Here is a 55,171-nt window from a genome sequence, read left to right on the forward strand (position 1 = left end):
GCGCTGCTGCGCGAGGCGCTGGTCAAGACCGGCAAGGTGGGCCTGGCCAAGGTGGTCATCGCCACGAAGCAGCATCTCGCGGTGCTGGTCCCCTCGGGCCCGGCCCTGGTCCTGAACCTTCTGCGCTGGGGCGACGAAGTGAAATCGCTTGCGGACCTCGACCTGCCGGCCGAAGGCGTCAAGGGCGCCAAGGTCACACCGGCAGAAATGAAGATGGCCGAGCAGCTGATCAACCAGATGTCCGGGCGTTGGAAGCCGGAGGACTTCAAGGACGAGTTCAAGCATGCCGTCATGAAAATCGTGCAGAAGAAGGTGAAGGCAGGCGATACCGAAACCGTCATCGAGCCCGAGGAAGAGGCGCCTGAGCAGAATGCCAACGTGATCGATCTCACCGAGTTGCTGCAGCGCAGCCTGAAGGGCAGCAAGGGAAGCGCGGCACGCAAGCGTGCAGAGGAAGAGGCCAAGCCCCCGGCGGCCGCAAAAAAGCCGGTCAAGGCGGCTGCGAAGAAGCCTGTCAGGAAGGCGACGCCCGCGAAGCGGCGGGCGTGAGGGCCCCGGCGTCGTGGGATCATTCGGAAAGACCCGTGCCACGCCAAGAGGGATGTCTTGCTCGTGAAAGCCAAACCCCATCAACAGGATCTTGCATCGATCCCGGCGCAGCCCGCGGCCGCGCGCCGAAGGCGCAAGGCGCGAACCCCGGCTTCGCGACGGCGCCTGTTGTTGATCGACTACCAGGCCTGGATCGACTTGACGGCCCAGATGGGCAGCACGCCTGCCGCGGCCGAACAGCGCCGAGGCGCCTAATCAACCCCGTCACCACCACACCACAGGCCATCGGCAATGCCGTGGCGCGAGCGTGAGAACGGTGCCTCGTTCGCACAGCTTTGGGCGCCGCCCTACATCGTCGCCAAGTGCGCAGCAGTAGTCTGTGTGCTGCCATTCCAGCTGGAGACTTCGATGAGCGACGACACCACAAAGACCGGGCAGGACCGCAAGCTGATCAGCCTCAACGAGGACTACGAAGTCCGCGACTGGTCCAAGACCCTGGGCTGCACGCCGGAACAACTGAAGGCCGCCGTCAAGGCAGTCGGCAACTCGGCCGAAGCGGTCCGCAAGCACCTGGCTCAAAAATAGGCAATTGGGCGGGTAGAAAACCTCCGTGGCTGAAAAGCGCACCGACCCGCTGGCGCGGTACTGGGCCAAACGCGACTTTGACGTCACGGCGGAGCCGCGCGGCGAACAACTCCAGGATCGCCAAGGCGCCTTGAGCTTCGTGATCCAGAAGCACGCGGCCAGTCACCTGCACTACGACTTCCGCCTCGAACTCGACGGCGTCCTGGTCTCGTGGGCCGTTCCCAAGGGACCGAGCTTCGATCCGGCCGACAAGCGCCTGGCCATCCACGTGGAAGACCATCCGCTGTCATACGGATCCTTCGAAGGCACGATCCCGCCGGGACAGTACGGCGCTGGCGAAGTCATTGTCTGGGATCGCGGCACGTGGGAGCCGGTCGGCGATCCGCGCAAGGGGATGGCCGAGGGCAAGTTGGTCTTCGCGCTGCACGGCGAGAAACTGCAGGGCCTGTGGGAACTCGTGAAGATCGCCAAAGGTGGCGAGAAGCAGCCACCCTGGCTCCTCTTCAAGAAGCGCGACGCGTTCGCGAGAGCCAGGAAAGATTACGACGTCGTTGCCGCGCTGCCGGACAGCGTCATCACGAAGCCTCTGGCCGCGCCGGTTGCCGGCAAGCCGCGCGCTGAGTCGACCCCCACGGACAAGCAGAAGCCCAGACGAAACGCGACTGCCAAGGGAGGGCAGGATGGAGGGAAGGAAGCCGCAGGGAAGGGCGCGCGGAAAGCCGCACGGAAAGCGACAGCAGGGCAGGGCACCCCTGCGCAGGCAGCCGGGGCCGTCAAGGCGGCGCTGCCCGAGAAACTGTCGCCGCAGCTCGCAACCCTCGCTGCTAGTGTGCCGCTCGCCGGCGAATGGATCTACGAGATCAAGTTCGACGGCTACCGCCTGATGGCCCGCATCGACAACGGTCATGTGCGTCTGATCACGCGCGGCGGCCACGACTGGTCTGCCAAGATGCCGACGCTGGTCGCCGAGCTGGAGCAGCTCTGTCTGTCCTCGGGCTTCCTCGACGGCGAGATCGTGGTGCCCGGCCCCGATGGCTCGCCCGACTTCAACGCGCTGCAGAACGCGTTCGATCGCGGGCGCGGCGCCGACCGGATCGTCTTCTTTGTGTTCGATGTCCCGTTCTTCGAGGGGTATGACCTGCGTGCGGTCGCGCAGCGCGAGCGCCGCGCATTGCTGAAGGCCTTCTTAGACGAGAAGGCCACTGAACACGTGCGCTACAGCGCGGACTTCGAAGGCGATCCGGCCTCGATCCTTTCCTCGGCGTGCCGACTTGGCCTCGAGGGGCTCATCGCCAAGCGCGCGGATGCGCCCTACGTCTCGCGCCGTTCGGACACCTGGCTCAAGCTCAAGTGCAAGTTGCGCCAGGAGTTCGTCGTGGCCGGCTACACCGAGCGCAGCGACAACGCCGCGCAGGTCGGCAGCCTGCTGCTGGGCGTCCATGCGCCCGACGGCACGCTGGTTTCCGCAGGCAGCGTCGGCACCGGGTGGGACATGCAGTCGGCGCGCGAGCTGAAGGACAAGCTCTCTGCACTGCAGATCAAGACCTCGCCGTTCGCCGCCGGCCCCGCCAAGCCCGGCCGCTGGTCGCGGCGTGCCGCCGGCGCCGAGCGATGGGTCGAACCCAAGCTCGTGGCCGAGGTGACCTTTGCCGAATGGACGCCGGACGGCCAGGTACGCCATGCGTCATACCTGGGCCTGCGCGGCGACAAGCCGGCACGCCGCATCGTGCGCGAGACGGCCAAGTTCGTCGACGGCACGCCCGCTGCCAAAGCGCCTGGGAAGACAGCGACGGGGAAGTCGCCCGGCGCCGGCATCCGGGTCAGCAACGCGGACCGAGTGATCGACGCCGCGTCCGGACTCACCAAGCTTGACCTCGTGCGCTACTACGAGTCGGTGGCCGATTTCATCCTGCCGCATCTCAAGGGTCGACCGGTGTCGCTGGTGCGTGGACCGCAGGGCGTGGCCGGCCAGCTCTTCTTCCAAAAACATGGCGAGAAGATCGGCATCCCGGGCATCACGGAACTCGCCCCTTCATTGTGGCCGGGCCATGCCTCGCTGCTCGAGGTCGCCAACGCAAAGGCGCTCGCCGGTGCGGCGCAGCTCAACGTCATCGAGTTCCACACCTGGAACTCCACGAAGAAGGCGATCGACCGGCCCGACCGCATGATCTTCGACCTCGACCCCGGCGAAGGCACGTCGTGGGCCCACGTCCAGGAGGCGGCCGTGCTCATGAAAGCGCTGCTGCACGAACTCGGGCTCAAGGCCTGGTTGAAGACGAGCGGCGGCAAGGGCCTGCATGTCGTGGTGCCGCTGGCACCTCGCATCGACTACGACACGGTCAATGCGTTTTCCAAGGCGATCGTCCAGCACCTGGCGAAGACGATCCCGTCGCGCTTCGTCGCCAAGAGCGGCCCGGCGAACCGCGTCGGCAAGCTGTTCGTGGACTACCTGCGCAATGGCCACGGCGCCACGACGGCGGCGGCCTTCTCGGCGCGCGCTCGGCCGGGTCTCGGAGTGTCGATGCCTGTCGCGTGGGACGACCTGCAGAGCCTTGAGAGCGGCGCGCACTGGACCATCGCCACCGCGCGCGAACACCTGTCCTTTCAGAAGGTCGACCCCTGGGCCGACTACTGGAAGGCAAGGCAATCCTTGGCCAAACCCATGCGTGTCCTCGGCTTCACATCATCGCGCTAACGCAGGGAGGGGTTCGTCAGCACGCTGCGCCATGGATTCGCGCCCAGGCTCGCCCTCAGCGCTTTAAGGTCGAGCTGTTGAAGAGCGATTCGCCTGTCGCAACGGGCGAACACACTTCGGCGTGCTGTCGGACCGCGGCGCTCTTCAAACACCAACATGCTGAACTGGTTGCCATGCGAGTCGCGCAGCGGCACATCACAACCCGTCTATCAAGGAGTCATCATGGGCATCCTCAGCAACATCTTCAGCAAGATCTTTCCGGGCGCCCACGCGGCGAACGCACCGGCGGGCACTGCGCCCATCCCAAGCGCGACGCCTGCGTCGACGCCGACGCCGAACACAACCACGGCTGCGACGGCGCCCGCACCCGGCGCGCCGGCGGCCGCCGCGATGACGGAAGTGGACGTGGAGAAAATGCTCAACGACATGGCGCAGAAGTCCTCCGAAAAGCTCAACTGGCGCACTTCGATCGTCGACCTGATGAAACTGCTTGGAATAGACAGCTCTCTGGCCGCGCGCAAGGAACTCGCCAAGGAACTGCACTACACCGGCGACACCGGCGACTCAGCGTCGATGAATATCTGGCTGCATCGTCAGGTCATGAACAAGGTGGCGGCCAACGGCGGAAAGGTGCCGGCCGATCTAAAGGACTGATACGGGCTGGAAAGAGCCTTTTCGGGTAGAAGCGCCAAGCTGGCAGGTGCCGCGCCCGCAGCCGCGCACCGGCCGGACGAAGTACGCGTGAACGGGCCGCATGGTGCCGTTCGCGTACTCGGCGAGGACCGATGGACTGGTTAGCGCGGGCGCGCTCGGTTCCCACTATCTCGATCTGCGGCCGCCCGCAAGACGCGGCCGGCCAGCAGGCTCAGTGTGCGTGCCCCGGGTCACTGGCGGTGACGTTCTGGCAATGTCGCAAGAGCAGCCGGCGGAACGGCCGTCCCGGAGACGCCGCCGGATTTCTGGACCAGACCGGACACCATCCTTGGGATATCTACGTTGCGGACGATGAGCGTCGCCACCGTGGCTGCAGACAGTAGCTTCCAGGGCTTGAGGAGCCATAGCAACGCACCCGTGCCTACCCCATACGCCATCAGCTTGACCGGTTCCGTTCGCGCATAGTCTTGCAGCAGGGGGCGGCCAAGTTCGAAAACGTCGCTGAGCGGATGTTGGCGCCACCACCGACCCACGGCACTGCGACCCAGCTTCGTGCCGAGGGTAGGGGACGCGTGTTCGCTTTCTTCGCGCGGCAACAACGGCACCACCCTCGCACCATCTTCGGCTGCGTTCCGCACCACCTCGTAACCCATGGCCGCGAGCAGTTCTGTCCGTGACAACGCCAGCTTGGCTTTCGCAGTGAGGGGGTCGACTGCATCAGTCATTTTTCATCTCCTTCACGATACGCATCATCCTCACATCCGCTTCCAGTTCGTCCTTGACGTCGTCCACCTTTTCCTTCACGGACGACGATCTCATGGCCAGCGTTGCACCGATCACGACCAGAAGCCACGCCACGCCTGGCACGATGACCAAGACCCATTGAAATGCCCCATGCAGAACGCCGAGCATCACCGCGATACCCGTCAGGCTCAGGGCCAGCATCAGTGCCACCAGTGCCACCAGCGCGCTTGCGGCTCGCATCATCAGCGAAGACCCGAACGCCGAAAGCTCACCCTTCACCAACTCGGCATAGTTCGCCAGGTGCGTGAACAGCAATTCAGGTCGGCGCAGCACCGCCATGAAAATCGGGTGAACCATGACCGGATTCAGTAGCGGCGGTCGCTTTGAATGGCCGAGATCAGAAGTGCCGTGATCACCGCGCTCAGCGCCGCGGTGATCAGGACCGCCTTGACCGGTTCGTCGTTGATGGCCTTCGCCAGGTACTGCGCCGTCTGATCCAGCTGCGACTTTGCCGCGTCGATCTTCTTGCCCGCAGCATTGACCGCATCCTTGGCGTAGGTCCGTCCGGTATCCACTGCGTCATTCGCCACCCGCTTCACGTCCGTGGCGACCCCCTTGGCCTTCTTGACCGCGTCCTCGCCCACCTGTTTCGCATCGTCGGCGACCTGCTCGGGAGACTTGTTGGAATCGTCCATGATGTTCCTTTGGGTTGGCCCGCCCACCGTGGGCAAGTGAGCGAAATCTGACGCCCCGATGCCTGCCCCTTTGTGTGGAATATCGAGCATGGGACGTAGGCGCACTGCCGGCCCAGTGTTACGGCGCGGGCGGCGTGCTCGAACCGCTGTCGGACTCACGAAACGGACCTCGTACGCTGCTGCTCGCGGGCGGCGGCCGAGTCCATCGTGCCGTTGGCCTCGTAACTTCCCAGTGGGCCTAGAGGCGTCAGCTACCCCCTGTCCGCCGGGCCGGGAGCAAAGGGCGGACGGATCAACACGCACGTCGGCATGCACGCACAACCCCATGGCCATGGCCACGGTCGGCGGTCGCGAGCGAAGGCTCTCAAGAGGCGTCGCGCACCGCACCCAATGGCAATCGCACGGTGAAAGCAGTGCCTTCTTTCAAGGACGAGGTCACCGAAATTTGGCCACCATGTTTGCCCACGATTTCCCGCGCGATGTAGAGGCCCCAGGCCGAGGCTGGTTGTCGGTCGCTCGTGCGGGGCGGACTCCCCGTTGGCGACCTGAACCAGTGGGTTGAAAATGACCTGCATCGCCTCGGGCGGGATCGGCGTGCCCATGTTCCGGACGATGAAGGTCACATCATGGACGTCCGTCTGCAGAACAAGGCTCACCGGGAACGCCGGGTCGCCATGCTGCACGGCATTGCCCAGCAGGTTCGTCAAGACCTGGCGTGTGCGCGGCGCATCGAATTCAACGCTCACCTTCTCCGGGATCTCGGCGCTGAGCGTGCGCGTCGGGTAGGCCGCGGAGACTTCGTCAAACGTCTCGCGGCACAACGCGGCGAGATCGCCAACCGCAGGGCTCACGTCGATGCCACGGCCCAGGCGGCTGCGCGCGTACTCGAGCAGGTCGGTGATCATCCCGTTCATCGAGGCCAGGCTTTGCCTGGCGATGCGAATGGAGCGATCCCTGCTCGCCGGTTCGCCGCTGACTGCGAGCAGCTGCACACAGGACCCCAGTGCACTCAGCGGGTTGCGAAGATCGTGTCCCAGCACGGCCAGAAAGGTGTCCCTGGAATTGGCGACGCGCTCGGAGTAAGAGACCATTGCCTCGGCGAGGCATCTGGTCGATGCCCTCGTTGAAACGGATAACTTCTTCCAGCACCGAAGCATCCACGTCATCCACGGCCTCCATCCACAAACGCAGCACCGTCGCGCGCAGCGCACGGTACTCCGCGCCCAGTTGAGAGACATCGAAACCTACGCGCTGGCGCAAGCCACCGTGCTCGGCCGCAAAGGTCGGCTTGAGCGCGCGCGGCGCCATCCCCCTGGACTTGGCCTCGCGGTTGCATTCGGACTGCCCCGTATCTATCTCGTTGGCGATGTCCAGCAGGATCTCGTGGGCGTGGTCCCTGAGTTCGACGACGGACATGGTTTCCGCGGGCGGGATCATCGTGCGCGCGAACGTCTCCCATTGCGCCAGTATCGGTTCGATGTTTGTCTTGATGAAGTGGCTCAGGCGCATGGTGCAGTATGCGCTGTGCATCAATCGTGCGTTGGTGCTCAAAGCGTCTACGGTGCAGGGCAAGGGCTTTCCTGAAGCATTCCGCAACCACGCGGGGCATGGCACTGATGCTTCCTTTCAAGACCTCATCGACAGTCCCCATGCCCGCACACTCGGTATATGCCCGGCTTCGTCGCTGGCTCGCGACGGCGCAGGAGCGTGCGCGTCCAACTCCTCAATGGCAGCGGGCCTCGCCGAGCCTGTCGACTGCAGTACTGGTAGCAGTGCTCATGCAACAGAGTACAGACAAACGGCGCGCAGCCACATGCTCGTATGCAGGCACGCTTGTTGCAGATGAGATCATGTCGCCGGACGCAGGATGAGGTCCATCCTGCTTGTGGTGCACCGCATGTCTCCTCCACCCATCCTTGGTGGATTTGGCCCTCAAGGCTCCGGCTTCTGAGGGCCTTTTTTCAAGCTCGCTTCAATGCGAAATCCGATGCGGTGTTGCGTATGCCGAATCGCCAGCCATTGGATCCGGGGGCCCCTTCCCTCAAAGCGTTCGCCTGCGTCCTGCGGTGCCCGGATCCGATGCCTCTTCCGTCGGTACTCGATATCGGGTCGATTCAAGGAGCCGTGTCGGCAACAAGACCTTCCGCACGGTATTGCGATTTGCGGCCGGTCGTGACCAGCCGGCGAGTCACGGTCAGTAGTTCGTCTACTGCGATGAGCCGTCGCGGCTTGGCGGCGCTCGCGCCGCTTCAATGCCCTCATGGGTCAGCCGGATGACCCACGCGGGGCCGGAATAGGTTCTCGTCTTTTGATCGTGCGGCGGCAGGATCGCCTGCAGCAATCCAGCATCACTCAGGCGGCGGACCATCTCGATGGATTCGTTGTCCTCGACGGTCACAGGTAGCGTTGCCGCGTCCAGACGCATGAGGAAACGCATGAGCGTCGTCGGGATTGCCATGGCTCGCGAAGATGTCGTCCCGCCTTGTCGATCGCCATCACGTCGAAGCGACGCGGATCGGCGCAGCAGCCGTGCCTGCGTCAAACTCAATCGTGCGACCGCCGTCCGCCAGCGGCAATTGCTTTGTACGCACCACGGGAAACGGTGGCAGTCCGGCCAGTATCTCGCGCCCATAGCGCATCGTCACGAGGCGCGTATCGCAGATGGTGATGACTGCGTGGTCGGTCACGGTGCGTACCCCTCGGCCGGCCCACTGAGCCAGCTTCATCGCGGCGCGCGGCACTGCGATCTCGGCGAACGGATCGCGTCCCTGAGCATTGAGCCATTCGGCCAACGCTTCTTCCACAGGGGAACTCGGCGGGCTGAACGGCAGCTTGTCGATCACCACGTGCTCGCACAGCCGACCCGGCAGGTCGATGCCTTCGCCGAAAGACTGGAGTCCGAAGAGGATGCTGCGCTGGCCGCGCTCGACGCGTCGTCCGTGCTCGGCAAGGAGCTCGGTGCGCGAGCGCTCGCCCTGCATCTGCACCTGCGCCCCCAGATCTTCCGGCAGGGCCGCGTGGCAGGCGAGCATCTGGCGTTTGGAGGTGAACAGCACGAGCTGGCCGTGCCGGTGCTCGCGCAGCAGCATGGGCAACACGCGGCACAGCTCTTACGAAAAATCAGCACTCTTCGGAGAGTTGTTCATTGGCGCAATGCGCAGTTCTCCCTGTCGCCGATAGTCGAACGGCGACGCCACCACCATGGCGCGCCGTTCCGGAAAGCGGTTGATCCCGCTCAGGCGGTCGAAGAAATCGAAACGCCCGCACGCGGTCAGCGTGGCGGAGGTGCAGACGGCAGCACTCACGTTCTTCCACAAGCCGCGCGAGAGCGACTGGGCGGCCGTCATCGGGCTCGCGCACAGCCAGGCGTCGACGTGGACCGCGCCCGGCGCGGACGGCGGGCCGTGCGCGCCGCTCGTTGCCTGATAGGTGACCTGGGAGGTGCCCGCGGCGCTTGCCGTGAAGGGCGGTGCATATTCCAGCCACTTGGCCCACGCCACGACATCGTGGGTGGCCCAGGCGCTGAACAGCCGTTGCATGGCCTGGAGCCGGGACAGGTGCGCGCCGAGCTCCACGCCGACTCGGATCTGCTCTTCGCGCTCCGCAGGTGAGCGCGATTCGTCGGGCTCCTTCAACGCGTTCGCGATCGCTTCTACCACCGCCGCGACCGATCCGAGCAGCGCCGCCAGTTGCTCGCATTCCGGGATCAGCGCCTCGGGAATCCGCCCCTCGCGGAAGCGGTGTACCGTCTTGTCGACACTGACCAGATGGTTGTCGCTCCAGTACCCTTCCAGCAGACCCAGCTTGTCCGTGCACTCGCTGATGACCTGCCCGAAAGCAGTCAGGTCGGGACGGGTGGAGGCCGGCATGTCCCGGCTGTGGCGATTGGCCAGCGCGCGCAAGCTTGCCAGCAAGCTCACGCTCGCGCCGAGCCGGGCACGGCAGGCGAACTGCTCACCGGCAATGCCAGGCAGGTGGTGCGCTTCATCGAACACGAACAGCGTATTGGCCGGATCAATCAGCGCGCTGTCCGTTTGCAGCGCGGCCAGGATCAACGCGTGATTGGCGACCTGAATCGTCGCCGCGGCCGCGCGGCGGCGCGCCTTGAAGAACGCGCACGTCCTGAAGTGCTCGCATTGACCTCCATTGCAGGCGCTGCCGCTGGCCTGGACCCTTTGCCAGTCCCCCAGGTCGGGCAGTTTGGCCAGGCTGTCCATGTCGCCGTCCCATTTGCCGTTGCGAAACGACTTGGCAACCTTCGCGAACCAGCGTTTGGTCTGGGCCGCATCGCGCGCGCCGTCGCGGCGCGATGAACCCGCGCCGTTGAGTGCTTCCTGCGATCCCTCGTCGAACAGCCCATCCTGGGCAACATCGTTCAGCGCGGCTTCCAGGCGGCTTTCGCAGACGTAGCGCCCGCGGCCCTTGAGAAGCTCGAAGCGCAGGTCCGGGATCACCTTCGCCAGCCGTGGCAGATCCTTGAAGAACAGTTGCTCCTGCAGCGCCACGGTGGCGGTGGAGACAATGACGGGCTTGTCCAGCAGTTCCGAAGCCACGATTGCCGCAATGCTGTACGCCACGGTCTTGCCGGTTCCCGTGCCCGCCTCGAGCAGGGCCAGATGATGCCCGGGCCGGGCACCATCGCCCTCGGGCAGGCTGGCACTCAGGAAGGTCAACAGCGCCGCGTGCATCATCTGGCGCTGCCCGGGACGTGCAATGAAGCCGGGCCAAGTCCTGGCCACCTCGCCGTAGAGGAACTCCACGCGCTCATACGCCTTCTCGAGCAACTCGGGCTCGATACCTGGCGCCGCCTGCATTCCATCGAGCGCAGGGTCCGAACGACGCGTGCGCCTTGGCGCGGGGGATGTCATGTCGCCAATTATCGGCGTGTGCGGCGTTGTGACTTCAGGCGGCGATCGGTGCAATGCGATGTGGACGCCGCTGCGGCACCTTTCGGCCTGGATCGCCGGTCGACGGTGCCTTGGGTTTGGTCGGCCCTCGCGGGCTCTACTGCGATTGGCAGGGGGTCGAATCCCGGCGTGCCGGCCTTATTCGACGAGATTGGCTGGCGGCACCATTGGGCCGGCCGCGAATACTTCCACCGGTGCGAGGCGCAACAACTCGGTGGCTTCCTTCACGGTGCCTTCGAGCCATTGATCGACATCGCCGCGCTCGATCGGGACGACGCTGCGCTTGTCCTGCTCATCGGGGCCAACCTTGGGGTCGGGCTTGTGCATGCGGTTCATCAATGGATGCGCGTCTGCGTTCAGGGTGAGCATCGTGTAGCTCTCGTGCTGTTCGCCCGTTGCCTTGTCGGTCCAGATGTTCCACAGGCCCGCCAGGCCCCACGGCGCGCCATCGGCGCGCGCGAAGCGCCACCAGATGTTCTTGCCCGTTTCCCAGTTGGGCTCGTCGAAGGTGGCCGCCGGAATGATGCAGCGCTGGCCACGCTTCCACGGATCCTTGTAGCTCGCCTTGTTGGCCAGCTCTTCGGACCTCGCGTTATTCGTGGGGTACTTGAGCTTCGACTCCTTCGCGAACCACGGAATCAATCCCCACTGTCCGACCACGAGCTCCCGTGAGTAGCCCGCGTCATCGCGCGCGCGGCGGATGAAAGGGCCCGGCGCACGCGGGAAGATCTCGAGTGGCCACGCAGGCTGGTTGCGCGCTCCGATGTGCCACTCGCGTTCGATTTCCACCCAGTCCGGTGGCGTGTAGCGATTGCACATCGTCAGCCCACCGGCGCGGCGTCTTCGTCTTCACCGGGCACACGCGGTCCGACGCGCTCGTCGGCCGCTAGCCGATAGAGCTCGACCGTGCCGGCCTCGAACGCTTCGGTCCACGAAGTGAACGCGTTGGGGCTCGACTCGATGTCGATCCAGACACTGGCGTCCTCGGTGCTTTCGTGAAGCACCCAATAGAAATGCCCGGGATCGGGTTCATCGACAAAGATAGAGACGTGACGAAGATGGCTCATGCGCGCATTGTGCAGCGCGTCGTTGAATTGCCAATGACCGACGGGCGTGCGCCGCGATCGCGGTCCCGCGAGACCTGCTTGATCGCGGGGGATCGCGAGGGGCTGGCCTGCCCGATCTTCCAAGTCGACAAGTCGTGCGCGCACTCTTCATGAAGCAAAGGCATCGGCAAGGCTTTGTCGGGCGTCGCCGGCTGCGCCGGCCGGGCTGCTGCAGGTTCGCGCCGTCGCGCTCATCCCTTCGGGACGGCCATCCCGACAGTCCTGGCCGCCTTGCGCATCCCTGACGCGGGAGCGGGGCAAGGACCAAAGAGAGAACAGGCAAAAGGGCTCCGTGGCGTCTGTTGAGGGTGGGGGAGGGCTTGCCTGTGTGGCTTCACGCTACCTCACCGTTCTCGCGTTCAAGGCCCGTCGCCCGCTGCGCGGGCTCGGCGCGTTCCGCACGCCTGCGGCGACCTTGAGCGCTGCGCTGCGGCGAGGTGGCTCGGGGCCACGCAGGCAATCCCGCCTGTGTCGTCCACAGGAGTTCATCATGAACACTTCTTCCGCTTCCTCGCTCGAGCTCAATGCCCGGCAACAACGCATCGTCGATGCACTGCGTCCCTTCTTCGGCGCCGAAGCCGATGCGCTCTACGAAGCGAACGGTCGCTCGCTGCAGAAGCTCGCATACAGCGCACGGCAGTCGACCCTGCCGAGCTTCCATCGGTTGGCGACAGGCTTGGCGCTCGCACAGGAACTGCTCTGCGAGGAGCTGACCACGCGCTCGGTGTTCGATACGCCAACGGCCGTGGCCGACTTCCTCAAGCTGCACTTCGCAGGTCAGCCGCACGAAAGTTTTGTGGTGCTCTACCTTGACTCAAGGAACCGGCTGATCGCGTTCGAGGAGTTGTTCCGCGGTACGCTGAGCCAGACCAACGTCTACCCGCGCGAGGTACTCAAAAGAGCGCTTCATCATGACGCGGCTGGAATCGTTATCAGTCATAACCATCCTAGCGAGACACTTGATCCGTCGCGCGCCGACGAACTGCTTACGAAGACCGTGGCCGCCGCACTGGCCCTCATCGACGTGCGGTTGCTGGACCACATGATCGTGGCCGGTGCAAGGACACTTTCTTTCGCGGAACGTGGCCTGTTGTGACGCATGGGGCTTCGGCCCCATTTCAATTTTGCGTTGACCAGCGCACTGCGTGCGAGGAGCTGATCAGCGTGGCCGTCGATCGGCCACGAATGCATCCCGCTCTTAATGTCAAAGTGCCCGCCGCGAGACGGCGGGAAATCGACACAAGGAAACCGCAAGACAGGGAAGGGGGCTCCAGCGCGTGTTGGAGGCTGGTGGGCTTGCTGTTCCCTGCAGCGTGCCACGCCGTGCTCGCCCGTCAAGGCCTGCGCACCTGCGGTGCTGGCGGCCTGCGGCCGTCTTCGAGCCTTGACCGCCTGCGCTGCGGCGTGCCGCCAACGGTCACGGGCAATCCCGCCCGCTACCGTTCCAGGAGAACGTCATGGCTTCCAACTTCTCATTCATCACCGACGAACAATTCGAACGGCTGCTGGCCAATGGCCGCATGGCCGTGGTGTGCCAAGCCAGGGACGAACACTTCGATCCGTTTCCGGTTCTCAAGCTCTTCACACCCGATGCCGGTGCAACCTGGCTGTTGAGCGAGCTCGACGAAGCCGCCGAGGTTGCATTCGGACTTTGCGACCTCGGCATGGGGTACCCGGAAATCGGCTTCGTCGACGTCCGCGAGCTAGCGGCGCTGCGGGGTCTGATGAACCGGCCTATCGAGCAGGACCGGCATTTCCGAGCGACGCAGCGCCTGAGCGCCTATGCAAAGGAAGCCCGGATGGCCGGGCGCATCCAGGCCTGAAGTAGGCCTGAGAGCCTCGCCGCCGGCGTCGCCGGCGGTGATCCATCGACTTGTCCTCGCGTGGCGCGCTGTGCGCGCTGTCCTTGATCGGGCCGCGCCCCTGCGCGGCAGGCCTTCGAGTGTAGTGATCGATCGCTGCGATCGACAGGGACATGACAAGCCTCTGCGTCGGCAGCGCACGCACTGGGCCATCCCCCTCTGAACGACTTGCGGGAGCGCGCTTGCTGCGTGCCGGAGCGCCCATGCGGCGTTGGACGCGTCACATCTGCTGTCAGAGCCACCTCTTGACCGACGCATAGCTCACACGGGCCGCTGTCCAGGGCTTCGGGCTGCGCCACCGTCCTCACCCGGTCCTCGGCTCGCGCCTCGGCTGCGGCTTCCGGGCGGTCCCCGGACATCGGCCCTTGCTGCTCGCTTTCCATGCGTCGAGGCGGCTCCGAAAGCAGATGTTCAACCAGCGCGGCAAACGCCGCAGAAAGGCCCCGTCATGCGTGCATTCCATTCCCCCCGTGCGGGCGTCACTCAGGTGCGCAACAGCCCATCCAATCCAGCAGCCACGGGCTTTCCCCCCGTACCCCCCGAGGACTCACCCAAAGCAGGTCCTGTCCAAGGCAGGACTTCCGCCGGTCAGGGCGGGGGCCGCATGGATGTGCGGCAAGCGATCACGGACCGCGTCATTGCGATGCTCGAGAAGGGCGGCAATGTGTTCCGCGAACGCTGGACGCGTGCCGCCTCTCACGGCATGCCGCGCAACGGCAAGACCGGCGCGCCGTACCACGGCGCCAATGTGCTGCTGCTGTGGGATGCGGCGATCGAGAACGGCTACGCCTCCAACGTGTGGCTGACCTACAAGCAGGCGGCCAGCATGGGTGCGCAGGTACGCAGGGGTGAACGCGCGGTGCTCTGCGCGCACTTCGAACGCAAAGCGATGCGCGATCGACGCGATTCCGAGATCGACGCCAACGCCAACGGTGAATCGCACGGAGAAGGGGAGGGCGATGCAAGCGATCGCGGCAATGGGACCGGCTCCAATGCTATGTTGTGCATGCCATTTTGGCTTTTCAACGTCGCTCAGATTGATGGGCTGGCGACGTCGACGTCGGACGAAGCGCCCGAACCCCAATCATGGGCGGACCGCTCCCCCATCGAAGGCGCGATGCGCTTCATCGGCGGTTGCCAAGCCAACATCCAGCACGGCTACGCACGCGCGGCGTATTCGCCTGCAGCCGATCGCATCCTGATGCCCGATGTCGACCGCTTCACCAGTTCGGAGGCCTATTGCGCGACCGCCCTGCATGAACTGGTGCACTGGACGGGAAATGAGAAGCGCCTGAACCGGAAATTCGGGGAGCGCTTCGGCGATGCGGCCTATGCGTTCGAGGAGCTGGTCGCTGAGCTCGGCTGCGCCTTCGTGCTCGGTCATATCAGACTGGTCGATGCCACCATTGAAGGCCATGCCGCCTATCTGGACAACTGGCTTCAGGTGCTCCGCAACGATCGCACGGCCATCTTCACGGCCGCGCGCCACGCGGGCGAGGCGTACGAATTCATATTGGCGCGAGAACTGCCGTTACCTCAAGGCACACCCTAATTGCTGGCTAATTGTGAATTGAAATGCTTGCGCGCCGGGAGGACATTGGCGCGCATAAAGCAATTAGACTTGCGCACCTTCAACTTTCTGCTTTCTCATGACCAAGACTCACGCTCAACTGCTGCGCGAAATTGCCGTTCTTCAGGCCGCGGCCGACAAGCAACGAAAAGTTGAATCCCAGGGTGCTGTTTCGAAGATCAACGAGATGATCGCGAAATTCGGCCTCGCCGCAGCGGATCTCAAGTTCGCCTCCAGCGCCGCTGAAAGCGTGCCGTCCAAGAGCGTTGCCGCTGCCGCCAGCAAAGCCGGCAACGTCAAAAAGGTGAGCAATGCCAAGGCCGCCGTTGCAAAGAGCGCCGCCCGCTACAGCGACGGCGAGGGCAAGGAGTGGGGCGGCCGCGGCCCGCGGCCTGCCTGGCTGAAAGCGGCACTGGCCGCCGGTCGGACTCTCGAAAGCTTCCTCACCGGCGCGACACCGACGCCTGAAGCACCCCCAGCGGCAGCCGCCGAGCCGGCGCAGCAGGCCGCGTCGAATAGGGCAGCCGTCAAGACATCCGCCGTCGCTGCATCCGCCGCACCGTCGACCAAGGCCAATGCGTCCAAGAGGGTTGTCGCCAGGAAGCCGGCGTCGAAGAAGGCGCCCGCCAAGAAGGCTGCGGCAGGATCGGATGCCGTCGCGGCGCCGGCGGCTGCAAAGGCAAAGACTGAAGCGAAGGCTCCGGCCAAGAAGTCCGTTGCGAAAAAGGTCGCCGCGAAGAAGGCAGCAGCCAAGAAGACGCCTGCCGAGAAGGCCGGGGCGAGCACACAAGACACCGTCGCCAAGCCCCCGAAGCCCGCGGTCAAGGTTGCAGCAAAGAAGGCGGTGAAAGCCGTCGCGAACAAGGCGGCAAAGAAGGCCGCATCGAAGAAGGCGGCAGCGACCAAGGCTGCGCCTTCGAAGAAGTCATCGCCGGCGCGAAAGTCTGCAATCGCCGCAACGACGGCTGCCGCGGTCGTGCCCGAGGCCGTGGAAAGCATTGCTCCTGTGTCGTCGCCTGCCATTGAAGCTGCAGTGGCAGTCTGATCGCCTGCGGGGCTGACCCACCCAGCCTTCGCATCGGCCGTTTCAAACGCAGTGCAGGCGTCGCGGAAAGCGCCGCGAAGTCATGGTGGCGTGAGCGCTGCGGATGACTACACCGGGGCTTTGGGCCGCGACTCATCGCCCCGACGACTTGGCCGCAAACGCCTGCGCACGCGCGGCGATGCGGGCGGCACCTGGCTGCTCACCGGACTCGACGAATCCGGCGAGATTGCGTACGGGCTCATGGACGGTGGCTGGGGTTGCCCCAAGGCTCGGCTATCCGGCCCTCTGCGACCTCAGTTTGATACGCGGCCTCGCGAACCGGCCGATCGAGCAGGACCTGCATTTCCATGCGGACAAGCCCCTGAGTGCCTATGCGCACGAAGCCATGCTGCACGGGCGCATCTAGGCCTAGCCGGCGGCTGTCAGCCAGCCTGGCCCGAAGCCGGACCGGGATCCGAACCGCCTCTGCGGGAAGCGGCTGCAGTGCCGCCGCTTCGACCTGCCCCGCGGGTGCGCGCATGTTCGGCTTCTCGCAGGCTGTGGGCTGCGCGCGCAAGCGCGTAGTCGGCGTAGAGCTTGTCGACGGCCTTGATCCAGGCGTCGGTTGCCTCATCCCGTCGAGCGACAGCGGCTTGGTCGCCGCTGTCGCCGGTGCCGGCGACCAGCTGTCGATGCGAGGCTGACGCCTCACCGTCCTGGTCGCCGTCCTGCAGCGGCAAGCGTCGACGCGGAAAGGGCGGTGTCGTAACTCCGGCCTTGCGAAGGATGACTTCCTTTTGTTCCGTGCTCAGCATGGCACTTCTCCTGCAATAGCCGTTCCAGCTTTCGATCTGGACACTGGCTGTCCTGCAGATTGTGATCCCGGTTCCGCGTTTGTTGGCTGCTATTCGTCTGGGATTTGCACCGGGCCCGCTCCATGCCTTGGGCGCCCCACCGGCTGCGCCGCTGTCGGGCTGCTCCAGGTTCGCGCCTTCGCGCTCATCCCCTTCGGGGACTGGCTGCGCCAGCCTTGCGCATCCCTGGCGCAGCGGACTGCGTCCGCTCGAACCTCCCTGATCAGACCTGTCCTTCGGCAGGTCGAGGCGCTCGCCGCGCGGCGGTTCCGCCACGCATCGGCCTCGTGATCTTTCCGGGCTGCCGTTTTCCTGAGTTCTTCGCCTTCTCCGGTGACTCTGCGCCGGCGGCGCCAGGAGACCGGCTGCGCCTGCAAGGGGGTTTTCATAAGGCTTCGCCTTACAAACCTTCCCCCTTGCTCCCCTGTCCCCGCCGTCGCTGTCGTTCACCGGGCGAAGAACTCAGGAAAACGGCGGCCAGCTCCGGGTAGGAGGCCGATGCGTACCGGAACCCTTCATCGAAGGGCTCTGAATCTAGGAACCCGGCATCTCTTCAACTTCAACTGCAAAGGAATTCAAGATGACTGCCATTGCCAAGCCCAGGAAGAAGAACGTGGTCTCGGGCGCATCAATCACCTCGACTGCGCCGAATAAACCGGAGGCGCAGACGACAAGTGCCGAGGACCCGGCATCGGGTCGCGACATGCTCGTGCCGCTGGATAAGCTTGCCATCAGCCCATCCAACGTGCGCAAGGTGCACCATGAAGAAGGCCTGATCGAACTGGCCGCACTCATCGAATCGCAGGGCCTGCTGCAGCGTTTGAGCATCGTGGCTGACACAGACGGTCGCTTCGACGTGGTTGCGGGTGGCCGGCGGCTGCGAGCCATGCAGATGCTGGCGGCCACAGGGCACTGGCCCAAGGACCAACCCATCGAGTGCAAGCTGTACGCACAAGGGCAGGCCGTCCAGGTGTCGCTCGCCGAGAACTCGGGCCGCCAAGGGATGCATCCGGCCGATCAGATGGAAGCGTTCCGGCGCCTCGTTGAGGACGGCCTGTCCGTCGCACAGGTGGCTGGGCGCTTCGGCGTCTCGCCCCTGACCGTCGAGCGCCGCCTCAAGCTCGCACGGCTCGCCCCGCGCTTCATCGACCTCTACCGCGCCGACGAGATCGAACCCGATCAGTTGCAGGCGCTGGCCCTCATCGACGACCCCGCTGCTCAGGAGGCTCTCTGGGACGGCCTCAGTCCCTACGACCGCAGCGCATGGCGCATCCGGAACGCCGTCACCGAGAAAGCCTGCAGCGCGGACAGCCGGCTCGCGCGCTTCGTCGGCCTCGACACCTACGAAGCCGAAGGCGGAAGCGTCCGGCGCGACCTGTTCTCCTCGCCCGAGGACCTCTCTGGTGTCTACCTCGACAACCCGACCATGCTGCAAACCCTCGCCATGGACAAGCTGCGCGGCGTCGAAATGATCGTCAAGGAGGAAGGCTGGTCCTGGGTGGCGTGCTCGCTCGAGGCCGACACGAGTGCATGGCGGCGCCACGGCCGCGAGCGGCAGAGCGAACGCGAGCCGACGCCCGAGGAAGCCGAGTCCATCGAGCGACTTGCCGCCGAGCAGCGCAAGCACGCCGAGGCCTACGACCGGCACCAGGACGAGGGCGACCCCGATGCCGACGACTACGAACTCATCGAGCAGCAGCTTTGCGAAGCGCTCGACCTGGCCGATGAAAGCCTCATGGCCGCACGGGCTGTTTTGCAGCACTGGGCACCCGCCCAACTCGCACGGGCCGGTGCGCTGGTTCGACTCGACCATCGTGGCGAGATCGTGATCGAGCGCGGGCTGGTGCGGCCGGAAGATGGCAAGGCCACGCCCCGCGAGGCGGGTGACGCTACGCGTCCCGACGCGGAAGCGGTGGAGCCGGCATCGACCCGCGCCGAGTTCAGCGAAAAGCTCATGCGCGACCTCACAGCGCATCGCACCGCAGCGCTGCAGGCGGCCTTGCTGCAGAACCCGCAGGTCGCCCTCGCGGCGCTGGTGCACCGGATGTCGGAGACCGTGTTCAGCCTCTACGGCAGCGGCGATGACATCGTCAAGGTCGCCGTCCGTGTGACCAGCGACGGCACTTTCGCGGAGGAAGCCAGCGAGTACGGCGACAGTCCCGCCGCCACGCTGCTCGGCGAAGCGGAAACGATGTGGGGCGACCGACTACCCGGCAACCCTGAAGCGCTGTTCCGCTGGCTGCTCGCGCAGCCGCAGGAAACTTTGCTCGACCTGCTGGCCTACTGCACTGCGCGCAGCGTCAACGCCATCGCGGCACGCACTCGCACGACCGCCAACCACAGCGATGCGCTCGCGCAGGCGCTGGGGGTCGACATGGCCGACTGGTGGGTTCCCACGGCAGGCCGCTACCTCGGCCACGTCAGCAAGACCAAAGCACTTGAAGCGGTCAGGGAGGCGACAGGTGTCGATGCGACTCAGGCGACTGCGGGCATGAAGAAGCCTGACCTGGTCAGCTACTGCGCCGCGAAGCTGGAGGGGACGCGATGGGTGCCCGCCCCGCTTCGGCCCTGCCTCGTCTCCTCTGGTCTTCCGGAGGCCGAGGCAGACGATTGACCTTCCCGCAAGTGGTGCCGGCCTTGCCGGCATCGCGTGCTGCTTCAACCGGTCCACCTCCAGCATCCCGCAAGGTCTCGACCGGCATTTTGTTCACCGATATGGAGAGATGTCATGACCGCTTTCAACAGAACCATCGCGTACGGCATCATTGCCTTGGCCGCACTCGGCGTGCTGGCTGGCGTCCTATCCCGCACGGGCAACCGTGCGCCTCAGGCAGCGAGCGGTTCCCTAAAAGAACCGGCCTTTGCGACGCGCTTCCAGCCCGTGGCCCCAGTGATCGAAGGGATCGGCAGCACCCGCGCGCTGACACCGGTCGATCTTGGCGCGACGAAGTTTGACTCTTCGAACGGCAGCAAGGCGCCGGCCGGCGCAGGTGTGCATCATGAGTCCGCAAAGACAAGCCGATAGGCCCCCACCCGTCCCGTCGTTGACGGAGCCGCTCTCTCGCTTCGAGGGTCACTGCCTCTGCCAACGCACAAGGGAGTGCGAGTCACTGCTGCAACTGGCGGTCCTCGGCGTCGTCGAGGCGATCGAGCGCCATGGAGCCGACCCGCACTTGGCGGAGATTGCACGTCATCTTGATGAGGCCGAGCGACGGGTCGAAATGGCAAGGCGCCTTGCCGCAAAGTGGGACGAATGAAGCGACAAGGTGATTCGGCACCAGATGCAACCGACTGTCGCGCGCAACTCCACTGGTAACTGTGCTGAGTGGAACTCGGCAGACACTCGACGACTGCATTGCAGGAAGCTCTGAGTCCTTCCTTGCCAAGGGCGCAGAGCATCCCAGGCTCCGACGCTTGGAGGCAAGCCTATCTCACAACAACGCTGATGTCAGTAGGTTGCGCCGGAGAAGGCAAGCGGTTTGCATCCCGCTTCGGCCGGCGTGTTCGGCACGACGCACCGCCTGGGTCCTTCGTGGTTTCGGCATCGCGTGTTCCGTTCACGTCAGGGGAAACGTGCCTGTGGTCATCGCGCCAACCCTCTTCTTCGTAGGCAGCGCGGGCACGCATGCGAACAACTTGCCCCTTCGCGTCGAGGCAGTGATCGCTGTACCCCGCGCTGATTCCAAGAAAAGTGTTCGGCATGACGCACCTCGCGTGAACGCGTCGACGCCTGGCGTGCTGACCAAGAGTGTTCGGCATGACGCGCACGGCCGGTTCGATTCGATGCATGCGATGGTTTTCTTGTCCGGAATCGTTCGAAGACAAGGGTAGATTCGTTGTTCGATTGAGAGAGCTAGAACGTGTTCGGCGTGACGCACGTCGTCTGAAGGCGAGCTTCGCACGCCGCCTATGGTGTTCGGCATGACGCGATGAGGCCTCGTTCGAATCGGAATCACGAGTGGTGCAACTTGATGTCGCCGAAAGGGTGTTCGGCATGACGCAGTTGCGCTCCCCGGAGTGAGGTAATCGGGAAGGCGCTTTTTGGAAGACGGTCCTGGTAAGAGCTGAATTCCACATGAGCCGTGTTTGGCACGATGCAATCACAGGCCCAAGCGTAAAGACGGCGAGCTCGTCGTCCTTGGGAACGTGTTCGGTATGACGCGAGTTCGGCGTTTCTCAGGGTGTTCGGCAGCGTCCTTCTGCGGTTTCGGGGCTGGCGGGCGGCAAAGTGTTCGGCATGACGCAGATCGGCCGAAGGCGCCCCCGTCTCGCGTGCTGCCCCCGCCAAAGCCGTCGCCGAAAGTGTTCGGCATGACGCCGGTTCGAACTTTCCGACGTGTTCGACATGTGGTCGGTGTTCAGTCCGACCTCGCGATCAGATGCGTGTTCGGCATGACCCAGGTCAGATTTCGATGCGTTGTCTCTTTCATATCGACGTCGATGGCTGTTTGGCAAACGCAGGAGGTCTGCTTGGGACATGACGCGACGAGACCGCGTTCGAATCGCACGCAACAAGCAGCTGAAGGATGTTCGGTATGACTCACTTCGCGTGAACGCGTCGCCGCCTCAGAAGCTGACCAAGAGTGTTCGGCATGACGCGCACGTCCTGTTCAAATCGATGCATGCGATCGCCCTCTCTTGCGCGGAAGTGCCTCACATGATGAGAGCAGTGTCGTTGTTCGACGTCGAGGGCAAGAATGTGTTCGGCATGACGCAAGTGCTCCTCTCGAAGTTCGGTCATCGGTAGGGTTGCATTTGGAAGACGGCGCTCGCCACGACCGAGACACCGGTGATGGGGCTTCACGGGCCTTCGCGCGCTTCTGCTGAGTTGGTTGCAACCGGGTAGATGGCGTCTGCTGCAATTCCACATGAGCCGTGTACGGCATGACGCGGGTTCGGGTTTCGCTGCGTCAGTCTATTGCCCGATGAAGTGAACACGTTCAACGAGACGGGCGGAGCTTCGCCTGGAATGAACGTAGCAACAGCGGCCGCTGGAGCTCGCCGAACAAGTGTTCGGCATGACGCATGTCGAGCGAATGCGTCGGCGCCTCCCGGACTGCCCCAGTCCGTGTTCGGCGTGACGCGCGCGTCCTGTTCGAATGGGAAGCCTACGATGGTCTTAGGACGCAAAGGTGTTCGAGATGGGGCGGAGTCCTTGTTCGCCTTTGAGGGCAGGATAGACTGGCGTCAGACATTGTTAACGTTTCTTCGTTTTCCATGGCCACCGCTCTTCGAACCGTCGTCCTCGGCACTCGCACTTCGTGCGAAACGAAGGCACGATTCGCCGCGCTAGCGGCTCAGCAGGGTCTGAGTGAATCGGCGATGCTGGGCCTTCTCGTCGAAAGGGCACTGCTCGCCAATGGCGCGCTCGAGGCGGCAGACCAGATAGAGCTCGACACGCAAGCTGAACGTGCGAACGACCGGGTCACCCTTCGCCTGCGTCCAGGCGATCGAGCGCTCGCGGACGCCAAGGCTGCGACTCGCCGCATGAAGACCTCAAGCTATCTGGCGATGCTGGTGCGCGCACATGTCCGTAGCTCCGCGGTCATGCCTCCCGCAGAGCTCGAAGAGCTCAGATGCATGGCCGGGCACTTGGCCGCAATGGGTCGCCAACTTCGAGCGACATCAATGCCGGTTTCAAGTGAATTGCTCATTGATGTCGGGACCGCTGTTGAGAGCGTGCGTGAAGCTGTCTCAGGCGTCGTACGCAGAAACTTGATCTCTTGGGAGGCTGGCAATGCCTAAGCACATCGTGACGCTGCCTCGCACCTCGGGTATGGATCTCGACATCGTGAGCTACGGCCGTCGCGGCCCCGGTGGGTCACTGCATCTGAATCCGGATCAGGTGGAGCAAGTCAAGCGAACCGTCGGTCGGGTGCCGGAGGTGATGGTCAAAGTGTCTGGCGGCGCGCGCGAGAGCGGTGGCGCCAAGGCTCATCTCAAATACATCGGTCGTCACGGCAAGCTCGAAATCGAGACCGATGACGGCATGTCGCTGCTGGGCCGCGATGTCGCAGATCGCCTGTTGTCCGACTGGCAGCTCGATCTTTGTCGCAGCCAATACAAGGCCAAGCCGGCCGCGGGCCAGAAGGACACGCGGGCGAAGCTCACGCACAACATCGTGCTGTCGATGCCGGCTGGCACGCCGCCAGAAAAGGTCTTGCGCGCCGCGCAGGTCTTCGCTCGCGAGAACTTCGCCCTGCAGTATCGCTACGCCATGGCCCTGCACACCGATCAAGCGCATCCGCATGTGCATCTGGTCGTGAAATGCGAGCACGAGACGGAGCCGGGCAAGCGGCTTTACATCCGAAAGGAGACGCTACGGCAATGGCGCGAGCAGTTTGCGTTGCTGATGCGTGAGCAGGGCGTTGCGGCGAACGCAACGCCTCGACAAATCCGGGGCCAATTGAAGATGCCCAGCAAGGATCCGATTCATCATCGCCTCCGCGCGATGCGGGCTTTTCAGAATCTTCCGGCTAACCAGCGTGCCGAGCGACGGCCGCCGCCGGAGTCGACCTTCTTCCGGCGCAAGGTTGAAAGCGTGGCGAAAGACCTTCAAGCCGGTAGATCCTCCCCCGATTCAGGCAAGGAAAGGCTTTTCGTGACGCGTGGCCAGGTCGAGGCCGATTGGCTGGTGACGATCAACGCGTTGCGACAGCAAGGCGAACTGGCTCTCGCACGCCAGGTTGAGCATTTTGTAAGTTCAATGTCCCCCGTACTCACCGAACGCGAGCTCATCGCTGCAGGGTTGCGTGAAGCTCTGCGGGCGAACCGTGGGGATCGCATTCGTGACGCTAAAGAGCAGTCGAAGAACCGAAGCCGCTAGGTTTGGCGCAGAATTCTCCAAGTATGCGAGCGCAGGAAATGTGTACGACCTGCTCAAGACAATGCTGGCTGCCATGTGCAATGGCGTTCTCCGCTTCATTGCTTTCTTCAGTTTGGCTTGGAGCATCCGACCAGCTTCATGGGGCCCATGGCGGTCGGCGGGCGTCGTGCCGCCACCGGCAGCAGCGCAGCGTCTGCTGTCTTTGCGGGTCGCTCGACGAACTCACGCTGTGCGGCCGAAACCTCTAGTCGTTGGGCGAACTATTCCCCGCTGATAACGACTGGTCCGGAGGCATTGCGGCCGTAGCCTGGCTGCATCCCAACAGCCACCCCGCTGTCGCCGAGTCGAACGGCCGCTTTATTGGTCGCCCAACTGGAAGTTAGGGCCCATCACGGTCTTTCGGCTTCGGCTCCAGCATGTCTGCAATGCGTGTGATGCCGACATTGCCTCAGTCGAGGCGCATCGAGCCGGATGGATTTTTTGTTCTGCTTGGGCCCATCCCCGAATGGCGAGACTCTCACTGCCCGATCGATGCCTTCAGCTCCGAGAAGCTCACGATCCGGCCGGCTATCGCACTGGCGGCTACTGTGGAAGGGCTGGCAAGCCACAGCGCGCCCGGGCCCGAGCGACCCGGAAAGTTTCGATTGATCGCGCTGATCGTGACTTGGTCCTCGCGCTCGCTGGCGCCAGGGCCCGCATTGATGCACGCCCCGCAACCGGGCTCGACCAGCTCGACGCCCATGCGCTCGAAGAGCGCCACCATCTGCATCCGGTCGCTGCGCGCGCGCACGTCCTCGCTGCCGAACTGCAGGAAGAACCGCACACCCGGCGCGATGCCGAGCCGGTGTTCCTCGGCCCAGGCCAGGACCGCGTGGTAGGCCTCGATGTCCTCGAGCTTGCCCCCCGTGCAGGAGCCACCGTACGCAATGTCTATCGCGACCGCCTTGTCGAGTGCCGACAGCGCAAGGCCCTGCCCGGGATCCCCGGGGCGCGCCACCATGGGTTCGAGCGTGCCGCAATCCACCTCGATTTCGTGCGCATACTGCGCCCCCTCGTCGCTGCGCATCCAGGGTTCGAGTCGGAAGTCGACGCCCCGACGTTCGCGCAGGAAGCGAAGCGTTTCATCGTCGGGGGCCACGATGCCCGTCAGGCCGCCAATCTCGGCCACCATGTTGGTGAGCGTAGCGCGCGCGTCCGTCCCCATCGCGCTCAGCGCCTCGCCGGTGTACTCGAAGACGAGGCCGACCAGGCTGCCGTTGCGGATCTCCGGCAGGCGCAGCAGATGCAGCACGACATCCTTGGCGTCGACCCCGGCGGGCAGCGTCCCGCGCAGCTGCACCCGACAGACCTTCGGCGCTGTCACGCGCACATCGCCCGTGATCCATGCGTTGGCCATTTCGCTCGCACCGATGCCGAAGGCAAAGGCCCCCAGCGCGCCGCAATGCGGAGTATGGGAATCGGTGCCGATCGCGACCTGGCCCGGCAACACGTAGCGCTCGGTCATGATCGAGTGGCAGATGCCTTCCGCCCCTTTTCTGCCGGGCACGCGGTGATGCAAGCGGACGCCGTGCTGCGCGCAGAATTCTTCCTGCATCCTGCCCATCGCCATCGCGGAGTCGAGCAGCCCCAGGGCGCGCTTTGCCGGTGACATGGTCTCTTCGACATAGACCAGGTGATCCGCGAAGCACTGGATCGATGCGACGTCCTGCAAGGCAATGTCGGGTCCCATAGCTTTGTTCATGAATGCGGCGCACATCCCGGTCACGTAGTCGTGCGAGTAGCGCCAATCCGCCTTGACGAAGCTGATGCCCGAAGTCGAAGGCGGCCTCCTGGCCGAGCGCGCGATGATCTTCTCGACGTAGGTCAACGGGCGGCTCTCGGGCGGTTGCGGCTCCATCGCGATCTCGCCGGCTAGCCGGGCCTTCGTGTAGTTGAACAGCCCCCCGCGCGCCAACACCTCGGCCGTCACGGCATCCAGTCCCGCCACCAGCTCCGAGACCGGGATCGCCTCGCCAGCGCGGATGCGATCGACGAGGCCGAAGTCGCTCGATGTGAAGATGCCGAGGTTGTGGCAGTTCTGGCGATAGATGCGCTCGAACTTCTGCGCGATGACCAGGCGGATGCCGGCCATGCGCTCGGCATAAGGACTCGCCTCGCGCGACGAACCCTTTCCGTAGCGCGTGCCGGCCACCGTCACCGCGAAGCCGCCGCGCCGCACCTGGTCCGTGCCGATGGGCCTGCGACCCTCGCAGGTCAGACCGACGTAGGGATAGCGGCCGAGCGTTTCGTCGACATGGAAGCAGGCCCAGCCGGGCGTGATCTCGTCCGTGGAGACGTCGTCGCGCAGCTTGCCGGCCTGCGCCTGTGAGAGATTCTCGCCGGCGATCTGCCGCTCGACCAGCGTCGGATCCTCCGACAGGAAAAGGATGCGGCCTTCGAATTGGATGGCATGCATGTCGGCTCCTCTGGCTGCGCCGGTCATTCGACCAGCTTGACGTCGGCATCGCGAATGATGCCTTCTCGCTGCTTCCGCTCCGCCTGCATTCGCTTGGCGAAATCAGCCACCGTCCCGCCCGTGGGCGTGAGGCCCAGCTCGGCCAGCTTGCTGCCGACGCTCGGGTTGCGCAGCGTAATGCCGACCGCTTCATTGAGCCGAGCGACGATCGGCGCCGGCGTCGACTTGGGCGCCATCAGGCTGTAGCTCACCAGCATGTCCGTGCCGGGCAGAATCTGCCCCATGCGGGGAATCTGCGGCTGTGCCTCGTAGACCTTGGTGGTCGCCACGCCGACCAGCTTGATCTTGCCGGCCGCCACCATCGGCTGCGCCGTGCTGACCAGCGTGATCAGCATGTCGATCTGGCCCCCGGCAAGGTCGCCCAGGGCCGCGCCGGCTCCGCGGTAGGGCACGTGATTGAGGCGGACCTGGCCTGACTTGGCAATCAGCTCGCCCAACAGATGATGATCGGTCCCGACGCCGGGGGTGCCGAAGCTCAACGGCGCGCTGCTGGCCTTCGCTTGCTTCAAGAGGCCTGCGAAGTCGTTGACCGGGGACGCGCTATTGACCGCGATCACGAGCGGCGCCTCCGCCAGATGTGCGACCGGTGTGAGTGCGGCCATGGCGTCTTCCGCCTTCTTCCCATAGAGCGCCGGGTTGATGGCGTAGAGGCTGTCGGTCGCCAGCAGCAGCATGTAGCCGTCGTCGGGCGCCTTGGCGACCAGCGAGGTTCCGACCAGCCCGCCCGCGCCCGTGCGGTTGTCCACCACGACCGGTTGCTTGAGCGTCTCGGTCAGCGAGTTGGCGAGCACGCGACCCAGGATGTCCGCGCTGCCGCCGCCCGCGAAGGGCACGAAGAGCGTGATCGGCCGGGTGGGGTAGGCGTCGGCGGCGATGGCTCCACTGACAACGCCGCAGGCCCAGGTAGCGAGTGCGGCGGCACGCATCAGCGTTGCGATGGCGAATTTTCCGTTGTTGAACCTCATGCTTGTCTCCAGGTGTGGGTATGACCCGCACTCTAGATTTCCCTTAGAGACACAAACTTCAATTTCGCGCATCGTTCGTTCCCGTTTGGAACTTATCTGCACCGATGCGCATCGACTTCGATCCCATCACCCTGCGCCTCTTCCTGGCCGTCTGCGAAGAGGGAAGCATCGTCAGGGCGGCCGATCGGATGTCCATCGTGCCCTCGGCCGTGAGCAAGCGAATGGCTGCGCTCGAGGACGATGTCGGCATCGAGTTGCTTCAGCGTGGCGCCGGGGGCATGGGCCCCACCGAGGCCGGTCAGGCATTGGCAAGGCAGGCCCGGGAAGTGCTCGCCGGCATGGACCGCATGCACACGACCATGCGCGACATGGCGACGGGCGGCGCCGGGACGGTTCGCATCCTCGCGAGCCTCGCGGCACTGTCGCACCGTCTGCCTGCCGACATCGCCGCCGTGCTCGGAAAGCACCCGGCCTTGAAACTTAGTCTGCGCGAGGCGTCCTCCAGCGAGATGGTGCGGCAGGTGAAGGAGGGGGCGGCCGACCTCGCGGTGTGCTGGGATGTCGCAGACCTAACGGGGCTGCGATCCGTGCCCTATCGACCCGACCATGCCTGCGCCCTGGTCTCGCGCGGCCATCCGCTGTCCCGAAGGAAGTCCGTGCCCTTCGCGGAGACGCTCGGCTACGACCATGTGAGCGCGATGCCCGGCAGCATGATGGAGACGATGTTGCGCCGGCATGCGGCGGTGGCGGGCAAGACCTTGCAGCCACGCATCGAAGTCGAGAGCTTCGAGGGCGTGGCCCATGTCGTCGCGGCCGACCTCGGCATCGGCATCCTGCCTCGCGAGGTCCTGCGCCCATGGGTCGATGCACTGCCGATTCGCGTGATTCCCTTGTCCGACGAGTGGGCCACCCGGCGTTTCGTCGTGTGCTTTCGGACAGAGCCCTATGTGTCGCGTGCCGCGCAGATCGTCGCAGAGGGGCTTCGGCTCGCCGCCACCATAGCGGCGGAATGAACGCGTCCGCTGTTTGCCCCTTCTCGAACGTCGAGCCACGCAGCGTCGACCTTCCGCTCATGGCCGCGAGTTCAAATTCGCGGCATCGCCTGACAGCTGACTTTTCACCGCGATCGCCCGCTTGACCAAGGACAGCCTTCTGGACACTGGAAAACCTGATTGCTTGTCCAGTGGTGCGAAAAGTGCGATGCCGTCTCTGGGACCCTGTTGTGGCCCACAGAATGCCAACAGGCTCAGTGCGCCGAACTCTTCATCCATTCCGGCGTGCGCGACCGCCTGCCAGGCTATGTGCGAGGCACGCATCAGATCGCCACTGGCGCCGCTGGAGCGGCCATCGACTCGCCAAAGCGAAGCACTGCCGCTTCACGTCCGGCCAGCCCCACCCCTGAGCGCCGGCGAGGTGAAGTCGTGCTTCTTTCGCCGGCCGGCCAGGGCACATTGCCGAAAGGAACCTATTGGGAAGGCCCGCTGGACAAGCCGCACAGCCCTGGCTTGATGAGATATTTCGCCATTATTTTGATTGTTTGAATGCCAAACAACCTATATTTGGTGTATCTATACTCCCTCTCGACTGGTTTTGGTGAAATGCGTAACATCACCATTATTTTGCGTAAGTGATCCGATCTCAACCCATATAGGGGCGCTCTCATGACTTCTACACCCATCCCATCCCCCGTGGTACGCGCCATGGAGCGCTTCGGCCGCAACATCTCGCTGGCCCGGCGCCGGCGCAACCTCACTCAGGTTGATCTGGCTGCGCGTATCGGCGTGACGGTCAACACCGTGCGCCGGCTCGAAGCCGGCCACCCGGGCGTGGCGCTGCAGCACATCGCGCGGGCACTGCAGGTGTTCGGCGAACTGGAGAAGCTCGAGGCCTTGATGGACACCGCCCACGACAGTATCGGAATGGCTCTCCAGGACGAGAAGCTGCCGAAGATCATCCAGCCGCCTCGGGGCCGCAAGAACGCAGGAGCTTTCTGAGACCATGGCCAAACTAGCTGCAGCAGCGAAGGGCTTCAAGCCCGCATCCACCAGGGTCGAGCTGGCGCTCCACCTGGGAAATGCCGGCATACCGCTCGGCAAGCTCATCTACCAGAAGGATGGCGCGCGCGAGTTCTCGCAGTTCGCCTACGACGCGGCCTGGCGGGCGTCTGCCGACTTCTTCACAGTGTCACCTGACGTGCTGAACGCACCGGGCTTCCAGCAGTTCAAACCAGCCGGGAAGGAAGAGTCGTGCTTCTTCCAGGCGCTGGCCGACACCGAGCCCGATGACTGGGGCCGCCGCGTCATCGCGCGGGCCCATGCCAAGGCTCGCGAGAAGGACGCCAGCCTGCCGGCGCTGACCACGCTGGACTTCCTGTGCCACGTTGACGATTTCAGCCGCATGGGCGCGCTGCGCCTGCATGACACGAAGACCTACCTGCGCACCTCCGCGCAGGGCCGGCGCCAGACGCCGCCGCTGCTGGAACTCGAGCGCATGCTCACAGCCTCTCGCGCGGTCGAGGAGAATCAGGAAACGCAGGAAGACCTGCGCTACCTGCAGGGCAAGGGCACCTCGCTGGGCGGCATGCGACCAAAGTGCACCGTGCTCGACGAAGACGGCTTCCTGGCCATTGGCAAGTTCCCGAGCGTGAAGGACGAGCGAAGCATCACGCGCGGCGAAGTGCTGGCACTGCAACTGGCTAAGTTGGCGGGCATCGACGGCGCCCGGGCTCGCGTGCAGATGGTAGGAGCCATCCCCGTGGCCATCATCCGCCGGTTCGACAGAACCGCTGAAGACGGCCGCATCCCCTACATGTCGGGCACGACGCTGCTCCAGGCCAAGCGTGGCGAGGAGCGCGCGTACACCGAGGTCATCGACGAACTGCGCGGCATCAGCCAGGACTTCCAGAAGGACGCCCGCGAGCTGTGGCGCCGCCTGGTATTCAACCACCTCATCACCAACGTGGACGACCACCTGCACAACATCGGCCTGCTGTATGTCGGCCGCAAGCAGTGGACGCTGTCGCCGGCCTTCGACCTGAACCCGTTCCCGGACAAGGACCGAGAATCCAAGACCTGGCTCAGCGAGGACACCGGGCCCATCACCTCAGTGGACCAGCTCATGGGCCAGGCCGCACGGTTCGAGTTGGCAACCACGCAGGATGCGCTGAAAGTGCTGGGTGAGGTTGTTAAGGCGGTGCAGCAATGGCGCACGCTGGCGACATCCTCGGCCATCGGGCTCACCCAGCAGGAGCTGGGAGCCTTTGCGCCAGCGTTCGAGCACGAAGCACTGGTGGAAGCGCTGCAACTGCTCGCCTGAAAATGAAAGGCCGCCTCGGCGGCAAATCCAGGCGATCAATCTTCATAGTCGGGCTCTGAGGTCGGCCACGTGCCGCCGAACGACCCCGGCGTCACCACGAGAAATCGGACCAGCCAACGCACCGGCCAGCCCCTCGTTTGATGAGCAGGCTCTCGCGGTCATTTTGGCGGAGTAGGCTGGCCACTTCGGTAACGCACTGGGACGTACACCACTCAAGTCCATGGATCCATCGTCGCCGGTGCGGCCGAAACGCGGTGTTGGGAAGCGTTCCCGTCATGTAAATGTATGAGTTTGCCGCTGAAATGCTGTCGTGCGACAGGTTTCAGAGGTGCAGCGGACCGCTACGCGTCCGAGGCCCGAACGGCGGGTTGCTGCAGTCGCGGTCGTTCGTCTCTCAAATCCGTCGGTCAGCAATCAGTCTCGACCTGCCGGACGACCGGCGCGACCCGAGGACTGCTCATGGCGGGCTACGGCAGTAGGCGGGGCAGCCTCCGAGTGCTTTCGCGACCGGGCTCAGCAACTCGACGCCGCCAAGCGAGTTTCGTGGCAATGGCGAAGCATGGCGCATGACGCTACTCAGCGAGTGGGCGGTTCGCGCTTCTCGCGGGCCGCGATGCGTGCCATGTCGCCGCGCTCGATTCGTTGAGCGATGTTTTCGCGAGCGCTTGCTAGGAAGCGCGCGCTTTCGGGTGCCTCGTACTTCTCTGCCTCGATGACAGCCGCACCAAGTGAACTGACCGCGCGTGCGTGATGCGGAAATTCCCGCGCAAATTCGAAGCGATCCATGATCCGGAAGGCGGCACCTTCACGTGCCCATTGCAGCATTTGAGACGCAGCCGCCGTGGTCTCGCAGCGCGCGGCGGCTTCGCTGCGCCACATGAGGACCTGGCTCGCCACGTCGCGGGGCACGTCGGGGCTGGGCGCGAGCCGCTGTACCAGCGTCTCCCATCGCATCGCGAACTTCGCAAGTTCCTTGGGATGTCGGGGCTTGTTGCGAACGGCGTCCAGCGCAACCAGTGCCCGCGCCTCCCGCTTCCATTCGCCCTCGACCAAGCGGTTCTCGTAGACCTGCAGAACGTTGCGGTCGATGATTCTCAAGCCGTCCACGGCGCGCCGTTCTTCCAGCAAACCCATGGCCGCGCGAACGTTGGCCAGCGCCGCATCATGTTCCTGCCTTGAGACAAAGCGCGATGAGAGGCCTCGATCACGCGAGCGGTCATACTGCGCCATCACCGACAGCGTGCTCTCGTCCGCGTTGGTGCAAATAAACACGGCTTGGACGACATACGCGTCCTTGCGCAACGTGTTGGCCATCCGGTACGCTGAGCGCGGATCGTGCATCTCATCCTCGACCAGGAGGTGCATGCGATGATGCTGCGCGTCCTGGACGATGCGATTTGACCAGTAGGTGACTTCTGGTTCTATCGCAGGGGCGCTCAGGATTCCGGTTGCGGTGCGCGGCCGCCAGACGGGGTGATAGGCGCGCAGGCGATCGCCGCTGACTTGCACGACGGCGCCGATCGTCTTCGCCAGTTCGAGGCGAAGCGTCGCCGCCGCGGATGGCGTTCCTGCCCCTGGTTGTCCCGCGACGATCATCGCAGCTGGAGATCTCGACGGCATGGCGCCGGCAAGAACATCAGGTCGAATCCTGTGTTCGTAGATCTGGTCGCGCTCTTCCTGGCTCAGGCGGGGCGAAGTCATGCCTCTGCCTCCGGTGCCGGACCCGAGGCAGAGTCGGGTGAGAAGCGGTCCAGGATCCTTGCGACGGCAGCGGCATCCTTTGGATCGAACGCGGCCAGCAGTTCGCACGCTTCTTCACGCTCGTTGCGGACGGTCTCAACCCTCTGCAGGTCCGAGTCCTTGAAAGCCAAACTTTCATCGAGCCAAGCCGTACGGTCTGCAATGGCTTGGTGCAACACGGCCAGTGCAACCTCGGCATCGAGCGCCGCCAAGGCATCCGACCAATAGCGCGGTTCGTAGGCCGCCACGGATCGACTCTCGGTGGGAGCGGCACGCAAGGGCTGCTCTTGGTCAATCGAAAAGTCACCGATGCGAACTGCCTTGGTCAGCATCATGCGCATGATGTCCGGCAGTTCCAGTCCCCGTTCCTCGGCCATGCGCTGCGCGCGCTCGGCGATCTCGCGGTCGAGGCGGAAGCGAATGATCGGGCTGTTGTCCATGGCGACGCGAGTTATAGCAGCACCTGCATTTGCCTCGCTCGCCCAACTCAGAAAAAAGAGTGTTGACTGTTATGCCGCGCCTGGACGTTGCCTGAAACTATGACGTGAGCTTCATCGCCATCCAGACCAGTGCGAGGTGCGCAGGATAGAACGCATAGAACAGCCACCGGTGACGCTCGAGCGGAAGGTCGACATGCGTCGCCGCCAGGATTAGCGGGAGCGCTGCCAAGGCGGCGAAGTTCCCGTTGATGAGCCACAGCGACGCCAGTGACAGGGTCCAGAGCGCGAGTCGCCCGGCTGTGGGCCTGTGGCAGTACGCCCAAGCGCCGAGGCATGTCCACACGCCGAACCACCAGAATTCGACCACCGCACCCGCCACGACAAACGAGAGCACCGCCAGTGCGGTGTGCATCCGCCCGCCACGTTCGATCAGCCAGGTGATCGCGGTGGAGAGCAGCAGCATAAAGAGGATGTTCAATGGCCACCAGCCGACTAGCGCGACGAACATTGGCGTCGACAGAGCGCCGAAGACCAGCAAGCGCCGCATGACCCTCACATGCACGCCTGCGGCAAAAGCGCCGGGGCGCGCGAGGTTGTACATGAGTACGAAGCCGAAGACCGGCATCACCAGGCGGCCGAGATCGAACAGCGCTGGGCTTGCTCCTCCAAGGAGGTACTTGTTGACGTGATCCAGCGTCATCAGGACCATGCCAAGCCATTTCAGGGCTTCCAATGTCCCGGCAGCAACCCGCAAGTGAGTAGTGCGGCCGGCCGTAGCGGCACGCCGGCCCTTGACCTGCAGCACCTTGGCCATGTCAGTAGGCAGGCGCGAGTTCAGAACCTTCGCTCCAGAGACGTCGCCATTCGGCGTCGTACTGCGCCGCGATGGCCGGTGCGTCACGCACCACGATCACGTTCTCTGCGTTGCGCTGCGCCGCCGCGGACGTGTAGTTAAAGCTGCCGGTCTGTACGGTGAGGCCGTCGATCACCATGAACTTGTTGTGCTGGATCGCGTAACGCCCGTTGGTGCGCACCTGTACTCTCTCGTTGGCGAGGAAACGAACAGCTGAATAGCCTTTGCTGGTTTCCACTGCATCGGCGAGCACAAAAACCTTCACACCGCGTTTTGAAGCCTGCAGCAACTCCGTGGCGACGGGCTTGCTTGTGAAAGTGTATGCGGCGACGAAGATGCTCGACCGCGCACCCCGAATCGTCTCAAGCACGAGCGGCAAGGCCCCACCCGGCGTAAAGGCAGCCGCGACCATGGCGGGTTGCGCGGGGACGAGTTGCGCCGATGCAGATGGGGCCGAGGCAAGCGCGCAGCAAGCCGCCAACATGGTCGCGAGAAAACGGCATGCGCGCTGGAAGTCTATTTGTTGGGTTGACATGGCAGAAGCCGCGTTCAGGTGAGTCGTTGCTCTCAACCACGGGCGTGCTGCAGTTCTTCCCGGGACGGGCCGCTGCGATTGCGATGATGAACCTGGTTCTGATGTGCCCGTTGCGCAGGCAGCTTGATGTGCTGACCTTGCGCGATTGCATTGGCCAGGCCTGTGCGAATAGCCTGAACGACACGCGCCTGGTCGGCGGCATCCGGCGTCAGGCGTTGTGCGAACTGCTCTGCCAGCTTCATGCCGGCCACCGCGCCTTTCAGGTCTGGAAACTGCGACAGCACGTCGGCCGGAGCGACGTCACCCATTCTGAAAACGGCGGCCTTGCGCTCGAGCGTTTCGAGGTACTGGACCTTCTCGACACTCCAGGTCATACGCTGAGCGACGAGTTTCTTGTCGCCGGCGAGCTCTCCGTTGGCATTGCGTGCCGGCACCCGGACCGTCACTGCCCGCGCGCCGCGCTGCGCCAGGACGACTTCATCTCCAACGCTCGCGGCAGAGCGCGACTCTGCGATCGCACGCTCCAGATCCGTCCCCCACAGCGTACGCTCTCCCACCTCCGTCCGGACGCGCACGTAGTAGGACATGCGCTGCGCCGAATCGAACTGATAAGGCGCTGCCGCGTGCGCAAGAAGCACTCCGACGGTCGGTGGACGCATGGCGGTGCGGGGAGCAGGACTGTTGCCCGCAGAACCGTTGCGCTCTTCGCGCGCCGCTTGCTTGTCATTCGCCGGCGCGTGCTGATAGTGGGGCGGATCACGGTCCAGCGCGCGCTGCAATTGCTGGATCTCCAGCGCGTCGGGCCCGTAGCCTTGGACTCCGATACCTCGGATGGTGGCCTCGTGCCAGACCTTCTGGCGAAATTCCTTCGTGCCGGTCACCCGAATGGTATGCCAGCCTCGCGCCTGCATGATGGCCACGACGCTGTGCACGACTTCGAGGTTGTGCGTGCGTACCTTCAGGCGGTCTCCGGCATCTACAAACGCCAAGGTGCGGTCGGCGAAGAAATACCGATTGTCGATGCGCAAGAAGCGCTGTGCGACCGCATCGGGGACGATCCGGTTCGCCGGCTTTGATGGTTCAGGAGGATGCTCGCTAACGGAACCTGCAGAAGTTGCATCTTCGCTGTCATTGGGAGGGTTGACCATGATGTTCGCCTCGCGGTTTCAATCGAGCAGCTGCGAGACGAACCTGTCGGCGGCGGCTTGCACCTCCGCATCGGTCCACCCAGCCTTCGGGATCACGACATCGTCGAAGTCAAGGGAAAAGTCATCGAGCTTGAGGTCGTCAAGACGAGCGGGATCAACTTGCATTTCGGGTACCTCCTTGGCGTGGGCATGGGTGCTGGATGAGAAGGAACGGGTTGGCTTGGCAGTGGCAGTGTTCTGGTCTTCCAGTGCGGCTGTCGATGTAGGCAGGACCGACGGATTGGCGATTTCGAGCCTTGGCACTTCGGGAGGGGGCAGTTCGCGCTTGGCGAAGTACTTGTCGCGGAAGTAGAAGACGCGGTGTGCCAGCACGGGGCGCAGCCCTTCGTAGAAGAGGATCAACCGGTCGGCGCCGAGCTCCTTGACCTCCTGGGGCAGCAGCAGGCGTCGAGGCTGCTCGCTGATGCTCACGCTCGGTGATTTGCCGGCGCCGCCCCACATCGGGCGGCTGACGTTTTTCTGCTTGACGGTGTAGGTGCCGAGTTCGCGCGAGACCGCCTCGGCGTCCTCGAACTCCTTTGGCGGAAAGACGATGCGCGCTGCCAGCATCTTGCGGATGGACTTGGCCCCTTCGACGCCGTACTTCTCGATGAGCTGGGAGTTCGACTGGACGATGATCACCGTGCGGACGTTGTATCCGGGCAGGAACGCGGTGGACTCCGCGATGACCGGGATGCGCCCCAGGGCGGGGAACTCGTCCAGCATGAGGAGTAGTTGGTGCCGCAGCTTCGGGTTGTTCTCCGGCAACTCGCGCGTCTGCAGACCAATTGCCTGCTGGAAGAACAGGTTCAGAAGCGGTTGCAACCTTGCAATGTTATCCGGATTGATCTGCACGTAAATGGAGATCGGGCGCTTGCGTAACTCGCGCAGATCGAAGTCGTTCGCCGAGGTGGCCGCATCGATCATCGGATTCAGCCAGAGATCCAGGCGACTGGTGAAGGTCTTGCGAATGCTCGAGGCCGTGGTGGGCGCAAGATCGATCACGTCGTACAGACTTTGCACCGTTTCCTGCGACAGCGGATAGCCTGCGCGCTCACACGCATCGATGACCCGCTTCCAGTGCTTCTGGAAGCCTTCGTCATCGCTGGCCATGCCTTGGCGCAGCACCTCGCCGAGCGTGCGCGTCGCGCCTTCGGTCTGGAAAAGATACAGCGCGATGCCCAGGAAAAGCGAACGTGCAGACGATGTCCAGAACGGGTCACCCGCGTGGGGATCGGGAAAGAGCATCGTGCCGATGCGCTGCAGGTCGTCGATGCACCGGTAGGGGACTTCGGAGACGTAGCCCAACGGGTTCCAGCGTGAGGAACGCTCCCGCTCCGACAGCGGATCGAAAAGATGGACCTCCTGCCCATGAGCCTTGCGATAGCCCGCAGTGCGGATGAAATTCTCGCCCTTGATGTCGCTGACAATCGTTGAACCCGGCCAGTTCAGAAGGTTCGGAATGACGACCCCCACCCCCTTGCCACTGCGCGGCGGGGCTTCAAGCTCGACTCCCTGTTGACCCGGGAGCACCAGGTATCGGTTGCCCAGACGTCCGAGGATGATTCCGCTCTCGCCGAGCAGACCCGCCCGTTCGATCTCACGCCGGCGCGCGAAACGCGCGTCGCCGTGCAAGGGGCGGCGGCGCGGAAGGACCGCGAAGCCGATCACCCCAAGCGCAAGTCCTTCACCCCCGGCCAGCGCCATCAGCAAAGTGCGACGGATGTCAGCCCGCTCACCGTAGTCCTGCCAGTACCGATAGGTTGTGAGCGGGGTGGCATCGTGCGGAGGCAACTTCACCGCCATCAGAAAAAAATAGCCCGCGAGGTACAGGCCCACCACCGCTGCGAGCAGCAGCGCGATCAGGACCTTGAACGGGCTACGCGAGTCCTCGGAGCTTGGTGTCCGGGTCATACCATATCTCTCGCACCACGCGGCGCTGGCGGTCGCGCGCGCACTGGACCACAACGTCCACGCTGAGCTGCGCCAGTTCTACGCCTTCGCGCGTGCTCATCCCCTGGCCGGCCTCGCTGCGCTTCATGAGCTGCGCGAGCGCCACAAATGCCATCTCGGCGTTGTCCGCATGGATGCTCGTGATCGAGCCGGGATGGCCCGTGTTCACCGACACCAAGTAGTCGTAGACCTCGTCGCCCGTGCGCAGTTCGGAAACGAAGACCCGATCCGGACGTTGGCGTTTCGCACTTGCGAGCAACTGTCCGGGCGTGACCGATGCTTGACCTTGTGCACCCTGCGAATAGAAGAGGCGCACGTGATTCGGCTGGTTGCGCAGCGACAGTTCCTTCACGTCCTCGATCGTTACCAGCCGGTCATCAGCGGGCACTGCAAGGATCAGGGCCTTGCTGATGGTGGTCTTGCCCGACCCGGTGGCGCCCGACAGCAGAATGTTCTTGCGCAGTTGCACGGCACGGCGAAGGAACTCAACGAACCTGCGCGTTGCCAGCAAGCCCATCAATTCCCGGTCGGCAGGTGCAAGCGCGATGTCGCCGGCCGCCCGATACCGAACGGTCGGTGCGCCGCGAGTGCACTCGAAGACGTGCAAGGCCTCGAGTTCTTCCAGCGTCCACAGCACGTTAGATGGCCGGCGGATCGTGATCGAGACGGTCCGGTCCTCGGTCGCAGGCGGAAGCACGATCTGGATGCGCTCGCCGCCTGGCAACGTGGCGGACAGCAACGGCTCGTTGGCCGAAATGCGCTGCCGCGTGAAGTTCGCGACGAGCTTGGCGATCGACATGCACCACTCGAAGGTCGCGAACGGGAGAGTCTGCTGTGTCCATCCGGACTGCCGCTCCACGAATGCCGAGCCCGGTTGATTGATGCAGATCTCGGTGACTTCGGGGTCGTCGAGCAAGGATGCAAGCGGGCCGAGGAACAAGGATAGCGATGATGGCCCCTCGGCTGGTGCAATGCCGCCCAGCGCCTGGGGTGGCACGCGCGGAGCGATCTCACGGATTGGCTGGATCGTTTCGGAGTGCATAGACAGTCCTGAAGTCCACATCACGTGCCACAAGAATCTGGATTCGTTCACCCTGGTTCTTGATGACAGTGGGTGGAATGTTGATGGTGCTGCGAAGTACTTCGGTCACGACGTCGCGCCCGCTTTGCGGCCCGAGTACCACGCCACCGCCGCTGCCGACGTTGGTGCCGCTTTGCTGGTGAGCGGCGATGGCCTGCATCGTGCCGTCGATGACCGATATGAGGATGGCCGCGCCAAAGCGCTCCCAGAAATGCCGGTCGACGAAGCCGGGAAGGCCGTTTCGGCCAAGCTCGTCGGTGCCCGGAGAAGCTAGCTGCACGACGACGCCCGTCGGTGTGCGGGCCTCGTTCCAGACCACAAAAACGCGGCCCTGGCCGTGACGCGGTTCGCCGCGCTGCTCGCCGACGTATTTGGTGCCGCGCTCGAGCAGTACGACTTTGCCGTCAGCTCCGTAGATGTCACTTGCGCCAATGCAGGTGGTCATGCCTTCGTAGGTGGAGTCGATCGCCGTCTCCAGCGTGCAATCGATGAATGCGCCCTTGGGCAGCAACATGCGTCGCGTCGGCAGCATTTGCGCCGTCACGGCGGGCGTGGGGGTTGGCTTGAGATTGGCCGCCAGCATTCCGCCCGAGACGGGAGTTGCCGTGCCTGGCATCTGCAGGGATCCGAGGAGTTGCGCCATCCCAGGAAGCGCGCCAGGCATGGGCTGCGAACCGTACGCCCCATAGGCGGCGGCAGCACCTGCGCCCTGAGTCGGCTGCGCGCGACGGAGAACCGGGAAGCCGAGTTGACGCTCCAGCGCAAGTTGCTCCGGAGTCTTCTGCGGCGGACCTGCGTTGGGATTCGGTGTCGCTGCGGCAGGCGACGGGGGCAGGGCACTGGGAGCAGCAACGGGAGCGGTCCCTTGCGCAGGGCGGGGCGGATCCACGCGGCCCAGAGGGGGAACTCTCATCTCACCCCCTGCGCGCGCCGCAGCGGCCTTCTTCGCGGACTCTTCGACCTCATGCGCCTTCGTGTACTGCGTGTTGTAGTACCAGAACATGAACCCGGCGCCGAGTAGAACGAACGTACCCAGCGCGAGCGAGCCGCTGACACGGGACTGGATAGAACGCTCGCGGTTGACCGACGGGATTGCTCGCTCGCCCTGCACCGTGGCCGCTCCTGCATTTGCATCGGACCGATCGTTTCGAGCTTGCAGAGCTTCCCCTCGCGGAAGGATCTCACCGGTGTCCCGATCAACCTCATAAGATTCAGCCCCACCGTCGCTGGACGGCGAGCCACCGGGCGGGGGCGGCGGGGCAGGTGGCTCATGGCGAAATCGATCCTGCCAGGTCATGGGCCGTCTCCCGTGTTGGTGCGCTGGACCCCCGGCACACTCGTGTTCGACTTGGTGCGCGCGCCGCCGCCCGCGTAGGATTGGTTCAGAACGCAGCCCACCAGCTTGCCCCGCCGCAGGACGAAGCGCCGGGCGACCCGGTGGATGACGACCTCGTCGTCCTCGACGTTGAAATTCAACAGGGATTCCGTGCCATCGTCGTTCTGGACGAACATCGCCGGAAACTCGGATCTTGCCTGGAAGCGCAGGCGCGTCTGGACTCCGTCGTCAACGGCGCTCATGGGCTTCAGGCTACTGCTGCCGCAAAACCAGTAGTCGGTGTTGAGCGGCCTGCCGGCGGTCGACTGACGGATGCGTGCCTCGGTCAATTGCCGCTCCCGCTCGGCAGCGGCAAGTCGCGCGTCATCTTCGGGATAGGTGAAGCGAATTGAATAGACCATGCGCTTGGCGGCGCCGCCGGTGGGCGCGTTGGCGGAGACGACGTAGTCGAAGTGGTAGGCCCGTCGATTCGTCAGCACCGTGAGGTTGGTCGAGGCATGCGCCTCCTTCGGCTTGATGAAGAAGTGATTGCGTTCCGCGCCGACGTCGAAAGCGCCGTTGTCGCCGGAACCGAGGTTGATGAACTCTTCTCCTTCGGCCCACTGCAGATGGATCTGGTAGCCAACGTAGCCCTGCAGCGTGATGACGTCATCCGGGTTGTAGGCGACGACGCGAATGCGTGCATCAACCCTTCCTGCGGGTGGCACCGTTGCGGCGTCGGCGGTGCGGTCCGGCGCAGCAACGAGCGCCAAGGCCCCTGCAAGCAGTGCCGCGAACAGTGATCTCATCGCAGACCTGCCTTGGCGGGCGGATCGACACCGCTTGCAGCAACCTCTGGCTCCCGCCGGTACTCGAGCACCCGAAAGCCCAACGGGTTCAAGGACCTAGTCTTGTCATCCTTGGAAGGCTGGATGTATGCGAACTCGATGGTCGAAACCCAGTGGCTGGCCTGTTCCTCGCCGGTCCCGCCCGGGCGGGCGTAGCGGCTGAAGCGAACCTGGGCCAGCTTGTCGCGGCCGCTTTCCAGCTTGAGGAATGTGACTGAACGCACTTGCGTGCGGACCGTTGTCCCATCCTTGAAGACGTTGAGGGGCGACAGCGGGTTGTTGACGTTCCAGAGCGTTGCCCATTCCTGGTTCAGTCGAGGTGAATTCTCGGCGGCAACCAGGTCATAGTCAGCCTCCGCGGTCCCGTAGAAGTAGCGTTCGCGTGCAATGACGTACGTCGAGAGCAGGTTTCGCGTGACCACCTGCTCGATGTCCGTGGTTCCTTCATACGTGGGAACAATGTCGACTACGCCGCTGCTGCTGTCGACGCGAATGATGACGGGGACCGGTTGCTTGAGGGGTGTCAAGCCGGCTACAGCCCCGACTGCGACTAGCGCGATGAGCGAGGCAGCGCCCGCGACTGTCCAGGCGATCTTCGAAGACCGCTCCGCACGACGGGCGCGATCCATCTCCCAGCTCTGGGCTTCGAGCAGATAGCGATCAAGGGTTGGTTCGCGATTCACGGATCGCCCCCACGGTGGATACGGTACTGGGCTGCCCGTTGATCGGGCTGAGCGAACCCTCGCATTCGGGAGGAAGCGGAGGGCGCGTGCCGCAACCAACCATCGCAGCGCAAATGAACAAGGCGAGTACGGTCTTCATGGATGATCTTCGGCGCTCAGCGGCGACGGTTCGGGTCTGGCATGACCTGCTCACGCGGGATCAATGTACCGCCGCGGCGCGCTCCGCTTGCACGGTCCCATGTGTTGGCGACGCCGGCACCCACGCGGTTGCCTGCAAGTCGACGAAATGAATCCCATCTACTCCCAGGCTCCCTCTTCAGGCCATCGAGAAGCCCCCGACTGAACTCGTATGTTGTGCGCCGTGCTCCGCCCATTCCCCATCGCACCGCACCGCTAACAAATCCAAACGAACTCAAAGCGATACCGCTGGCGAGGCCAGATGCAATAGGCATCACTTGCCGCATGAGAAGGAGGACGAGCGACGCGCATAGCACCATGTTCAGCGCATCTACCGTAACGATGGCGGCGCCCCTTGCGGCAGTTTGACTGGCATATGACGAGACGACACGCAACATCAATGAAGCGACCAATGTACTCAGGATCGCAATCAGCCCGTAATTTGCCAGTTGCGCAACCCACGCTTCAAAAAATCGTCGCGTTGCTTCGAAGAACAGGAGGCTGATGAACAAAGGCCCGATCGCCAAGATAATGGCCAAAGCAAGCTTTGCCAAGGCCATCAGGAAGAGTGCGTAAACGGCTACGCCGCCCATGATGAAGTACACAACCGCGCCGGCGATGTAGAACCCAACATCTCCACTCAGGACCCCGCCCTTGTTCCAAAGAACTGAAGCGACAGTTCCTCCTTGATTCCAAATGGTGTCGATAACTTCGACGGGATCGGATGCCCCTGAAATTGCAGCGGCCAGTTGACCCGGTGCGTTGAAGAATGTATCAACTATGACTCCGTTGTAGCTCCACAGACGAAGGCCGACTCCCAGGACCAGAACGATAAAGACTATGCGCTTGACTCCTTCCCATACCGGCTCTTGAATTCGACCCGTCATACTCATGAATCCCCACATCATTACGTAGATGGTGGCGAGGGTGACTGCTGCAGGTTCAATCGCTGCGGCCACGATTGCGGTGTGAATAGCGACATAGTCTGTCAATGTGTTGGTCAACCAAGCCCAGAACTGCTGGAAGAACATTTCATTGCCTCGCTCTCACTTGCTGGATGGCATAGATGGTTGAAAGCGTTTCTGGAAATTCCCGTGGTCTGGCGTCGGCTTTGGTTGGGTGGGCGCAGGTGGTGGGACGGGATCAGGCTGCACCTGCGGCACGGCTGGAGGAGCTTCGTTTGTTCTAAAGTATTGGTATCCGCCGGCAATGCTGACGGCTACGATCACGACGAAGATCCAGATGACTGACTTGGGCATGATCAAGGGGCCGGAAGGAAGCGAGCACCGAAATCACCGTGACCAGATATCACTTGCTCCCGAACCCGCTGCTTCTGCGCTAGCTCATTCGACCTTGCGACCTCATAAAGGCTTTGCAGCTTGGTTTGTTCGTTCGTCAGCATGGCCTGCTCGGCTTGAATGCGCGCCTGCAGGTCCTGGATCGCCTTCGGATCCTGCGCACTGCCGATTCGGCTGATCAGCTGTTGAAGCGCAGAAAATCGCTGACTGGTGTTCTGGTACGCCGCCTGCGTCATGCCACTGAGCATCGCTGACGCTTGGCGACCCTGTTCTACTTCCTGCCGCATTTGGGGGGTCAACGCGTCCATCTGTGTGTTCGACAAGATGCTGTTGGCTTTCATAATCGACTGGACCTTGTCTGCCAGCCCGGCGTAGCTCGTCGAATTGCCGTTGATCGTGCTCATCAATTCGCCGTAACTTGTTGGCAGATAGTTGCGTGCCGCATCCGAAGTTGGCAGCAGCTGCTCCATCCCGCGGCTGCCCGTCATCGCGTTGTACGTCTGCTGCAACTGGTCCTTCGACTGTTTGAGCTGCTCATATTGCTTTTCCATGCCTTGCAACTGCTGTTGCCAGGCCATGAGTTGTTGCATGAGGCTCCCGAGCGCGGCGAAGTCGATCACGGGGATTCCCGCATTGGCATGCAAGGGCGTGAGGAAGGCAGCGGCTGCGATCAACATTGCGAAGAGTCGGCTACGCATGAGATTTCTCCTTGGAGAAGGGCGTGGAAAGGGCGGTGTCTGGCGTGGCTGAGACTGCTGCCAGGAACTGCGGCAGCCAATGGTCGGGGTGTGGCCCGTGGACGTTGATTAACTGCTGCATCAAGTGGACGTTGCCGGTGCGGCCGGAGATCACGTGTAGCGCGTCATCGAACCCCGCAAGGTCGAGCTGCGCGACCACGCTGATGTGGTTCTGCTTGATGAGGAATTGCCGCGAGCCTGGTTCAAGCTCCTGCTTGATCAGTGCGAACTCGCGATCAGTCAGGTTGAACCCTTCGGTGTATTCCTTGTAGTCCGCCTCCGGATTCGGAAACAGGATCTTTGTCGGTGTCTGCTCGACGATCGCACGCGCGATGGTTGAGTCAAGAACATGACTGGTACTCTGCGTGAATGTCGCAAGGTTTGCGTTCTTCTTGCGCCAAGTCTCCAGGCCATTCTTCGCGAATTTCGCAAAGGCCGGGTCGTTCAGCAGCCTGGCAAACTCGTCCATCCAGCACACGAGCTTCCGGCCATCCACCATCTGGTTGACCAGATGGAAGAGGTACATGGTGAGGGGCGCCCGGACCACGTCGTTGTCAAGAAAATCGGTAACGTCGAAGCCGACAAGCGAGTGGCGGGACAGTATCGGCGCCACCTCGTCGTAGGCGTTATCAAATACCCAGGCATAGTCGCCGCCCTCGGACGCGCACCATTTGCGCAGCCGCGCTTGCATGCCCTCGGGATCGGTGATATCCAGGAAGGCGGCGAGGCGGGAGAGTCGCCGAAACGGAGGATCCAGCCGAAGGGTGCCTCTGAGAGCCTGGTCGAGATCGTCCTCCTGCCGCACCGTCAGGGTGTCCGACGGGGTGCGTAGCACGAGCCGACGCAACCAATGACGCATGAATTCGACGTTGTGGGAGATCGTCGCGTCGAGTTGGAGCGGATTGCAGCCGGTCGGTGCGCCATTCTTGAGCGGGAGGTATTGACCGCCCAAGGCGCGCACGAGAATGTGCAAGCCCTCGTCCTTGTCGAAGATCACCTGGGTGGCGTCGAGGCGGTTGCAGATCGCGACCATGCAAAATCCCAGGAAGGTGGTTTTGCCGGTGCCAACCGGGCCCACGCTTGTGAGGTGTCCGACGTCCCTGCGACTGCCGCCATCGGCGCTACGCGGATCGCTGGCGTGGAGCGAGAAGAAGTAGGGCGAGCCGGCGCGCGTCATGAACATCGTCAGCGCATCGCCCCAGTAGTTCCCGCTTGCACGACCGGTCGGGAAATTGTGGAAGGGTGACATCGCCGCAAAATTGCGGCTGGTGATGGGAGCCTTGCGGGTGCGGAAGGCGAAGTTGCCAGGAAGCTGCGCCCAGAAGGCGGCCTCGAGCGCGAGGTCCTCGCGGGCCACGACCATGCCGGTGTCACCCAGCAGGTAGCGGGCCCTTGCCACGTTGTCGTTCAACTGCTTGAGGCGCGGGCGCCCTTCCGCCTCGCTGAGACCGTCGTACGCATCGGCAAGCACCTGCAATGTGAAATGGTGGTCGCCGACAACGAACCGATTGCTCATCAGATCGTCGAGTGCATCCTTGAGCTCTTCTGCCTGGGACACGGCCATGTCGCCGGCTGCAGCCATGCGATTGTGCTGGCGGGTAATCATGTCGGTGGCTGCGCCTTTGCCGAGGAATGTGAAGCTCTGCGTCAGCACGAAGGGGAACGGCGCCGTCAGGAGCGAGCCGAACATGCCCGGCGCCGTCGGTGTCGGGTACTCCTTGATGCCCAGGAATGCGCCGATGCGTGTTTGCGTGCCTGTCCGGTATTCCATGGCCTCGTTGCCGAAGAATGGACGGGTCGTCGCCAGCACCTCGTTCAACGGAGCGCGCGGCAGCGGAATGCGCTGCCACTCGCCGTTGATGAGCAGCGCCTGAAACTCCAGGAAGGAGGAGAACAGGACGCGGGTGCCCTCCAGCCGATAGATGCCCAGCGGCTCCGGGTCGTATCGTTCCAGTGCTGCAAGCAGTTCCTGCCGCTTCTTTGTGCATTCGTCCAGGGAGTCGGCCAGCTCGCTGCGCTCGCCTTCACGGTCGGCCTTCTTGAGGATGCGCAGCGTCGTGTTGCCGATGCGTGTGGGCTGAGGCCGAAACACAAGCGACAGGTACAACTCGTTGACCATCAGTCGCTCACCGGCCATCTTGCGCCGGTAACGCTGTTCGAGGTCGTGTGCGAAGCCGGGGACGGTGCGGCCGACAGGGTAGCCTGGCTCTCGGTGCCGGATGACATGGCTCCACACTGCGTGGTTGGGCGATGCAATGTTGCGCAGAAACACGTTCAACCGCTCGTGCCAGCTGTTGATGTCCTCATCGTCAGCGCTCTCGAAGCTCGCGCCTGCCAAGCGAAAGGATTGGACATAATCGCCGGCCCTCGTCCTGGCGACGTGTTCGTCCACGTGTGCGAGCAAGGGGATCATCGAAGCGGCGCTGGCCTCACGGCGAAGCGTTCGATCCTTGCGCAGGGTGAGTGCCATCTGGCCTGCTCCTCAGAGCATGACGCGTGCAGGCGCGTGCCGGCGCCGGCCGTTCAATTTGGGCAGGTCAAGCGCGAGCGGACTGTACGAGTTCGCACGCCAGTAGCGCACATTGCCCGCAATAAGGGCGGGTAGTCGTGTGCGGCCCCACAGCTGCAGCAAGTCGAAGAAGCGTGGCTCGTAGAGGCAGACGAGGTACAGCACCCCGTGGATTGGCACGAACGCCAGCAACCAGGCCAGGTTCTTCGTCACGATGAACGATTCGGTCGTGATCACGACGTTGAACATCATGGCCGAGTACGTCACGCCCCAGATCATCGATGGGCGGGTCATTCCGACAAACAGCGTGTCGGCGACGATGCCCTTGTTGCGGTTCATGGCGGCCAGGTCCCATGCGACAGACGTCAATCAGACGCCGAACATCCCACGGATCCACGACACGATCTGTGGTCCGCCAAAAACCAGCACCGTGCCGAGGACGACACCTACCATCCACCACCAGCTGACTCGCCCGAACCAGGCCATCACTCCCGAGACCATCACTGCCACGGCGGCGAGCGGCGTCAGGATGCTCACCAACTGGCTTTGGGTGGCGTTGGCACCGGTGGCGAACGGGCTGCCGGCCAGCGCGATGCCGGGCAGGACCAAAACGAGCAGTGCAAGCCCCTTCCAAAAGGCATGAATGCAGGCTCCTCGAATGACCGCTAAGGCAGGAGCTCCAGCCGTGTCACGGTGTGCGTTGCGCCCATCGTCTTGAGTTGACGTACCAGTGTTTCCAGCGACCTGAAATTGCGCGGTGCCCGCCAGCCTGTCAGGGTCCAGCGTCCCGTTCTCCACGCAATGATGGCCTCTATCCGATACAGGTTGGGGGCGAACTCCACGATCACCAGTTCGTGAACTGCGCGCTTCTGGAGCAGCCCGATGAATTCCACCTGCGAGACTTCGTTCCCCGGTAGCTCCAGTTCCGGCGCGGTCTTTCTGACCCGACGGGTCGTTGCCATGTCTGTCCTTTTTATTGATCGATGGCGCGAGATTCTCAGGGATAGCGAAGACAGCCATGTGGATTACTCCATGCGACGGTGCGGTTCGAGGCGAGCCGGGGCTGGCCCGGACGCCTGGGCGGAAACATCAGGGCCGGCGGTATCCGCTCGCCGGGGCTTGCCGTAGACGTCCCACCATGGAGCGACCTTCTCGGCCTTGGGCTGTGCTGGCTTTGCAGTCACGGCGACAGCGCCCGCGCTCCCAGGGGGCGCTGACGCGGCGGGAGTGGCGGCGATCTCACGTTTGATGCCGGCGATATCACTCAAGACACGGATGCGATCGTTTTCCGCTTCGTCCGCGGCTGCCACGTCAGCGGCGGCCAATCGCTCGGCCCTGCGTCTCGCGAGCGACTCGACGAGCGCTTCGGACTTCTTGAGTTCGCTTCGAAGCACCAGCAGCCGGTCGTTCTCACGCGCGGACTGTTCGGCAGAGCTCACCTTCATCGAAGAAGAGGGCTGGCTCGTTGCCGCTCCGGAAACAAGGGCGATTGATACGGAGAGTGCGACAAGCGGGCAGGAAGCCGCGGAAGGCTTCCCCAAACCTTTCAACACAGCAGCGATGCGTTGAACCACCCGGACTTGCATGGGCGCAATGTTTCACGCAATTCGGACGTTGTCAAGTGGAATATGTTGCTACATGTATTCTATGGCTAGCTATAGAAACTTGACAAGTACAGACGAACATCCGTATTGTGCGTCTGCGTGTGTAGTGCAAACGGATTTTGTCTTTCTATCGAAATGCTAGGACGCCGCCGCCGTTCATTCAAGACGTCCAAAGTATTGGGCCTCGCAAGTTTTGCAACCGCTCGTACGAAGCATGGAACTAAAGTTTTCACCACTGCGAACGAAGGAGAACTCCAATGAGTATCGTCGTGATCAGCAATCAGAAGGGCGGGGTTGGTAAATCGACGCTCGCAGTACTTTTTGCGCAGTGGCTTGCGGCCAAAAATGGCGCCGCAGTGTGCGTGATCGATCTTGATTCGCAATGTAACTGCTCCAAATCGCTCGCGCGATTTGGCGGAGGACATGAGGCAGCAGCGCTGTTCTCGGCCGATGCACCATGTGTAACGGAATCCGTCGATGAGCCGGCGCCCGGGAGCATCACATTGCTCAAGGGAAGCAAGCGTCTCGCCGATGTCGAGTTGGCACGGGCAGAAGTGATCGTTCCGGCGTTCCGGCAGCAACTCTCCGCGCTGTCCCGATCCTATGACTACGTGGTCATCGATACCCCGCCAGCACTTGGTTTGCGCATGAGTGCAGCGTTGATCGCTGCCGATGTCGTTGTGTGCCCGATCGAGCTGGAGGAGTACAGCATCGAGGGCGTCACGGACATGCTCAAGACGATCTTCGGCGTGCAGAAGCGCTACAACCCACGCCTGAAATTGGGCGGCGTCGTGGCCAACCGGTTCAATCCGCACTCGTTGCGGCAAAAGGCCGCGCTGCGCGACCTGATAACCAACTACGGGCAATTCGTGCTGCCCGCCAAGATTTCCACCCGCTCCGCCATTCCCGAAGCGCTTGCCGCCGGCGTGCCCGTCTGGCAGCTCACCAAGACCTCTTCACGCGAAGCGAGCGAAGAGGTGTTCGAAGTGTTCCGTTTGCTCATGCAACGCATGCATTCCGGAACTGCTCAAGTGGTAGAGGAGGGCGCAGCATGAGTGCAATGCGGGGTCTCGATCTCAGCGGCCTGGTTCAATTCAAGGCGAGTGATCTGCTCCAGGCGGAGCCAGCCGTCGCGCTTGGCAAACCCATGCTGGTTGCGCTCTCGCTGATCGACTTCGATCCCAAACAACCGCGGCGAAGCGTTGACGAAACCTCGATTGGAGAGTTGGCCTCCTCCATCAAGTTGTACGGCGTTCTGGAGCCTGTCTCGCTGAGGACGGACCATGATCGCGAGGGCTGGTTCATTGTCAATCGTGGAGAACGGCGCGTTCGCGCTGCGCGCGAGGCAGGGTTGGCCGAGGTGCCGGCGTTTCTGGACGAGCGCATCGATCCATTCGCGCAGGCCGCGGAGAACCTGCATCGGGAAAACATGTCGCCGTTCGACCTGGCGACGTTCATCGCGGAGCGCGAAAAGGAGGGGCACTCGCGCGCCGAAATCGGCAGGCGACTCAACAAGTCGCGCTCGTTCATCACGGAGGCGGCATGCCTGATCGAGGCAGGTCCGGAAATCCGCATGGCATTCGAATCAGGCCGGCTTGGCACGGATGTGCGCGCGCTCTATCGGCTGGCTTTGACGTTGAAGGCGCAGCCCGAGCGCGCGGCTGCCCTGTTAGCGGGCGATGGCGCGATCAACCGGTCTACTCTGGGGCCGTTCTGGCGCCAGGGCGACCACGAGTCAGCAAAGCCCAGGACGTCATCAAGCGCTGGCGGCGTCAAGGGCTTCGGCGCACCCAGTGCGGGACGCACGGTACTGGTGGTCGAGCACGCCGGGCGACGCGGCTCGCTGCGTTTCAAGGCACGCGATCACGACGCTGCAGAAGTGCGTTTCGGCGACGGCTCGCGCGACGTTGTCAAACTGAATGATTTGCGGCTCGTTTGCTGGGCCACGGAGGAGTAAGGATATGGCCAAGATTCAGTTCGACCGTCGTGAGTTCGCTGCCCCTCGAAGATCGTTTGCAATTCGAATGCTGGGTGCTTTGCTCTTTGTCGTCTGGCAGCTGGTGCGCCTGACATGCTGTGCGGTGCTCATCCTGCTTGAGCCGTTGCTTCGGGCGACACTTGTGCCGATCGCCTTTTTTAGCTTCGTTGTGACCCTGATTTTTGGCTTTCTGATCGGAGACCCACGGTTTCCGCGTTGGGGCATGCTGGCCTTCTCGATCGGGACGTTGATGCTCTACTGGGTGTTCCTCGCCGTGATGAGCCTCTTCATGACACTCCCGCCTAGCCATGATCGTTGACGAACCCATTCTTGAGCGCGTCCTTCGCGAGCGTCGCTTCGACGGACAAACTGCGGAAATCGCGAGACGAATGTTCCTCCAGAACGAAGCCCCCCAGAAGCTGGCGTTAGAGTACGCATTGCTCGACAAGCGCATCTATGCGATTCGTGCAGAGGTAGTCAAGCAGGTCAAGAAATTCGCGTTGCCCGAGGGATGGTCGGAGGTCACGTTGAGGGGCCCCGCCGACGCGGTGAAGGCAGCGCATGCGGTTTTCAAAAGGCGCATGCGCGAGCATGAGCAAGCTTCCCGAGAGTAGGGCTCCCCCTTCAAGACGTTCAGTCCATATCCCGAGTCCGGAAGCCCGGCTCATTGCCCCACGTTGCGATCCCCGTCCAAGCCCACGGCGCCCATTTGCAAGTGGCCTCATGCTATTGAATGGTGCGCGGGCTGCTTTCCCCACGGTGCCCAGCAAGTCCCCGGTACTCGGTACGGCGCATTGCCTGGCAAATTCTCACTGCCCGATTTAGAACCTCGCTGCAGCTATCGATGCGGTAGTTCGCCTTGCAGCGTTCAAAATACTCCTCGCGTCTTGCCACGGCGCTGGCCGCGATGGCGCCCGCGCCGATCTGATATCCAAGGGGCTCGGGCAGACTCGCGCAGTCGATGAAACTCAGTCCGAGCAGGTTGCACGCCTGGTGTGCATCGACAATAAGGTCGCTTGTGCCGATCGCATCGCCGCTCACCGACCAGTCTTGAGCCGCGCGCAGTGCATCTCGCGATGCCATCCTGTCGCGAATATTCAAGTACACCATCATGGGCAGGGCGCACGCCCCGATCCATAGGACTATCCGGACGACAACATCTTCACGCTGGAGTTTCATGGTTGAGTCCGAGAGATATCGGGGCCTCTCGCTCCGAGGTTACGAAATGCTATCCAACTCGGGCGTGGCGTGGAACATGCCACGCACGCATGATGGCGAACTCCGATCCCTCACCTATGACCAGCGGGCTCGTAGCCTGCGAGGTCTTCAAGCGCAGTCGGCAGTCCTCACGCCTGCGTCCGCCTCGCCGAACTCGGTCTGCTTTCAGATGACGTCGGTCGGTGCGGCGACAACCCGATCGTATTTGCGCATCGCCTGCGGTTCGATACCAAGCCAGCGCGCGACCTGCACGGCGTCTGTCCCTCGGCGCAACTGGCGAATCGCGAAGGTGTGCCGCAAGCGGAAGGACCCGCCTTCGCTGCTGTCCAAACCCGCGTCCTCGAGCACCTGGCGTGCGCATTCATAGTGCGACAGCTTGCTCCATGGCTTGCCTGTACGCGTGGAGGGAAGCAGGAACTCACCCGCGATGCCGGTCTCGGCACGGACCTGCATCCAGTGCTGCAGCAACTCGCCTGCCCAAGGCGCGATGGGTGTCTCGCGCGGAAGCGAATTCCCATTGCCTGGCACCGAGACTTTCCAGGGTCGCTCGCGCACGCGCCCGCCTTGCGACGTTGGCGACTTCATCGTCAGCACACGCACGTCCCCCGGCGTCAGTCCGCCGCCCAGTTGAAGTGCCACCGCCGTGCGATTGCGAAGCTCCTGCCAAGTGAACGAGGCGTGGCTGTTGCGACGGGCCTCCGATAGCCCCGGTCGTGGCCGGGCGGCCGAGAGGTAAGCGATCAACTGTCGGGCTTCGGCAACGGACAGGAACTCGGGAAGCGGGTCTGCGCTGGCAGCATCCGCATACCGAACTGCTGGGTGGCTCGCAATCCAGTCGGCCGCCGCCGTATTAGGGGCTTGGTCCACTTCTGCAGCATGGTGACGAAGCACCCGGTCAATGAGTCGCATCAATCGCAGCGCATGTCGAGGCGAAAGCGACAGGTCCGAACTTTTGGTGCCGAACCGCGCCGCATGGAACGCCTCGAGGTCGCGCGTGTCCAGCGAAGCCAGGGTCACGGCAGGCTGCTCGCCAAGACACCAGGCTGTGAAGGCAGTCCACATCTCCCGGTAGACGTCCATCGAGGAGTCTTGACGCAATGTACCGGCAGCACGCTGATCGGCCAGCCAGCTTTCGAAGGCAGCGCTGTGGGTTTCAGCCGGGGTATTGGAGAACAGGGAGAGGGATGGCATCGCAAACATACTAACGGAAGACGCGAGCGATTCGGTGCTTTGTTTTGGCAGTGCTGCTTTTTCGGCGGATGCGATGCGTGCTAAACCCAGCGGGATACCGTTAGTAGGTTTTAAATGGCGGGCCTAGAGGCTCGTTCAGCACATGCACGCCAAGCGTATGACAATCCGGGCATCGGCTGGACTTGAAGTACAGCCTCACAATCAGCAATGCCAGTCCTCACTACAGGAACATCTTTACCAAGTTGTCCTTGACGCAGTAGGGGCGCTCTTCAAGGCCACCGGCGCCGCTGCCTTCTGCATCCCGATCCCTGGAACGTCCCCGCCCGTCACTGTGGCCGCCGGCGAGCCTGATGCCATTCGCATGATGCTGCCGGACTGCGCAAACGACTCCATCGCCTGACTCAACTCGCCGTCGCGGGCGTCAATGCCGCTGGGCCACAACAGGCATCCCGCTTGGCGAATGTGCATCACCTGGCTCTCAGGTCCAAAACTTCCACCATGCTCGCCGAGCCGTTCGCAGATGCAGCGGCCGCGTGTCCAAGCGGTCAAGCACGATGGCCGCAGCGCCGAAACGCGTCGTTGCTGCATCATCTTCACTTGCGGGTGTGATAGCTCGCGCGACGGAACGTTCGCCGTCAGCCGGCGGGGAAGTCGGCTTCAGAACACCTCGTTCGGAAAGCGGGCCAAAGTCAGTCATGACGCCATTTTCATGCCTTTGGCAGACGCCGGCACAATTGGCAGGATGTCAACGCGGGTCACGCCCCTGGGCGAATGGATGGAAGCAGGGAAACTCCGAAAACGGGGTCGACCTTGTGCGCGCACATGCAGCGCCGCCAGATGTGTTCCAAGCGCAGCGAAGGACCTCTCCCCGAGCCGTGCTGGTCGTGGTGTTGAGGAGAAGTTTCATGGGCATGTCGTCGAAGGTGTTTCTCGTCTCGCCGGAAGAGATGCCGGAGGCGCTCGCGGCCGCAGCCTTCATGCGAATGCTCCGCCAAGAAAGCCCCTCTCGACTACCGGACTTCGCGGGCCAGCGCGTCCGCCAGGCCAGCATCACCGTTGAATTGGGGGAGGGAACGCCGTTGCGTGTCGTGCACCGCACCTTTTCCATGCTCGACATCGGCGCCGACGGCGTGCTCGATGTCGCCCGGTTGAGCACACAGCAGGTCGCCCGCATGGCAGACTTCATGGCACCCGAATCGCAGACACAGGCAGCAAAGGCCCCGATCGTTGACGCGGCCAATCGCTTCATTGCACGGGGTGGCTACTGGCAACCCGATGATCTTCTCTTGCGCCGCATTGATGCCGCAGCGCTGGGGCATCTGCCGTGTCGGAGAGTCCGGGTGCTCAGGTGACTTGCAGAAACGTTCTGGGGCCTGACGATCTGCCCGACGGTGCACCACTACTCTCGCACAATCGGACCATCGCGCACCAACCCGCACCGGCTCGATGCGACGCAACCAGTCTGACCGATTTCACCCGCCAGTCCAAGCGACTACGCTGTTTCAGCGGCTGCGACAGGCGTCATCGCGGCTTCTGTTCCGGCTGAGGCCAGCTTTCTCACCATCTCCTGCGCGAATGCGGAATACGCCTGACTGCCCCTTGCGGCCGGATCGAAAACTATGCCTGGCAAGCCAAAGCTCGGCGCTTCGGCGAGCCGGACATTGCGCGGGATCACCGTGTCAAACACCTTGCTGCCAAAGTGCGCCTTGAGCTGGTCGCTCACTTGCTGCTGCAACGTGATGCGAGGGTCGAACATCACGCGCAACAGGAAGATGGTCTGAAGATTCTTGTTGAGGTTGGCATTCACCTGCTTGATCGTGTTGACCAGGTCGGTGAGCCCTTCGAGCGCGAAGTACTCGCATTGCATCGGCACGATCACGCCATGCGCGGAGCAGAGTCCGTTGAGCGTGAGCAGGCTCAGGCTCGGCGGGCAGTCGATCAGGATGAAGTCGTAGTCGGCACCCACCGCGGCGAGCGCGGTACGCAGCCGCTTCTCCCGACGATCGAGGGAGACCATTTCCACTTCGGCGCCGGCCAACTCCCGGTTGGCGCCGAGCACGTCGTAGCCACACTCGTCGGCGGTGATGCGCGCCTCCGCCACGGTGGCGGATTCCAGCAGCACGTCATAGACGGTGAACTCGATCTGGCGCTTGTCGATGCCCGAGCCCATGGTCGCGTTGCCCTGCGGGTCGAGGTCGATCATGAGCACGCGTTGACCGACCTTGGCCAGGCCCGCGGCAAGATTGACCGTGGTCGTTGTCTTGCCGACGCCGCCTTTCTGGTTGGCGATGCAGAAGATGCGAGCCATTTATTCCTCGTGAAGAAACAGTAAGTTTGACGCCAAGGCGATGAAGCGCGTCGCAGAAAGTCAATGTGTCAAGGCGTGGGCCATGCCCGTGAAGAGGTGGGCATCGGAGTGTCGGAGAGAACGCGGACGACCCGCGCACCACCTTGTTCACTTCGGCTCGACCCGGGTGCCTCTGATCGTGTCGACAGGCACCGCCGAGGATCTTCACGTGGGCGGGACCATGCATCAACCGGTGACTATGCCGCAGCGTTCACGGCATCCTTCAGCGCCTTGCCTGCCGCGAACTTCGGCGACTTGCTCGCCTTGATCGTCATCTGCTCGCCCGTCGACGGATTGCGGCCCGTACGCTCGGGACGGCTCGCCACCGTGAAATTGCCAAATCCGATCAGCTGCACGGCTTCCCCACGCGCCAGGGCCTTCGTCAGGTTCTCGAGCACTGCGTCCAGAACGCGAGCCGCCTCGGCCTTGCTGAGTTCCACATCGGCCGCGATCGCGGCCACCAGTTCGGTCTTGTTCAATCTGAAATTCCTCGTGAAGTGGGAGAGAAAGGATAGCGCCTGCGAAGCCCCGTGGTTTGCGCGTGCAATCGGCGCACACATCCGTCGGGGCTCTTGCCGCAGGGGCGCACTCTACTTCACGACTTGGCGGCG

General features: G+C 63.5%; 57 protein-coding genes and 2 pseudogenes. 25 read left to right on the plus strand and 34 right to left on the minus strand.

What is annotated here, in order from left to right:
• From WKW82_RS34745 to WKW82_RS34765, 5 genes are all read left to right on the plus strand, one after another.
• Positions 1 to 549 (plus strand): Ku protein (locus WKW82_RS34745; protein ID WP_340347621.1); only part of this gene is annotated, 549 nt, incomplete at its 5' end.
• Between the two features lie 63 nt (positions 550 to 612).
• The gene (locus WKW82_RS34750) at positions 613 to 804 is read left to right on the plus strand and encodes a hypothetical protein (protein ID WP_340347622.1); all 192 of its coding nucleotides are present in this window, start codon (positions 613 to 615) and stop codon (positions 802 to 804) included.
• A gap of 153 nt (positions 805 to 957) precedes the next feature.
• Positions 958 to 1,134 carry a DUF3606 domain-containing protein gene (locus tag WKW82_RS34755; protein WP_340347623.1) on the plus strand — a complete coding sequence of 59 codons (177 nt, stop codon included), beginning with the start codon at positions 958 to 960 and terminating at the stop codon, positions 1,132 to 1,134.
• 25 nt (positions 1,135 to 1,159) lie between these two features.
• On the plus strand, positions 1,160 to 3,829 hold the full coding sequence (gene ligD / locus WKW82_RS34760) for a DNA ligase D (protein ID WP_340347624.1): 2,670 nt from the start codon (positions 1,160 to 1,162) through the stop codon (positions 3,827 to 3,829).
• A gap of 222 nt (positions 3,830 to 4,051) precedes the next feature.
• On the plus strand, positions 4,052 to 4,483 hold the full coding sequence (locus WKW82_RS34765; protein WP_340347625.1) for a DUF3597 domain-containing protein: 432 nt from the start codon (positions 4,052 to 4,054) through the stop codon (positions 4,481 to 4,483).
• A 230-nt stretch (positions 4,484 to 4,713) separates the two neighbouring features.
• Here WKW82_RS34765 and WKW82_RS34770 read toward each other — a convergent pair whose 3' ends face one another.
• The 4 genes from WKW82_RS34770 to WKW82_RS40695 form a co-directional block, all read right to left on the minus strand.
• Positions 4,714 to 5,208, minus strand: a complete 495-nt coding sequence (locus tag WKW82_RS34770; RefSeq protein ID WP_340347627.1) for a hypothetical protein — start codon at positions 5,206 to 5,208, stop codon at positions 4,714 to 4,716.
• A complete protein-coding gene (locus WKW82_RS34775; protein WP_340347629.1) occupies positions 5,201 to 5,584 on the minus strand; it encodes a hypothetical protein in 384 nt (127 codons plus the stop codon). The genes WKW82_RS34770 and WKW82_RS34775 overlap by 8 nt, the downstream gene beginning before the upstream one ends.
• Before the next feature lie 8 nt (positions 5,585 to 5,592).
• Positions 5,593 to 5,922, minus strand: a complete 330-nt coding sequence (locus WKW82_RS34780) for a hypothetical protein (RefSeq protein WP_340347631.1) — start codon at positions 5,920 to 5,922, stop codon at positions 5,593 to 5,595.
• A gap of 251 nt (positions 5,923 to 6,173) precedes the next feature.
• Positions 6,174 to 7,013, minus strand: coding sequence for a sensor histidine kinase (locus WKW82_RS40695; protein WP_422823661.1), 840 nt, complete (start codon positions 7,011 to 7,013; stop codon positions 6,174 to 6,176).
• Positions 7,014 to 7,149: 136 nt separating this feature from the next.
• Between WKW82_RS40695 and WKW82_RS40865 the strand changes: the two genes are divergently transcribed.
• On the plus strand, positions 7,150 to 7,506 hold the full coding sequence (locus WKW82_RS40865; protein ID WP_340347633.1) for a hypothetical protein: 357 nt from the start codon (positions 7,150 to 7,152) through the stop codon (positions 7,504 to 7,506).
• 622 nt (positions 7,507 to 8,128) lie between these two features.
• Here the strand turns inward: WKW82_RS40865 and WKW82_RS34800 are convergent.
• The 5 genes from WKW82_RS34800 to WKW82_RS34820 all read right to left on the minus strand — a co-directional run bounded on the left by WKW82_RS34800 (position 8,129) and on the right by WKW82_RS34820 (position 11,896).
• A complete protein-coding gene (locus WKW82_RS34800) occupies positions 8,129 to 8,380 on the minus strand; it encodes a hypothetical protein (protein ID WP_340347635.1) in 252 nt (83 codons plus the stop codon).
• A 37-nt stretch (positions 8,381 to 8,417) separates the two neighbouring features.
• On the minus strand, positions 8,418 to 9,011 hold the full coding sequence (locus tag WKW82_RS34805) for a helicase C-terminal domain-containing protein (RefSeq protein ID WP_340347740.1): 594 nt from the start codon (positions 9,009 to 9,011) through the stop codon (positions 8,418 to 8,420).
• Positions 9,012 to 9,032: 21 nt separating this feature from the next.
• Positions 9,033 to 10,706, minus strand: a complete 1,674-nt coding sequence (locus WKW82_RS34810; RefSeq protein ID WP_340347636.1) for an ATP-dependent DNA helicase DinG — start codon at positions 10,704 to 10,706, stop codon at positions 9,033 to 9,035.
• Positions 10,707 to 10,967: 261 nt separating this feature from the next.
• Complete coding sequence (locus WKW82_RS34815; protein ID WP_340347638.1) at positions 10,968 to 11,648, minus strand: SOS response-associated peptidase; 681 nt, start codon at positions 11,646 to 11,648, stop codon at positions 10,968 to 10,970.
• A gap of 2 nt (positions 11,649 to 11,650) precedes the next feature.
• Positions 11,651 to 11,896, minus strand: coding sequence for a hypothetical protein (locus WKW82_RS34820; RefSeq protein ID WP_340347639.1), 246 nt, complete (start codon positions 11,894 to 11,896; stop codon positions 11,651 to 11,653).
• Between the two features lie 715 nt (positions 11,897 to 12,611).
• Here WKW82_RS34820 and radC point away from each other — a divergent pair.
• The 6 genes and pseudogenes from radC to WKW82_RS34845 all read left to right on the plus strand — a co-directional run.
• A pseudogene (radC, locus tag WKW82_RS34825) lies at positions 12,612 to 13,031 on the plus strand (RadC family protein); the annotation flags it as partial.
• A 361-nt stretch (positions 13,032 to 13,392) separates the two neighbouring features.
• Positions 13,393 to 13,758 carry a DUF2958 domain-containing protein gene (locus WKW82_RS34830; protein ID WP_340347640.1) on the plus strand — a complete coding sequence of 122 codons (366 nt, stop codon included), beginning with the start codon at positions 13,393 to 13,395 and terminating at the stop codon, positions 13,756 to 13,758.
• Between the two features lie 643 nt (positions 13,759 to 14,401).
• Positions 14,402 to 15,349, plus strand: coding sequence for an ArdC family protein (locus tag WKW82_RS34835; RefSeq protein ID WP_340347642.1), 948 nt, complete (start codon positions 14,402 to 14,404; stop codon positions 15,347 to 15,349).
• A gap of 97 nt (positions 15,350 to 15,446) precedes the next feature.
• A complete protein-coding gene (locus tag WKW82_RS34840; RefSeq protein WP_340347644.1) occupies positions 15,447 to 16,412 on the plus strand; it encodes an H-NS histone family protein in 966 nt (321 codons plus the stop codon).
• A 90-nt stretch (positions 16,413 to 16,502) separates the two neighbouring features.
• Positions 16,503 to 16,634, plus strand: a pseudogene (locus WKW82_RS40705) (hypothetical protein); the annotation flags it as partial.
• Positions 16,635 to 16,638: 4 nt separating this feature from the next.
• Complete coding sequence (locus WKW82_RS34845) at positions 16,639 to 16,818, plus strand: DUF2958 domain-containing protein (RefSeq protein ID WP_340347645.1); 180 nt, start codon at positions 16,639 to 16,641, stop codon at positions 16,816 to 16,818.
• Positions 16,819 to 16,834: 16 nt separating this feature from the next.
• Here WKW82_RS34845 and WKW82_RS34850 read toward each other — a convergent pair whose 3' ends face one another.
• Positions 16,835 to 17,206, minus strand: a complete 372-nt coding sequence (locus WKW82_RS34850) for a hypothetical protein (protein WP_340347646.1) — start codon at positions 17,204 to 17,206, stop codon at positions 16,835 to 16,837.
• Between the two features lie 619 nt (positions 17,207 to 17,825).
• On the opposite strand from WKW82_RS34850, the gene WKW82_RS34855 reads away from it, so the two are divergent.
• The 4 genes from WKW82_RS34855 to WKW82_RS34870 all read left to right on the plus strand — a co-directional run bounded on the left by WKW82_RS34855 (position 17,826) and on the right by WKW82_RS34870 (position 24,071).
• Positions 17,826 to 19,859: a ParB/RepB/Spo0J family partition protein gene (locus tag WKW82_RS34855; RefSeq protein ID WP_340347647.1), complete on the plus strand. Its 2,034-nt coding sequence runs from the start codon at positions 17,826 to 17,828 to the stop codon at positions 19,857 to 19,859.
• A gap of 114 nt (positions 19,860 to 19,973) precedes the next feature.
• Positions 19,974 to 20,270, plus strand: a complete 297-nt coding sequence (locus WKW82_RS34860; protein ID WP_340347648.1) for a hypothetical protein — start codon at positions 19,974 to 19,976, stop codon at positions 20,268 to 20,270.
• A 2,192-nt stretch (positions 20,271 to 22,462) separates the two neighbouring features.
• On the plus strand, positions 22,463 to 22,990 hold the full coding sequence (locus tag WKW82_RS34865) for a hypothetical protein (RefSeq protein ID WP_340347649.1): 528 nt from the start codon (positions 22,463 to 22,465) through the stop codon (positions 22,988 to 22,990).
• Positions 22,983 to 24,071 carry a relaxase/mobilization nuclease domain-containing protein gene (locus tag WKW82_RS34870; RefSeq protein WP_340347650.1) on the plus strand — a complete coding sequence of 363 codons (1,089 nt, stop codon included), beginning with the start codon at positions 22,983 to 22,985 and terminating at the stop codon, positions 24,069 to 24,071. Before WKW82_RS34865 ends, WKW82_RS34870 begins: the two co-directional genes overlap by 8 nt.
• A gap of 517 nt (positions 24,072 to 24,588) precedes the next feature.
• Here WKW82_RS34870 and WKW82_RS34875 read toward each other — a convergent pair.
• Together WKW82_RS34875 and WKW82_RS34880 are read right to left on the minus strand one after the other, a co-directional pair.
• Positions 24,589 to 26,526 carry an aconitase family protein gene (locus WKW82_RS34875; RefSeq protein ID WP_340347651.1) on the minus strand — a complete coding sequence of 646 codons (1,938 nt, stop codon included), beginning with the start codon at positions 26,524 to 26,526 and terminating at the stop codon, positions 24,589 to 24,591.
• Between the two features lie 23 nt (positions 26,527 to 26,549).
• The gene (locus tag WKW82_RS34880; protein WP_340347653.1) at positions 26,550 to 27,551 is read right to left on the minus strand and encodes a Bug family tripartite tricarboxylate transporter substrate binding protein; all 1,002 of its coding nucleotides are present in this window, start codon (positions 27,549 to 27,551) and stop codon (positions 26,550 to 26,552) included.
• Positions 27,552 to 27,655: 104 nt separating this feature from the next.
• Here WKW82_RS34880 and WKW82_RS34885 point away from each other — a divergent pair, with 104 nt between their 5' ends.
• The 4 genes from WKW82_RS34885 to WKW82_RS34900 all read left to right on the plus strand — a co-directional run bounded on the left by WKW82_RS34885 (position 27,656) and on the right by WKW82_RS34900 (position 30,866).
• Complete coding sequence (locus WKW82_RS34885) at positions 27,656 to 28,564, plus strand: LysR family transcriptional regulator (protein WP_340347654.1); 909 nt, start codon at positions 27,656 to 27,658, stop codon at positions 28,562 to 28,564.
• Between the two features lie 159 nt (positions 28,565 to 28,723).
• Positions 28,724 to 29,092 carry a hypothetical protein gene (locus tag WKW82_RS34890; protein WP_340347655.1) on the plus strand — a complete coding sequence of 123 codons (369 nt, stop codon included), beginning with the start codon at positions 28,724 to 28,726 and terminating at the stop codon, positions 29,090 to 29,092.
• A gap of 159 nt (positions 29,093 to 29,251) precedes the next feature.
• The gene (locus WKW82_RS34895; protein WP_340347656.1) at positions 29,252 to 29,545 is read left to right on the plus strand and encodes a helix-turn-helix domain-containing protein; all 294 of its coding nucleotides are present in this window, start codon (positions 29,252 to 29,254) and stop codon (positions 29,543 to 29,545) included.
• A 4-nt stretch (positions 29,546 to 29,549) separates the two neighbouring features.
• Entirely contained in the window at positions 29,550 to 30,866 is a 1,317-nt protein-coding gene (locus tag WKW82_RS34900; RefSeq protein ID WP_340347657.1) for a type II toxin-antitoxin system HipA family toxin, read from the plus strand.
• A 42-nt stretch (positions 30,867 to 30,908) separates the two neighbouring features.
• Here the strand turns inward: WKW82_RS34900 and WKW82_RS40710 are convergent, their stop codons facing one another.
• The 18 genes from WKW82_RS40710 to WKW82_RS34985 form a co-directional block, all read right to left on the minus strand.
• Positions 30,909 to 31,088, minus strand: coding sequence for a DUF2520 domain-containing protein (locus WKW82_RS40710; RefSeq protein WP_422823663.1), 180 nt, complete (start codon positions 31,086 to 31,088; stop codon positions 30,909 to 30,911).
• A 354-nt stretch (positions 31,089 to 31,442) separates the two neighbouring features.
• On the minus strand, positions 31,443 to 32,675 hold the full coding sequence (locus WKW82_RS34905) for a zeta toxin family protein (RefSeq protein ID WP_340347658.1): 1,233 nt from the start codon (positions 32,673 to 32,675) through the stop codon (positions 31,443 to 31,445).
• Positions 32,564 to 33,046 carry a hypothetical protein gene (locus WKW82_RS34910; RefSeq protein WP_340347659.1) on the minus strand — a complete coding sequence of 161 codons (483 nt, stop codon included), beginning with the start codon at positions 33,044 to 33,046 and terminating at the stop codon, positions 32,564 to 32,566. The genes WKW82_RS34905 and WKW82_RS34910 overlap by 112 nt, the downstream gene beginning before the upstream one ends.
• A 97-nt stretch (positions 33,047 to 33,143) precedes the next feature.
• Positions 33,144 to 33,860, minus strand: a complete 717-nt coding sequence (locus WKW82_RS34915) for a TraX family protein (RefSeq protein WP_340347661.1) — start codon at positions 33,858 to 33,860, stop codon at positions 33,144 to 33,146.
• Between the two features lies 1 nt (position 33,861).
• On the minus strand, positions 33,862 to 34,434 hold the full coding sequence (locus WKW82_RS34920) for a phospholipase D family nuclease (RefSeq protein ID WP_340347662.1): 573 nt from the start codon (positions 34,432 to 34,434) through the stop codon (positions 33,862 to 33,864).
• Between the two features lie 32 nt (positions 34,435 to 34,466).
• A complete protein-coding gene (locus WKW82_RS34925) occupies positions 34,467 to 35,582 on the minus strand; it encodes an LPD7 domain-containing protein (RefSeq protein WP_340347664.1) in 1,116 nt (371 codons plus the stop codon).
• A gap of 18 nt (positions 35,583 to 35,600) precedes the next feature.
• Entirely contained in the window at positions 35,601 to 37,535 is a 1,935-nt protein-coding gene (locus WKW82_RS34930) for a type IV secretory system conjugative DNA transfer family protein (protein WP_340347665.1), read from the minus strand.
• Positions 37,501 to 38,616: a P-type DNA transfer ATPase VirB11 gene (gene virB11 / locus WKW82_RS34935; RefSeq protein WP_340347666.1), complete on the minus strand. Its 1,116-nt coding sequence runs from the start codon at positions 38,614 to 38,616 to the stop codon at positions 37,501 to 37,503. Before virB11 ends, WKW82_RS34930 begins: the two co-directional genes overlap by 35 nt.
• On the minus strand, positions 38,585 to 39,952 hold the full coding sequence (gene virB10, locus WKW82_RS34940; RefSeq protein ID WP_340347668.1) for a type IV secretion system protein VirB10: 1,368 nt from the start codon (positions 39,950 to 39,952) through the stop codon (positions 38,585 to 38,587). Before virB10 ends, virB11 begins: the two co-directional genes overlap by 32 nt.
• Positions 39,949 to 40,779, minus strand: coding sequence for a TrbG/VirB9 family P-type conjugative transfer protein (locus WKW82_RS34945; RefSeq protein WP_340347670.1), 831 nt, complete (start codon positions 40,777 to 40,779; stop codon positions 39,949 to 39,951). The genes virB10 and WKW82_RS34945 overlap by 4 nt, the downstream gene beginning before the upstream one ends.
• A complete protein-coding gene (locus tag WKW82_RS34950; protein ID WP_340347672.1) occupies positions 40,776 to 41,501 on the minus strand; it encodes a VirB8 family type IV secretion system protein in 726 nt (241 codons plus the stop codon). Before WKW82_RS34950 ends, WKW82_RS34945 begins: the two co-directional genes overlap by 4 nt.
• A gap of 155 nt (positions 41,502 to 41,656) precedes the next feature.
• Positions 41,657 to 42,709, minus strand: coding sequence for a TrbL/VirB6 family protein (locus WKW82_RS34955; protein ID WP_340347674.1), 1,053 nt, complete (start codon positions 42,707 to 42,709; stop codon positions 41,657 to 41,659).
• A 230-nt stretch (positions 42,710 to 42,939) separates the two neighbouring features.
• Positions 42,940 to 43,674 (minus strand): TrbJ/VirB5 family protein, encoded by a 735-nt coding sequence (locus tag WKW82_RS34960; RefSeq protein ID WP_340347676.1) that lies wholly within the window; start codon positions 43,672 to 43,674, stop codon positions 42,940 to 42,942.
• Positions 43,667 to 46,183: a VirB4 family type IV secretion/conjugal transfer ATPase gene (locus WKW82_RS34965; protein WP_340347677.1), complete on the minus strand. Its 2,517-nt coding sequence runs from the start codon at positions 46,181 to 46,183 to the stop codon at positions 43,667 to 43,669. The genes WKW82_RS34960 and WKW82_RS34965 overlap by 8 nt, the downstream gene beginning before the upstream one ends.
• Positions 46,184 to 46,195: 12 nt before the next feature.
• Positions 46,196 to 46,591 carry a VirB3 family type IV secretion system protein gene (locus WKW82_RS34970; RefSeq protein ID WP_340347679.1) on the minus strand — a complete coding sequence of 132 codons (396 nt, stop codon included), beginning with the start codon at positions 46,589 to 46,591 and terminating at the stop codon, positions 46,196 to 46,198.
• Entirely contained in the window at positions 46,592 to 46,882 is a 291-nt protein-coding gene (locus WKW82_RS34975) for a TrbC/VirB2 family protein (RefSeq protein ID WP_340347742.1), read from the minus strand.
• A gap of 5 nt (positions 46,883 to 46,887) precedes the next feature.
• Entirely contained in the window at positions 46,888 to 47,184 is a 297-nt protein-coding gene (locus WKW82_RS34980; protein ID WP_340347744.1) for a hypothetical protein, read from the minus strand.
• Between the two features lie 63 nt (positions 47,185 to 47,247).
• The gene (locus WKW82_RS34985; RefSeq protein ID WP_340347681.1) at positions 47,248 to 47,808 is read right to left on the minus strand and encodes a hypothetical protein; all 561 of its coding nucleotides are present in this window, start codon (positions 47,806 to 47,808) and stop codon (positions 47,248 to 47,250) included.
• Positions 47,809 to 48,083: 275 nt separating this feature from the next.
• Here WKW82_RS34985 and WKW82_RS34990 point away from each other — a divergent pair, with 275 nt between their 5' ends.
• The 4 genes from WKW82_RS34990 to WKW82_RS35005 are packed head-to-tail and all read left to right on the plus strand — an operon-like array spanning position 48,084 to position 50,418.
• Entirely contained in the window at positions 48,084 to 48,881 is a 798-nt protein-coding gene (locus tag WKW82_RS34990) for a ParA family protein (protein ID WP_340347682.1), read from the plus strand.
• The gene (locus WKW82_RS34995; protein ID WP_340347683.1) at positions 48,878 to 49,783 is read left to right on the plus strand and encodes a ParB/RepB/Spo0J family partition protein; all 906 of its coding nucleotides are present in this window, start codon (positions 48,878 to 48,880) and stop codon (positions 49,781 to 49,783) included. The genes WKW82_RS34990 and WKW82_RS34995 overlap by 4 nt, the downstream gene beginning before the upstream one ends.
• 4 nt (positions 49,784 to 49,787) lie before the next feature.
• Positions 49,788 to 50,123 carry a hypothetical protein gene (locus WKW82_RS35000; protein ID WP_340347684.1) on the plus strand — a complete coding sequence of 112 codons (336 nt, stop codon included), beginning with the start codon at positions 49,788 to 49,790 and terminating at the stop codon, positions 50,121 to 50,123.
• Positions 50,113 to 50,418, plus strand: a complete 306-nt coding sequence (locus WKW82_RS35005) for a hypothetical protein (RefSeq protein ID WP_340347685.1) — start codon at positions 50,113 to 50,115, stop codon at positions 50,416 to 50,418. Before WKW82_RS35000 ends, WKW82_RS35005 begins: the two co-directional genes overlap by 11 nt.
• A 112-nt stretch (positions 50,419 to 50,530) precedes the next feature.
• On the opposite strand, the gene WKW82_RS35010 is transcribed toward WKW82_RS35005, so the two are convergent.
• Positions 50,531 to 50,983, minus strand: coding sequence for a hypothetical protein (locus WKW82_RS35010; protein WP_340347686.1), 453 nt, complete (start codon positions 50,981 to 50,983; stop codon positions 50,531 to 50,533).
• A 204-nt stretch (positions 50,984 to 51,187) separates the two neighbouring features.
• Positions 51,188 to 52,213 (minus strand): tyrosine-type recombinase/integrase, encoded by a 1,026-nt coding sequence (locus WKW82_RS35015; protein ID WP_340347687.1) that lies wholly within the window; start codon positions 52,211 to 52,213, stop codon positions 51,188 to 51,190.
• Between the two features lie 905 nt (positions 52,214 to 53,118).
• Here WKW82_RS35015 and WKW82_RS35020 point away from each other — a divergent pair.
• On the plus strand, positions 53,119 to 53,565 hold the full coding sequence (locus WKW82_RS35020) for a hypothetical protein (protein WP_340347688.1): 447 nt from the start codon (positions 53,119 to 53,121) through the stop codon (positions 53,563 to 53,565).
• 140 nt (positions 53,566 to 53,705) lie between these two features.
• On the opposite strand, the gene WKW82_RS35025 is transcribed toward WKW82_RS35020, so the two are convergent.
• The gene (locus WKW82_RS35025) at positions 53,706 to 54,521 is read right to left on the minus strand and encodes a ParA family protein (RefSeq protein ID WP_340347690.1); all 816 of its coding nucleotides are present in this window, start codon (positions 54,519 to 54,521) and stop codon (positions 53,706 to 53,708) included.
• Positions 54,522 to 54,757: 236 nt separating this feature from the next.
• Positions 54,758 to 55,120 (minus strand): HU family DNA-binding protein, encoded by a 363-nt coding sequence (locus tag WKW82_RS35030; protein ID WP_340347691.1) that lies wholly within the window; start codon positions 55,118 to 55,120, stop codon positions 54,758 to 54,760.
• Between the last annotated feature and the right edge of the window lie 51 nt (positions 55,121 to 55,171).

Origin of the sequence: Variovorax rhizosphaerae, assembly GCF_037889975.1 — a bacterium.
In the GTDB taxonomy this organism is placed as follows: domain Bacteria; phylum Pseudomonadota; class Gammaproteobacteria; order Burkholderiales; family Burkholderiaceae_C; genus Variovorax; species Variovorax rhizosphaerae.

Excerpts from the sequence above, each read along its gene's own strand:
- WKW82_RS34755 (WP_340347623.1), top strand. The coding sequence starts at position 958 with ATGAGCGACGACACCACAAAGACCGGGCAGGACCGCAAGCTGATCAGC.
- WKW82_RS34765 (WP_340347625.1), top strand. The coding sequence starts at position 4,052 with ATGGGCATCCTCAGCAACATCTTCAGCAAGATCTTTCCGGGCGCCCAC.
- WKW82_RS34770 (WP_340347627.1), bottom strand. The coding sequence starts at position 5,208 with ATGACTGATGCAGTCGACCCCCTCACTGCGAAAGCCAAGCTGGCGTTG.
- WKW82_RS34775 (WP_340347629.1), bottom strand. The coding sequence starts at position 5,584 with ATGGTTCACCCGATTTTCATGGCGGTGCTGCGCCGACCTGAATTGCTG.
- WKW82_RS34780 (WP_340347631.1), bottom strand. The coding sequence starts at position 5,922 with ATGGACGATTCCAACAAGTCTCCCGAGCAGGTCGCCGACGATGCGAAA.
- WKW82_RS40695 (WP_422823661.1), bottom strand. The coding sequence starts at position 7,013 with ATGGTCTCTTACTCCGAGCGCGTCGCCAATTCCAGGGACACCTTTCTG.
- WKW82_RS34800 (WP_340347635.1), bottom strand. The coding sequence starts at position 8,380 with ATGGCAATCCCGACGACGCTCATGCGTTTCCTCATGCGTCTGGACGCG.
- WKW82_RS34805 (WP_340347740.1), bottom strand. The coding sequence starts at position 9,011 with ATGCTGCTGCGCGAGCACCGGCACGGCCAGCTCGTGCTGTTCACCTCC.
- WKW82_RS34815 (WP_340347638.1), bottom strand. The coding sequence starts at position 11,648 with ATGTGCAATCGCTACACGCCACCGGACTGGGTGGAAATCGAACGCGAG.
- WKW82_RS34820 (WP_340347639.1), bottom strand. The coding sequence starts at position 11,896 with ATGAGCCATCTTCGTCACGTCTCTATCTTTGTCGATGAACCCGATCCC.
- WKW82_RS34830 (WP_340347640.1), top strand. The coding sequence starts at position 13,393 with ATGGCTTCCAACTTCTCATTCATCACCGACGAACAATTCGAACGGCTG.
- WKW82_RS34835 (WP_340347642.1), top strand. The coding sequence starts at position 14,402 with ATGGATGTGCGGCAAGCGATCACGGACCGCGTCATTGCGATGCTCGAG.
- WKW82_RS34840 (WP_340347644.1), top strand. The coding sequence starts at position 15,447 with ATGACCAAGACTCACGCTCAACTGCTGCGCGAAATTGCCGTTCTTCAG.
- WKW82_RS34850 (WP_340347646.1), bottom strand. The coding sequence starts at position 17,206 with ATGCTGAGCACGGAACAAAAGGAAGTCATCCTTCGCAAGGCCGGAGTT.
- WKW82_RS34855 (WP_340347647.1), top strand. The coding sequence starts at position 17,826 with ATGACTGCCATTGCCAAGCCCAGGAAGAAGAACGTGGTCTCGGGCGCA.
- WKW82_RS34860 (WP_340347648.1), top strand. The coding sequence starts at position 19,974 with ATGACCGCTTTCAACAGAACCATCGCGTACGGCATCATTGCCTTGGCC.
- WKW82_RS34865 (WP_340347649.1), top strand. The coding sequence starts at position 22,463 with ATGGCCACCGCTCTTCGAACCGTCGTCCTCGGCACTCGCACTTCGTGC.
- WKW82_RS34870 (WP_340347650.1), top strand. The coding sequence starts at position 22,983 with ATGCCTAAGCACATCGTGACGCTGCCTCGCACCTCGGGTATGGATCTC.
- WKW82_RS34875 (WP_340347651.1), bottom strand. The coding sequence starts at position 26,526 with ATGCATGCCATCCAATTCGAAGGCCGCATCCTTTTCCTGTCGGAGGAT.
- WKW82_RS34880 (WP_340347653.1), bottom strand. The coding sequence starts at position 27,551 with ATGAGGTTCAACAACGGAAAATTCGCCATCGCAACGCTGATGCGTGCC.
- WKW82_RS34885 (WP_340347654.1), top strand. The coding sequence starts at position 27,656 with ATGCGCATCGACTTCGATCCCATCACCCTGCGCCTCTTCCTGGCCGTC.
- WKW82_RS34895 (WP_340347656.1), top strand. The coding sequence starts at position 29,252 with ATGGAGCGCTTCGGCCGCAACATCTCGCTGGCCCGGCGCCGGCGCAAC.
- WKW82_RS34900 (WP_340347657.1), top strand. The coding sequence starts at position 29,550 with ATGGCCAAACTAGCTGCAGCAGCGAAGGGCTTCAAGCCCGCATCCACC.
- WKW82_RS40710 (WP_422823663.1), bottom strand. The coding sequence starts at position 31,088 with ATGGACTTGAGTGGTGTACGTCCCAGTGCGTTACCGAAGTGGCCAGCC.
- WKW82_RS34910 (WP_340347659.1), bottom strand. The coding sequence starts at position 33,046 with ATGGACAACAGCCCGATCATTCGCTTCCGCCTCGACCGCGAGATCGCC.
- WKW82_RS34915 (WP_340347661.1), bottom strand. The coding sequence starts at position 33,860 with ATGGCCAAGGTGCTGCAGGTCAAGGGCCGGCGTGCCGCTACGGCCGGC.
- WKW82_RS34920 (WP_340347662.1), bottom strand. The coding sequence starts at position 34,434 with ATGTCAACCCAACAAATAGACTTCCAGCGCGCATGCCGTTTTCTCGCG.
- WKW82_RS34925 (WP_340347664.1), bottom strand. The coding sequence starts at position 35,582 with ATGGTCAACCCTCCCAATGACAGCGAAGATGCAACTTCTGCAGGTTCC.
- WKW82_RS34930 (WP_340347665.1), bottom strand. The coding sequence starts at position 37,535 with ATGACCCGGACACCAAGCTCCGAGGACTCGCGTAGCCCGTTCAAGGTC.
- virB11 (WP_340347666.1), bottom strand. The coding sequence starts at position 38,616 with ATGCACTCCGAAACGATCCAGCCAATCCGTGAGATCGCTCCGCGCGTG.
- virB10 (WP_340347668.1), bottom strand. The coding sequence starts at position 39,952 with ATGACCTGGCAGGATCGATTTCGCCATGAGCCACCTGCCCCGCCGCCC.
- WKW82_RS34945 (WP_340347670.1), bottom strand. The coding sequence starts at position 40,779 with ATGAGATCACTGTTCGCGGCACTGCTTGCAGGGGCCTTGGCGCTCGTT.
- WKW82_RS34955 (WP_340347674.1), bottom strand. The coding sequence starts at position 42,709 with ATGTTCTTCCAGCAGTTCTGGGCTTGGTTGACCAACACATTGACAGAC.
- WKW82_RS34960 (WP_340347676.1), bottom strand. The coding sequence starts at position 43,674 with ATGCGTAGCCGACTCTTCGCAATGTTGATCGCAGCCGCTGCCTTCCTC.
- WKW82_RS34965 (WP_340347677.1), bottom strand. The coding sequence starts at position 46,183 with ATGGCACTCACCCTGCGCAAGGATCGAACGCTTCGCCGTGAGGCCAGC.
- WKW82_RS34980 (WP_340347744.1), bottom strand. The coding sequence starts at position 47,184 with ATGGCAACGACCCGTCGGGTCAGAAAGACCGCGCCGGAACTGGAGCTA.
- WKW82_RS34985 (WP_340347681.1), bottom strand. The coding sequence starts at position 47,808 with ATGCAAGTCCGGGTGGTTCAACGCATCGCTGCTGTGTTGAAAGGTTTG.
- WKW82_RS34990 (WP_340347682.1), top strand. The coding sequence starts at position 48,084 with ATGAGTATCGTCGTGATCAGCAATCAGAAGGGCGGGGTTGGTAAATCG.
- WKW82_RS34995 (WP_340347683.1), top strand. The coding sequence starts at position 48,878 with ATGAGTGCAATGCGGGGTCTCGATCTCAGCGGCCTGGTTCAATTCAAG.
- WKW82_RS35000 (WP_340347684.1), top strand. The coding sequence starts at position 49,788 with ATGGCCAAGATTCAGTTCGACCGTCGTGAGTTCGCTGCCCCTCGAAGA.
- WKW82_RS35005 (WP_340347685.1), top strand. The coding sequence starts at position 50,113 with ATGATCGTTGACGAACCCATTCTTGAGCGCGTCCTTCGCGAGCGTCGC.
- WKW82_RS35010 (WP_340347686.1), bottom strand. The coding sequence starts at position 50,983 with ATGAAACTCCAGCGTGAAGATGTTGTCGTCCGGATAGTCCTATGGATC.
- WKW82_RS35015 (WP_340347687.1), bottom strand. The coding sequence starts at position 52,213 with ATGCCATCCCTCTCCCTGTTCTCCAATACCCCGGCTGAAACCCACAGC.
- WKW82_RS35020 (WP_340347688.1), top strand. The coding sequence starts at position 53,119 with ATGGGCATGTCGTCGAAGGTGTTTCTCGTCTCGCCGGAAGAGATGCCG.
- WKW82_RS35025 (WP_340347690.1), bottom strand. The coding sequence starts at position 54,521 with ATGGCTCGCATCTTCTGCATCGCCAACCAGAAAGGCGGCGTCGGCAAG.
- WKW82_RS35030 (WP_340347691.1), bottom strand. The coding sequence starts at position 55,120 with ATGTGTGCGCCGATTGCACGCGCAAACCACGGGGCTTCGCAGGCGCTA.